The 54,701-nt window shown below is 59.8% G+C and carries 62 protein-coding genes and 2 tRNA genes (1 of these 64 running past the window's edge); 31 read left to right on the plus strand and 33 right to left on the minus strand.

Annotated elements, in window-relative coordinates:
* Window positions 1-762: 762 nt before the first annotated feature.
* On the plus strand, window positions 763-2,700 hold the full coding sequence (locus IFT59_RS18505; protein ID WP_192087772.1) for a M23 family metallopeptidase: 1,938 nt from the start codon (window positions 763-765) through the stop codon (window positions 2,698-2,700).
* Window positions 2,701-2,768: 68 nt separating this feature from the next.
* Here the strand turns inward: IFT59_RS18505 and clpB are convergent, their stop codons facing one another.
* The 7 genes from clpB to IFT59_RS18540 all read right to left on the minus strand — a co-directional run bounded on the left by clpB (window position 2,769) and on the right by IFT59_RS18540 (window position 14,050).
* The gene (gene clpB / locus IFT59_RS18510) at window positions 2,769-5,369 is read right to left on the minus strand and encodes an ATP-dependent chaperone ClpB (RefSeq protein WP_192087773.1); all 2,601 of its coding nucleotides are present in this window, start codon (window positions 5,367-5,369) and stop codon (window positions 2,769-2,771) included.
* A gap of 522 nt (window positions 5,370-5,891) precedes the next feature.
* Window positions 5,892-6,899 carry a DUF4167 domain-containing protein gene (locus IFT59_RS18515; RefSeq protein ID WP_192087774.1) on the minus strand — a complete coding sequence of 336 codons (1,008 nt, stop codon included), beginning with the start codon at window positions 6,897-6,899 and terminating at the stop codon, window positions 5,892-5,894.
* 314 nt (window positions 6,900-7,213) lie between these two features.
* Complete coding sequence (prmC, locus tag IFT59_RS18520) at window positions 7,214-8,128, minus strand: peptide chain release factor N(5)-glutamine methyltransferase (RefSeq protein WP_192087775.1); 915 nt, start codon at window positions 8,126-8,128, stop codon at window positions 7,214-7,216.
* Window positions 8,125-9,207, minus strand: coding sequence for a peptide chain release factor 1 (gene prfA / locus IFT59_RS18525; protein ID WP_062454274.1), 1,083 nt, complete (start codon window positions 9,205-9,207; stop codon window positions 8,125-8,127). The genes prmC and prfA overlap by 4 nt, the downstream gene beginning before the upstream one ends.
* 32 nt (window positions 9,208-9,239) lie before the next feature.
* Window positions 9,240-11,507: a phosphoenolpyruvate--protein phosphotransferase gene (gene ptsP, locus IFT59_RS18530; RefSeq protein ID WP_192088076.1), complete on the minus strand. Its 2,268-nt coding sequence runs from the start codon at window positions 11,505-11,507 to the stop codon at window positions 9,240-9,242.
* Window positions 11,508-11,588: 81 nt separating this feature from the next.
* Entirely contained in the window at window positions 11,589-12,863 is a 1,275-nt protein-coding gene (locus tag IFT59_RS18535; protein ID WP_062454275.1) for an aspartate kinase, read from the minus strand.
* Between the two features lie 293 nt (window positions 12,864-13,156).
* Complete coding sequence (locus IFT59_RS18540) at window positions 13,157-14,050, minus strand: SH3 domain-containing protein (RefSeq protein WP_092664587.1); 894 nt, start codon at window positions 14,048-14,050, stop codon at window positions 13,157-13,159.
* A gap of 291 nt (window positions 14,051-14,341) precedes the next feature.
* Here IFT59_RS18540 and ubiG point away from each other — a divergent pair, with 291 nt between their 5' ends.
* Entirely contained in the window at window positions 14,342-15,088 is a 747-nt protein-coding gene (gene ubiG / locus IFT59_RS18545; RefSeq protein WP_192087776.1) for a bifunctional 2-polyprenyl-6-hydroxyphenol methylase/3-demethylubiquinol 3-O-methyltransferase UbiG, read from the plus strand.
* A 3-nt stretch (window positions 15,089-15,091) separates the two neighbouring features.
* Here the strand turns inward: ubiG and IFT59_RS18550 are convergent, their stop codons facing one another.
* The 6 genes from IFT59_RS18550 to IFT59_RS18575 all read right to left on the minus strand — a co-directional run bounded on the left by IFT59_RS18550 (window position 15,092) and on the right by IFT59_RS18575 (window position 18,922).
* A complete protein-coding gene (locus IFT59_RS18550; protein ID WP_192087777.1) occupies window positions 15,092-16,183 on the minus strand; it encodes an acyltransferase family protein in 1,092 nt (363 codons plus the stop codon).
* Window positions 16,184-16,334: 151 nt separating this feature from the next.
* A tRNA-Ala gene (locus IFT59_RS18555) sits at window positions 16,335-16,408 on the minus strand.
* A gap of 143 nt (window positions 16,409-16,551) precedes the next feature.
* Window positions 16,552-16,980, minus strand: coding sequence for a DUF1178 family protein (locus tag IFT59_RS18560; RefSeq protein ID WP_192087778.1), 429 nt, complete (start codon window positions 16,978-16,980; stop codon window positions 16,552-16,554).
* The gene (locus IFT59_RS18565) at window positions 16,977-17,837 is read right to left on the minus strand and encodes a carbon-nitrogen hydrolase family protein (RefSeq protein ID WP_092664580.1); all 861 of its coding nucleotides are present in this window, start codon (window positions 17,835-17,837) and stop codon (window positions 16,977-16,979) included. Before IFT59_RS18565 ends, IFT59_RS18560 begins: the two co-directional genes overlap by 4 nt.
* Before the next feature lie 12 nt (window positions 17,838-17,849).
* Window positions 17,850-18,107: a glutaredoxin 3 gene (gene grxC / locus IFT59_RS18570; protein ID WP_062454280.1), complete on the minus strand. Its 258-nt coding sequence runs from the start codon at window positions 18,105-18,107 to the stop codon at window positions 17,850-17,852.
* Window positions 18,108-18,163: 56 nt separating this feature from the next.
* Entirely contained in the window at window positions 18,164-18,922 is a 759-nt protein-coding gene (locus IFT59_RS18575; protein WP_249407650.1) for a ComF family protein, read from the minus strand.
* 93 nt (window positions 18,923-19,015) lie between these two features.
* Here IFT59_RS18575 and IFT59_RS18580 point away from each other — a divergent pair, with 93 nt between their 5' ends.
* Window positions 19,016-19,894, plus strand: a complete 879-nt coding sequence (locus IFT59_RS18580; RefSeq protein WP_062454282.1) for a methyltransferase domain-containing protein — start codon at window positions 19,016-19,018, stop codon at window positions 19,892-19,894.
* Window positions 19,895-19,920: 26 nt separating this feature from the next.
* Here IFT59_RS18580 and IFT59_RS18585 read toward each other — a convergent pair whose 3' ends face one another.
* The 6 genes from IFT59_RS18585 to IFT59_RS18610 all read right to left on the minus strand — a co-directional run bounded on the left by IFT59_RS18585 (window position 19,921) and on the right by IFT59_RS18610 (window position 23,957).
* Window positions 19,921-20,094 carry a Flp family type IVb pilin gene (locus IFT59_RS18585; RefSeq protein ID WP_062454283.1) on the minus strand — a complete coding sequence of 58 codons (174 nt, stop codon included), beginning with the start codon at window positions 20,092-20,094 and terminating at the stop codon, window positions 19,921-19,923.
* A gap of 61 nt (window positions 20,095-20,155) precedes the next feature.
* Window positions 20,156-20,476 (minus strand): hypothetical protein, encoded by a 321-nt coding sequence (locus tag IFT59_RS18590; protein WP_062454284.1) that lies wholly within the window; start codon window positions 20,474-20,476, stop codon window positions 20,156-20,158.
* Between the two features lie 111 nt (window positions 20,477-20,587).
* The gene (gene mutT, locus IFT59_RS18595; RefSeq protein ID WP_062577544.1) at window positions 20,588-20,992 is read right to left on the minus strand and encodes an 8-oxo-dGTP diphosphatase MutT; all 405 of its coding nucleotides are present in this window, start codon (window positions 20,990-20,992) and stop codon (window positions 20,588-20,590) included.
* A gap of 8 nt (window positions 20,993-21,000) precedes the next feature.
* Entirely contained in the window at window positions 21,001-21,771 is a 771-nt protein-coding gene (locus IFT59_RS18600) for a GNAT family N-acetyltransferase (RefSeq protein ID WP_092664664.1), read from the minus strand.
* Between the two features lie 8 nt (window positions 21,772-21,779).
* The gene (gene argJ / locus IFT59_RS18605; protein ID WP_062577490.1) at window positions 21,780-23,021 is read right to left on the minus strand and encodes a bifunctional glutamate N-acetyltransferase/amino-acid acetyltransferase ArgJ; all 1,242 of its coding nucleotides are present in this window, start codon (window positions 23,019-23,021) and stop codon (window positions 21,780-21,782) included.
* Between the two features lie 57 nt (window positions 23,022-23,078).
* Window positions 23,079-23,957: a peptidylprolyl isomerase gene (locus IFT59_RS18610; RefSeq protein ID WP_192087780.1), complete on the minus strand. Its 879-nt coding sequence runs from the start codon at window positions 23,955-23,957 to the stop codon at window positions 23,079-23,081.
* A gap of 261 nt (window positions 23,958-24,218) precedes the next feature.
* Between IFT59_RS18610 and secA the strand changes: the two genes are divergently transcribed.
* From secA to IFT59_RS18630, 4 genes are all read left to right on the plus strand, one after another.
* Window positions 24,219-26,930, plus strand: coding sequence for a preprotein translocase subunit SecA (secA, locus tag IFT59_RS18615; RefSeq protein WP_192087781.1), 2,712 nt, complete (start codon window positions 24,219-24,221; stop codon window positions 26,928-26,930).
* A 170-nt stretch (window positions 26,931-27,100) separates the two neighbouring features.
* Complete coding sequence (locus tag IFT59_RS18620) at window positions 27,101-28,513, plus strand: lipopolysaccharide biosynthesis protein (protein ID WP_192088077.1); 1,413 nt, start codon at window positions 27,101-27,103, stop codon at window positions 28,511-28,513.
* 53 nt (window positions 28,514-28,566) lie between these two features.
* On the plus strand, window positions 28,567-29,796 hold the full coding sequence (locus IFT59_RS18625; protein ID WP_244631559.1) for a GNAT family N-acetyltransferase: 1,230 nt from the start codon (window positions 28,567-28,569) through the stop codon (window positions 29,794-29,796).
* A gap of 82 nt (window positions 29,797-29,878) precedes the next feature.
* Window positions 29,879-29,963: transfer RNA gene (locus IFT59_RS18630), tRNA-Leu, on the plus strand.
* Between the two features lie 91 nt (window positions 29,964-30,054).
* Here the strand turns inward: IFT59_RS18630 and IFT59_RS18635 are convergent.
* From IFT59_RS18635 to IFT59_RS18690, 13 genes are all read right to left on the minus strand, one after another.
* Window positions 30,055-31,149, minus strand: a complete 1,095-nt coding sequence (locus IFT59_RS18635) for a tyrosine-type recombinase/integrase (protein ID WP_192087782.1) — start codon at window positions 31,147-31,149, stop codon at window positions 30,055-30,057.
* Complete coding sequence (locus IFT59_RS23155) at window positions 31,149-31,397, minus strand: hypothetical protein (RefSeq protein WP_113110265.1); 249 nt, start codon at window positions 31,395-31,397, stop codon at window positions 31,149-31,151. The genes IFT59_RS18635 and IFT59_RS23155 overlap by 1 nt, the downstream gene beginning before the upstream one ends.
* On the minus strand, window positions 31,394-32,530 hold the full coding sequence (locus tag IFT59_RS18640; protein WP_192087783.1) for a hypothetical protein: 1,137 nt from the start codon (window positions 32,528-32,530) through the stop codon (window positions 31,394-31,396). Before IFT59_RS18640 ends, IFT59_RS23155 begins: the two co-directional genes overlap by 4 nt.
* 35 nt (window positions 32,531-32,565) lie before the next feature.
* A complete protein-coding gene (locus IFT59_RS18645; RefSeq protein WP_192087784.1) occupies window positions 32,566-32,859 on the minus strand; it encodes a hypothetical protein in 294 nt (97 codons plus the stop codon).
* Window positions 32,852-33,532 carry a hypothetical protein gene (locus IFT59_RS18650; protein ID WP_192087785.1) on the minus strand — a complete coding sequence of 227 codons (681 nt, stop codon included), beginning with the start codon at window positions 33,530-33,532 and terminating at the stop codon, window positions 32,852-32,854. Before IFT59_RS18650 ends, IFT59_RS18645 begins: the two co-directional genes overlap by 8 nt.
* The gene (locus IFT59_RS18655) at window positions 33,525-33,875 is read right to left on the minus strand and encodes an HNH endonuclease signature motif containing protein (RefSeq protein WP_192087786.1); all 351 of its coding nucleotides are present in this window, start codon (window positions 33,873-33,875) and stop codon (window positions 33,525-33,527) included. Before IFT59_RS18655 ends, IFT59_RS18650 begins: the two co-directional genes overlap by 8 nt.
* The gene (locus tag IFT59_RS18660) at window positions 33,872-34,384 is read right to left on the minus strand and encodes a hypothetical protein (RefSeq protein ID WP_192087787.1); all 513 of its coding nucleotides are present in this window, start codon (window positions 34,382-34,384) and stop codon (window positions 33,872-33,874) included. Before IFT59_RS18660 ends, IFT59_RS18655 begins: the two co-directional genes overlap by 4 nt.
* Window positions 34,384-34,629, minus strand: coding sequence for a hypothetical protein (locus tag IFT59_RS18665; protein WP_249407651.1), 246 nt, complete (start codon window positions 34,627-34,629; stop codon window positions 34,384-34,386). The genes IFT59_RS18660 and IFT59_RS18665 overlap by 1 nt, the downstream gene beginning before the upstream one ends.
* Window positions 34,630-34,631: 2 nt before the next feature.
* Window positions 34,632-34,922, minus strand: a complete 291-nt coding sequence (locus tag IFT59_RS18670) for a hypothetical protein (RefSeq protein ID WP_192087788.1) — start codon at window positions 34,920-34,922, stop codon at window positions 34,632-34,634.
* Window positions 34,919-35,332, minus strand: a complete 414-nt coding sequence (locus IFT59_RS18675; protein ID WP_192087789.1) for a hypothetical protein — start codon at window positions 35,330-35,332, stop codon at window positions 34,919-34,921. Before IFT59_RS18675 ends, IFT59_RS18670 begins: the two co-directional genes overlap by 4 nt.
* 74 nt (window positions 35,333-35,406) lie before the next feature.
* Entirely contained in the window at window positions 35,407-35,643 is a 237-nt protein-coding gene (locus tag IFT59_RS18680; protein WP_192087790.1) for a hypothetical protein, read from the minus strand.
* A 271-nt stretch (window positions 35,644-35,914) separates the two neighbouring features.
* Window positions 35,915-36,133, minus strand: a complete 219-nt coding sequence (locus IFT59_RS18685; protein WP_192087791.1) for a hypothetical protein — start codon at window positions 36,131-36,133, stop codon at window positions 35,915-35,917.
* Between the two features lie 150 nt (window positions 36,134-36,283).
* Entirely contained in the window at window positions 36,284-36,625 is a 342-nt protein-coding gene (locus IFT59_RS18690) for a helix-turn-helix domain-containing protein (RefSeq protein WP_192087792.1), read from the minus strand.
* Window positions 36,626-37,220: 595 nt separating this feature from the next.
* On the opposite strand from IFT59_RS18690, the gene IFT59_RS18695 reads away from it, so the two are divergent.
* The 23 genes from IFT59_RS18695 to IFT59_RS18805 all read left to right on the plus strand — a co-directional run bounded on the left by IFT59_RS18695 (window position 37,221) and on the right by IFT59_RS18805 (window position 51,898).
* A complete protein-coding gene (locus tag IFT59_RS18695) occupies window positions 37,221-37,727 on the plus strand; it encodes a hypothetical protein (RefSeq protein ID WP_062454304.1) in 507 nt (168 codons plus the stop codon).
* A gap of 4 nt (window positions 37,728-37,731) precedes the next feature.
* Complete coding sequence (locus tag IFT59_RS18700) at window positions 37,732-38,061, plus strand: hypothetical protein (protein ID WP_192087793.1); 330 nt, start codon at window positions 37,732-37,734, stop codon at window positions 38,059-38,061.
* On the plus strand, window positions 38,058-38,276 hold the full coding sequence (locus IFT59_RS18705; RefSeq protein ID WP_192087794.1) for a hypothetical protein: 219 nt from the start codon (window positions 38,058-38,060) through the stop codon (window positions 38,274-38,276). The genes IFT59_RS18700 and IFT59_RS18705 overlap by 4 nt, the downstream gene beginning before the upstream one ends.
* Window positions 38,273-39,727: a hypothetical protein gene (locus IFT59_RS18710; RefSeq protein WP_192087795.1), complete on the plus strand. Its 1,455-nt coding sequence runs from the start codon at window positions 38,273-38,275 to the stop codon at window positions 39,725-39,727. The genes IFT59_RS18705 and IFT59_RS18710 overlap by 4 nt, the downstream gene beginning before the upstream one ends.
* On the plus strand, window positions 39,724-40,041 hold the full coding sequence (locus tag IFT59_RS18715) for a hypothetical protein (protein ID WP_192087796.1): 318 nt from the start codon (window positions 39,724-39,726) through the stop codon (window positions 40,039-40,041). Before IFT59_RS18710 ends, IFT59_RS18715 begins: the two co-directional genes overlap by 4 nt.
* On the plus strand, window positions 40,038-40,322 hold the full coding sequence (locus tag IFT59_RS18720; RefSeq protein WP_192087797.1) for a hypothetical protein: 285 nt from the start codon (window positions 40,038-40,040) through the stop codon (window positions 40,320-40,322). The genes IFT59_RS18715 and IFT59_RS18720 overlap by 4 nt, the downstream gene beginning before the upstream one ends.
* Window positions 40,319-40,606 (plus strand): hypothetical protein, encoded by a 288-nt coding sequence (locus IFT59_RS18725; protein WP_192087798.1) that lies wholly within the window; start codon window positions 40,319-40,321, stop codon window positions 40,604-40,606. Before IFT59_RS18720 ends, IFT59_RS18725 begins: the two co-directional genes overlap by 4 nt.
* On the plus strand, window positions 40,603-41,763 hold the full coding sequence (locus tag IFT59_RS18730; RefSeq protein WP_192087799.1) for a helix-turn-helix domain-containing protein: 1,161 nt from the start codon (window positions 40,603-40,605) through the stop codon (window positions 41,761-41,763). The genes IFT59_RS18725 and IFT59_RS18730 overlap by 4 nt, the downstream gene beginning before the upstream one ends.
* Complete coding sequence (nusG, locus tag IFT59_RS18735; RefSeq protein WP_192087800.1) at window positions 41,747-42,421, plus strand: transcription termination/antitermination protein NusG; 675 nt, start codon at window positions 41,747-41,749, stop codon at window positions 42,419-42,421. The genes IFT59_RS18730 and nusG overlap by 17 nt, the downstream gene beginning before the upstream one ends.
* Before the next feature lie 257 nt (window positions 42,422-42,678).
* On the plus strand, window positions 42,679-43,008 hold the full coding sequence (locus IFT59_RS18740) for an HNH endonuclease (protein ID WP_249407652.1): 330 nt from the start codon (window positions 42,679-42,681) through the stop codon (window positions 43,006-43,008).
* Window positions 43,009-43,042: 34 nt separating this feature from the next.
* The gene (locus IFT59_RS18745) at window positions 43,043-43,189 is read left to right on the plus strand and encodes a hypothetical protein (RefSeq protein WP_162759436.1); all 147 of its coding nucleotides are present in this window, start codon (window positions 43,043-43,045) and stop codon (window positions 43,187-43,189) included.
* A 91-nt stretch (window positions 43,190-43,280) separates the two neighbouring features.
* The gene (locus IFT59_RS18750) at window positions 43,281-43,775 is read left to right on the plus strand and encodes an AraC family transcriptional regulator (protein WP_192087802.1); all 495 of its coding nucleotides are present in this window, start codon (window positions 43,281-43,283) and stop codon (window positions 43,773-43,775) included.
* Complete coding sequence (locus IFT59_RS18755; protein WP_192087803.1) at window positions 43,775-45,478, plus strand: terminase large subunit; 1,704 nt, start codon at window positions 43,775-43,777, stop codon at window positions 45,476-45,478. Before IFT59_RS18750 ends, IFT59_RS18755 begins: the two co-directional genes overlap by 1 nt.
* A 4-nt stretch (window positions 45,479-45,482) precedes the next feature.
* Window positions 45,483-46,760, plus strand: coding sequence for a phage portal protein (locus IFT59_RS18760; protein ID WP_192087804.1), 1,278 nt, complete (start codon window positions 45,483-45,485; stop codon window positions 46,758-46,760).
* Window positions 46,744-47,610, plus strand: a complete 867-nt coding sequence (locus IFT59_RS18765) for a head maturation protease, ClpP-related (RefSeq protein ID WP_192087805.1) — start codon at window positions 46,744-46,746, stop codon at window positions 47,608-47,610. The genes IFT59_RS18760 and IFT59_RS18765 overlap by 17 nt, the downstream gene beginning before the upstream one ends.
* 9 nt (window positions 47,611-47,619) lie before the next feature.
* Window positions 47,620-48,867 carry a phage major capsid protein gene (locus tag IFT59_RS18770; protein ID WP_192087806.1) on the plus strand — a complete coding sequence of 416 codons (1,248 nt, stop codon included), beginning with the start codon at window positions 47,620-47,622 and terminating at the stop codon, window positions 48,865-48,867.
* 69 nt (window positions 48,868-48,936) lie between these two features.
* A complete protein-coding gene (locus IFT59_RS18775) occupies window positions 48,937-49,314 on the plus strand; it encodes a hypothetical protein (RefSeq protein ID WP_249407653.1) in 378 nt (125 codons plus the stop codon).
* A 9-nt stretch (window positions 49,315-49,323) separates the two neighbouring features.
* Entirely contained in the window at window positions 49,324-49,620 is a 297-nt protein-coding gene (locus IFT59_RS18780) for a head-tail connector protein (RefSeq protein WP_192087807.1), read from the plus strand.
* 2 nt (window positions 49,621-49,622) lie between these two features.
* Entirely contained in the window at window positions 49,623-49,964 is a 342-nt protein-coding gene (locus tag IFT59_RS18785; protein WP_192087808.1) for a head-tail adaptor protein, read from the plus strand.
* Complete coding sequence (locus IFT59_RS18790; RefSeq protein ID WP_192087809.1) at window positions 49,961-50,371, plus strand: DUF3168 domain-containing protein; 411 nt, start codon at window positions 49,961-49,963, stop codon at window positions 50,369-50,371. Before IFT59_RS18785 ends, IFT59_RS18790 begins: the two co-directional genes overlap by 4 nt.
* 175 nt (window positions 50,372-50,546) lie before the next feature.
* Entirely contained in the window at window positions 50,547-50,816 is a 270-nt protein-coding gene (locus IFT59_RS23380; RefSeq protein WP_342366118.1) for an HK97 gp10 family phage protein, read from the plus strand.
* 264 nt (window positions 50,817-51,080) lie between these two features.
* Window positions 51,081-51,518 carry a phage tail tube protein gene (locus IFT59_RS18800; protein WP_192087810.1) on the plus strand — a complete coding sequence of 146 codons (438 nt, stop codon included), beginning with the start codon at window positions 51,081-51,083 and terminating at the stop codon, window positions 51,516-51,518.
* Window positions 51,518-51,898 (plus strand): gene transfer agent family protein, encoded by a 381-nt coding sequence (locus tag IFT59_RS18805; RefSeq protein WP_192087811.1) that lies wholly within the window; start codon window positions 51,518-51,520, stop codon window positions 51,896-51,898. Before IFT59_RS18800 ends, IFT59_RS18805 begins: the two co-directional genes overlap by 1 nt.
* A 169-nt stretch (window positions 51,899-52,067) precedes the next feature.
* Here IFT59_RS18805 and IFT59_RS18810 read toward each other — a convergent pair whose 3' ends face one another.
* Complete coding sequence (locus tag IFT59_RS18810) at window positions 52,068-52,334, minus strand: hypothetical protein (RefSeq protein ID WP_192087812.1); 267 nt, start codon at window positions 52,332-52,334, stop codon at window positions 52,068-52,070.
* 19 nt (window positions 52,335-52,353) lie between these two features.
* On the opposite strand from IFT59_RS18810, the gene IFT59_RS18815 reads away from it, so the two are divergent.
* Window positions 52,354-54,701 carry the 5' portion of a tape measure protein gene (locus tag IFT59_RS18815; RefSeq protein WP_192087813.1) on the plus strand. Its footprint extends 901 nt past the window's final position, so the window shows 2,348 of its 3,249 coding nt (coding positions 1-2,348); it begins with the start codon at window positions 52,354-52,356; its stop codon lies off the right edge, out of view.

The raw sequence follows: 54,701 nt of genomic DNA on the forward strand, positions 1-54,701 counted from the left end.
ATCAAACTCTCAAGTTGAGAATTCAATCATGACTAATCACTTTATGTTCTGAATTGACGAGAACTCATCCGATCAATTCCCGCATCACTGCGAAAACCAATCTGGTGTTCTCATATCAAAACGTGACCGTCATTTGTCTTCTAACAGGTGAGCCTAAGCCCACCTTGCGAGACCGCCGACCACGTTTCTCTTTCTTCTCATATTCAATTGTCAAAGAACCGACATTCCCACCATAAAGGCTAAAACGTCACAAAACCCAAGAGTCAAACCGTAACCCGGCCCCAATCAGCATCCGCCAATCTTTTAAGGTTTTCACCGAAACGAAGAAGTCCGTCGCTAGCAGCGCCGCCGCCCTCGTTCAGTGAGCGGGTTATAGATCCGAGGCCCGGAACAAGTCAACAGGGGCAGTCGCAAAAACTTCAAGAAAACGGTAAGCTGTTGAGATAGCGCGATAAAATCGGGATCCACCATATCGAGGCCTCGGAACGGGCTATTTGGCGCTACGTTTATTTGTGCAATCGGCCCTGTCTTTGGCCCTGCCTTGAAACCGCCCCGACATCTTCACAATCGCATGGGAATAGCTTTGCATATGAAGAGTGATTTCGCCCCTATAGAGTACGCGCGAAGGCCACGGGCTTCGACCCGCGAGCCAAGTTTGACTCATGTCGCTAGAACGGGCACATGGTTGGCCCAAGGTACTGCAGGCAGCATTCCTTTGCTGTCTATGGAAGAACACGCATCACGGGACTGGCAAAGACTGGCATGATGACGGCCCGCAGCATGATACGCACGCTCGGCAACGAACCGCCGATCCTCGCTGATGGGCGTCGCGCGCCGGATCGGCGCGAAATTTCCATGCGCTGGCTTTCCGGCACCTTTCTGACAGGCATCACATCGTCTCTCCTGATGGGCGTCGCGCTGTTTGCAGCGCTTGACGGGCGCCAGCAGCTTGCCACGCCTGCCGAAGCCTCTGCCGCGGTCCCTTCAGATCATGACGACGACATCACGTCGCGCGGCAAGCGCCTGCTCGGCGGCAATATCGTTGCCATGCCGACCGATCGACGGATCATGGAAGTGTCGACCGTCGTTCACGAGGGCAATAAGGAAGTCGTGCGCCGCCGGCCCTTCGCGCATGTGAAGATGAACCTGGCCGTCAACAACGTCGCGCCGGAAGCCTATCCGAAATTCGATCCGCTCAGCATCTTCTCGTCCAGCGAAGCGCCGCCGCCACCCAACAGCCGCACCGGCGTGATCTACGGATCCAATGTGGAATCCGATGTCAGCCTGCAGACCGTGCCCTTCCCCGTGAAGGGCGGCACTTATGCTTATGCGGCGCCGATGACGCTCGAGGAAGTGGAAGAAAACGTCCGCTCCAACGGATCCGTGCTGACTTCGGGCAATACCCAGCTCTCGGCGCTCTATTATGTCGACCCGCAGCGCTTCTCCTCCGAAGATGAGGATGTCGACCTGACATCGGGTCTGGCTGCCCGCATCGTCGAGCAGAACATGTCTGTCTCGACGCCCGAACCCTTTACCGCACGCAGCCGCGAATATGCAGACGATATCATCCCGGTCCGCCAGCCGACCACGATCGCCCAGGCGATGACCTCCGTCGGCTACCCCGAGACCAAGGCCCGCGAAATTGCCGGCTATCTCAAGTCGCGGATCGGCAGCGAGGATGTGGCCGCCGGCGACGTGATCCGCATCGGCGTGATCCAGGAGGGCCAGATGGTCCTCGTCGTGCGTGCCAGCATCTATCGCCGGGGCAACCACCAGATCACCGTTGCCGCCGACGACAAGGGCCATTTCATCGACGGCAAGGAACCGCAGATGCTGGATGCGGTCGCATCCGCGTTCAGCGAGCAACCGGCCATCGTCGCCGGCCGCGAATTGCCCGATGTCTATGACGGCATCTATCGCGCCGCCCTCTCCTACGGCATGAACAGCGATATGACATCGCTGCTCGTCAAGCTTCTCGCCAGCAATGTCGACCTTCAGGCACAGCTGCGTCCCTCCGACATAATCGAGGCCTTCTTCTCCGTTTCGGACGAAAAGGGTCAGGCCAGCCGGGATTCGGAACTTCTCTATGTAAACGCCAGGTTTGGCGACACGACTACCCGGTTTTACCGGTTCCAGGATCAGGATGACGGTTCGGTCGATTACTTCGATCAGGACGGCCGCAGCGTCCGGCAGTTCCTGTTGCGCAATCCGGTTCCGAACGGACGCTTCACGTCAGGCTTCGGCATGCGTAACCATCCGATCCTCGGCCGGGCCTTGATGCATACCGGCTCCGACTGGGCGGCCCCGCGCGGCACGCCGATCATCGCGACGGGCAACGGCACCGTCGAAAAGGCGGGCTGGGACAGCGGCGGTTACGGCAACCAGACTCTCGTGCGCCATGCCAACGGTTATGTCTCGTCCTACAATCACCAGAGCGCGATCGCCAAGGGCGTTCGCGAAGGCGCCAAGGTAACCCAGGGTCAGGTGATCGGCTATGTCGGCTCGACCGGCCAGTCGACCGGCGCCCATCTGCATTACGAACTCGTGGTCAACGGCACCAAGGTCGATCCGATGAAGGTGCGCCTGCCCGGCGGCAAGTCGCTCGACGGCAAGGCACTGGCGCGGTTCGAGGAAGAACGCACCCGCATTGATGCGCTGCTGAAGAGCACATCGAAGCCGGCCGAAGTCGCCAGCCGCTAATCTTGCCCTCAAACGAAAAAGGCCGCCCCGTTTCCGGTGCGGCCTCATTTTTCGTTCGCGGTTTGCGTTTATGCCGCTTCGCTCATGCTGCCCTTGATACGAAACAGCAGCCGGTCCGAGCCTGATGTCACGTTGATCGTCGATCCGTCCGGGATCTGTCCGGCAAGGATCTGCTCGGCCAAGGGATCCTGCACGAACTTCTGGATCACCCTCTTCAAAGGTCGGGCGCCATAGACAGGGTCGTAACCCTTGTTCGCCAGCCATTCGCGGGCATCGCTGTCCAGTTCCAGTTCGACCTTGCGATCGGCCAGAAGCTTCAGCAGACGCTGCAGCTGGATATCGACGATCGCGCCCATCTCGTTGCGCTTCAGCCTGTGGAACAGGATGATTTCGTCGACGCGGTTGAGGAACTCAGGCCGGAACGAGGCTTTCACCACGCCCATCACCTGCTCGCGCACGCTTTCAGAATCCTCGTCCTCGCGAAGGCCGGTCAGATATTCGGCCCCGAGATTGGATGTCATGATGATCATCGTGTTCTTGAAGTCGACCGTGCGGCCCTGCCCGTCCGTTAGGCGCCCGTCGTCGAGAACCTGCAGGAGAACGTTGAAGACATCGGGATGCGCCTTTTCGATCTCATCGAACAGAACGATCTGGTAGGGCTTGCGCCTGATGGCTTCGGTCAGAGCACCACCTTCGTCATAGCCGACATAGCCGGGAGGCGCGCCGATCAGCCGCGAGACGGAATGCTTCTCCATGTATTCCGACATGTCCAAGCGCACCATCGCGGTTTCGTCGTCGAACATGAAGCGCGCGAGCGACTTGGTGAGCTCGGTCTTGCCGACCCCGGTCGGGCCGAGGAAGATGAACGAGCCGATCGGCCGGTTCGGATCCTGCAGTCCGGCACGCGAACGGCGCACCGCGCGCGACACGGCCTGCACCGCATCGCCCTGGCCGACGACCGATTTCGCCAACTCGTCTTCCATCCGCAGCAGCTTGTCGCGCTCGCCTTCCAGCATCTTGTCGACGGGAATACCGGTCCAGCGCGACACCACATGCGCGATAGCATCCGGATTGACCACTTCCTGCACCATGGCATTGGTGGAACTGTCCTGCGCTTCGGCCTGTGCGAGCTCCTTTTCGAGATCGGGAATGACACCATAGGTCAGCTCGCCGGCACGCTGGTATTCACCCTTGCGCTGGGCAGTGGCCAGCTCGTTGCGTGCTTCGTCGAGCTTGCCCTTGAGATCGGCGGCAAGTCCGAGCTTCTGCTTTTCAGCCTGCCAGCGCGCGGTCAGCGCATCTGCCTGCTCTTCCAGCGACGTCACTTCGGTTTCCAGCCGCACCAGCCGGTCGGCCGAAGCCGTGTCGGTTTCCTTCTTCAGCGCCTCACGCTCGATCTTCAGCTGCATGATGCGGCGATCGAGTTCGTCCAGCTCTTCGGGCTTGGAATCCACCTGCATCCGCAACCGCGATGCGGCTTCGTCCATCAGATCGATCGCCTTGTCCGGCAGGAACCGGTCGGCAATGTAGCGGCTGGACAAGGTCGCAGCAGCAACCAGAGCCGAGTCAGAGATGCGGACCTTGTGGTGCTGCTCGTATTTTTCCTTCAGGCCGCGCAGGATCGAGATCGTATCCTCGACCGACGGTTCCTCCACCATGACCGGCTGGAAACGACGGGCAAGGGCCGGATCCTTTTCCACATGCTTGCGGTATTCGTCGAGCGTGGTCGCGCCGACGCAATGCAGCTCGCCGCGGGCAAGAGCGGGCTTCAACAGATTGGACGCGTCCATAGCGCCATCCGCCTTGCCGGCTCCGACCAGCGTGTGCATCTCGTCGATGAACAGGATGATCTCGCCGTTTTCCGACTGCACTTCGTTCAGCACGCTCTTCAGCCGCTCTTCGAACTCGCCGCGATATTTCGCGCCGGCAATCAGCGCGCCCATGTCGAGCGCCATCAGCTTCTTGTCTTTGAGGCTTTCCGGCACGTCGCCATTGACGATACGCAGCGCCAGACCTTCGGCGATCGCCGTCTTGCCGACGCCGGGTTCGCCGATCAGGACGGGATTGTTCTTGGTGCGACGCGACAGAACCTGGATCGTGCGACGGATTTCGTCGTCACGGCCGATCACCGGATCAAGCCGGCCATCGCGCGCTTCGGTCGTCAGGTCGCGGGCATATTTCTTCAGGGCTTCAAAGCCCTGTTCAGCGGTGGCGCTATCGGCGGTGCGGCCCTTGCGAAGGTCGTTGATGACCTGGTTGAGACCCTGCGCCGTCAGCCCCGCCTTCTTCAGGCTGGCCGATGTCGAGGCGGAGCTTTCGATCAAAAGCGCCAGCAGCAGGCGTTCCACCGTGACAAAGCTGTCGCCAGCCTTCTTGGCGGCTTCTTCCGCGGTCGTAAACACTTTCGCCAGCGGCTGCGAAAGATAGATTTCGCCGTTGCCGCCCGAAACCTTCGGCAGCTTGGAAAGCGCCGCATCATTTGCGATCCGCGCATCCTTGGCGCTGCCGCCTGCGCGCTCGATCAATGCGGACGCCATGCCCTGATCGTCGTCGAGCAGAACCTTGAGCAGGTGCTCCGGCGTGAACTGCTGATTGCCAGCGGAAAGAGCCTGGGTCTGTGCGGACTGCAGGAAGCCCCGCACGCGCTCGGAATATTTTTCGATGTTCATAAGATAAACCTCCTGAATCGCCCTGCCCTCCATGGAGGCACAGACCGATGATTGAGATGGGGTTCCCTTTAGAGGCGAACCCGGCAGGCCAACCGGCCTTGGTGAAGATATGGGAGCGCGATTTTCCGATTTAAAGAACCGGACGAGAGGATTTAGCCGATATCGGCGAAGCGCGGATCAAGGCAGGATCTTGCGATCTCGTCGCGCCGGAAGATGGCCCGACGCCCGGATGTAAAGACTGACACGTGCCGCTGACATTAGCCAGGTCTCGGAGCGCTGCAAGGTGGAAAGCAGACATAAAAGCCTGTCTGTTGCGAGCAGGCGTCGAGTGGTCATTGCGATCACAAGGCGCATCGTCACCTTTTTGCGTTGAAAACGCCAGCCGGGTATACGCATCCGGTCCTAGAAAGGGGCGGAAACGCACCAGCGGTCGCCTTGCGTCCGCGCTACCGGTGCCCCAAAAAGCAAAACTCCGGCCTTTCGACCAGAGTTTTCATATCATTCGTTCTCTAGAAGACCGGCTTATTCGCCAGCTTCTGCCAGTGCCGGCTTGTCGTCACCGTCACCAGCATCTCCGCCGTCTGCCGCATCGGCATCCTTGCGGGTCTGGCGACGTGGGCGGTTGCCTGCCGTGCGGCGACGGCGTGGCGTGGCTTCTGTCTGCGATTCCTCTTCGACCGAAACCTCGACCGGAGTGCCTTCGATATCCGGCTGCGGTCCGGATCCATCGACGACAGGAGCGACGGCTACCGGAGCTTCGGTGACCTGAGGCGCGCGCTGTCTCGTCCTCGCCGGAGCGACAGGCTGTTCGACAGCAGGTGCAACAGGCTGCTCCATCGGCTGCTCGTTGCCCTGTTCAGGTGCGCGTTCGGCACGGTCCTGGCGCTCTGGGCGGTCGGGACGTTCCGGGCGACGCTCGCGGCGCTCGTTCCGGTCACGCCGATTTTCGCGCGGCTGCTGGTCCTGGCCGGACTGGTTGCCCTGGTTCTGACCAGAGTTCTGGCCAGAGTTTTGACCCGAGTTCTGTCCGGAATTCTGGCCTGAGTGCTGTCCAGAGTTCTGGCTGGAATTATGCTCGCGGCGTGGCTGCTCGTCCATCATCGGCTGTGGTGCGTAGCCCATATCGTCGCCGTCACCCTGATCCATATCGTCTTGATCGATCGAGTTGCCGTCGCGGTCCTGGTATTCGCCACGCTCCTGATGCTGGAAACGATCCTGCATCTGCGCCTGCGCTGCAGCAATGATGCGGTAATAGTGTTCCGCATGCTGCAGGTAGTTTTCGGCCATGACACGGTCGCCTGCGCTTTGCGCATCACGAGCAAGCGTCGAGTATTTTTCGGCGATGTGCTGAGCGGTACCGCGAATTTTTACATCCGGGCCGGAGCTGTCATAGGACCGGCTGAGCGGGTTGCCGCCCTTGCGATTGAAATTGTTGTTTCCACCACCGCCGCTGCCGCCGCCGCCATTGCTGCTGCCGCCATTGTTGCTGCCACGCCCCCGACCGCGCTTGTTTTGCTGTCCTGGCCTCATATATCGTTCACCAACTCTCTGTCTTCGCTGATAAAAGGCCACGCGGCCCGCCGGTCATCGCCGGAACAGGACTTCGCGTGCCATGCGCAGGTCGACCAAGGCGGCCTGCCGCTTTCAAAGTCAAATTACCTGATCACGCACTGGATCTGCTCAACCTGCTCGGCCTTCGAAAAGAGCCGGTTCTACGGTTGACCTTTTAGCGAGAACGAATCGTTGTTCACTCCCAGCCGCCCCGATGCGTGATTTACGCTAACTCGCTTCCTGAAGGATTCCAAGCCCTTTCTTTTGCTTTGCAACATCGAAAGCCTGGATAATCAAGGGCCACCTCTCGTAAAGACAAGCACGCGATCGTTGTTACCATAATCACGTCTTGCTTGCGTCAAGATGAAGCCTGCATCCTCAAAGATACGTGTCACCGTGTCTCGCTGATCGAACCCGATCTCGACGCCGATCGACCCTTCGTCCTTGGGAAACGAGCCGTCTTCCTGTGGACCGCGCAGTTCGAGAAAGTGCTCGGCCTGCGATGCGATTGCCCGGTAGGCATCCAGGCCATCGGGTCCGCCGTCCAACGCTGCCGGCGGATCGAAATCGCGAACTTCCGGCTCCAGGTCAGGAATGACATCGCTTCTGATATAGGGCGGGTTTGACACGATTATGTCGAAACGCCCGTCAATTGCGTCAAACCAATGACTTCTGACGCCCTGAAACCGCTCGCCAAGATCAAGACGTTGCGCATTACGCGTCGCCGTCGAAAGCGCATCCTCGGAAATATCGGAGCCGACGCCCGTCGCTTGCGGAACCTCGCTCAACAGCGCCAGAATGATGGCGCCGGTCCCGGTGCCAAGATCGAGCACGCGGGCATGGCCCTTATCCGCAACGATCCGTCTGAGCACGGGCAGCATGCATTCGACCAGGAGTTCGGTATCCGGCCGCGGCTCCAGCGTCTCTTTCGAGAGCAACAGATCCAGCCCGTGAAACGCCCGCATGCCTAGAATACGGTGAACCGGCTCGTGACCCAGGCGCCTGGCCACGGCATCCGCAATCCGGGCCATGTCGAGGGCATCGACCACACGGTCGCCATCAACGAACACCTCGGTCGAGGAAAGTCCCAGCAAGCCGCCGATCAGAAGCCTTGCCTCGATTGCCGCATCGGCGATGCCTGCTGCAGCAAACTGCGCCCTTGCATCCGCCACCACCGTCTTCAGGACAGACGCCGGGTGCTGGCTCATCCGTGCTGCTCGCCAAGCTGCGCCAGCTGTCCCGCCTGATAGTCCGAGATCAGCGCATCGACGACTTCGTCGATCTCGCCGATCATCATCCGGTCGAGCTTGTAGAGCGTCAGGTTGATGCGGTGGTCGGTCACGCGCCCTTGCGGGAAATTGTAGGTGCGGATGCGCTCCGACCGGTCGCCCGAGCCGACCTGGCTCTTGCGGTCCGCAGAGCGTTCGCTGTCGGCTTTCTGCCTTTCCATGTCGTAGAGCCTCGAGCGCAGGACCTGCATCGCTTTCGCGCGGTTCTGATGCTGTGATTTCTCCGAACTGGTGACGACCAGCCCCGTCGGCAGGTGGGTGATGCGAACGGCAGAGTCGGTGGTGTTGACGTGCTGGCCGCCGGCGCCTGATGCCCGCATCGTATCGATGCGGATGTCGTCCGCCTTGATCTCGATATCGATCTCTTCCGCTTCGGGCAAAACTGCGACCGTCGCGGCCGACGTATGGATGCGCCCCTGCGTTTCCGTATCGGGCACGCGCTGCACCCGGTGCACGCCGCTTTCGAATTTCAGCTTGGAAAACACGCCGCGGCCGGTGACGGTGGCGATGACTTCGCGGAAACCGCCCGCTTCGCCGTCGCTGGCGGAGAGCACTTCCACCTTCCAGCCATGGGCGCTGGCATAGCGCTCGTACATACGGAAGAGGTCGCCGGCAAACAGCGCCGCCTCGTTGCCGCCGGTGCCGGCGCGGATTTCCAGGATGGCGCTGCGCTCGTCGGCCGCATCCTTGGGAAGGAGAAGGATCTGCATGTCCTTTTCCAGCTGCTCGATGCGTTCTTCCGCATCCGGCAGCTCCATCTCGGCCAGCTCGCGCATCTCGCGGTCGGTCGCCTTGTCGACAAGCATCGCACGCAGGTCTGCGACTTCAGCCAGCGTCTTTTCGTATTCACGGATCTTGGTGACCACCGGCTGCAGTTCGGAATATTCCGATGCCAGCTTCACATAGACATCGGCAGCCGGACCTTCCGACATGCGCGCCTCGATCTCGCCGAACCGGCGTTCCAGTTCGCGCATCTTTTCGACAGGAAGCTTCGCCACCCAATCACTCCACTCTTGTTCTTTGTGTTTTTCTATACGGGAATGTTGTTGGTTTCCGCAAACCGCAACAGCAAATTGCGGATCGGCTCGTCCGAGCGCACGTCGTCGAGCGCGGCGTTCAGCTCCTCGGCCAACTGCCCTGCATCGAGACCAAGCAGCATCGCCTTGACCGGCCCGATCGAGGTTGCCGCCATCGAGACCGAGCGGAAACCGACGCCGATCAGCGCCATGGCCGAAAGCGGCTTGCCGGCCATCTCGCCGCACAAGGTCACCGGCGTGCGGTTCTTATCCCCTGCCCGCGCGATGTCGCGCAGAATGCGCAGGAACGGCTTGCCGAGAATATCGAACCGGTCGGAGACGCGGGCATTGCCCCGGTCGGCGGCCATGGCGAACTGGAACAGGTCGTTCGAGCCGACAGACACGAAATCCACTTCCGCCATCAGTTCATCCAGCTGCCACATCAGCGACGGCACTTCCAGCATCGCGCCGAACTGCAGCTTGCGCGGCAGGCTGTGGCCGAATTTGGAAAGATGCTGGACTTCCTTCTGGAACAGCTCGCGCACCGCGCGGATTTCTGAAACCTCGGTGATCATCGGCAGCATCATGCGCAGCTCGGCACCCGCCGATGCCCGCAGCAGCGCGCGCATCTGGGTGCGCAGCAGGCCAGGCCGATCGAGAGACAGGCGGATCGCCCGCCATCCCAGCGCCGGGTTTTCCTCTTCCTGGCTGCGCAGGTAGGACACGACCTTGTCGCCACCGATATCGAGCGTGCGGAACGTCACCGGAAGGCCAGCCGCCTGGCGGATCACGGCGCGATAGAACGCCTCCTGTTCCTCAAGCTTCGGCATGGTCGAGGCAATCATGAACTGCAGCTCGGTCCTGAACAGGCCGATACCCTGCGCACCGGATTCGGCAAGCTGCGGCAGATCCACCAAAAGGCCGGCATTCATGTTGAGGCTTATCGCCTTGCCGTCCTTGGTGACGGGTTCGACCGAGCGCAGCGCCTTGAACTGTTCCTGGCGCCGGGCCCGCAGCTTGACCTTTTCCTCATAGGCCTTTTGCAGATCGGCCATCGGGCGCACATGCACCTGGCCGTCGTCGCCGTCGATGATGATCGGATCGCCGTTTTCGGCAAGCGCCACCAGACCCGTCGCCTGGCCGACAACAGGAATGCCCATGGCACGCGCCACGATCACCACATGGCTGGTAACAGCGCCTTCTTCCAGCACCAGGCCGCGCAGGTTCTCGCGCGGGTAATCGAGCAGTTCCGCCGCACCCATGGCACGCGCCAGAATGATCGCATCGATCGGGAAATTTTCGTCGGTCGCCCGGCCGGAATAGCCGGTCAGCTGGCGCAGCAATCGGTTGGCCAGATCGTCGAAATCATGCATCCGCTCGCGCAGATAAGGGTCGGTCAGGCGCATCATCCGCGCCTTGGTGTCGCTCTGCACCTTCTCGACCGCAGCTTCCGCCGTCAGTCCGTTATGGATCGCCTCTTCCATGCGGCGCACCCATCCCTGGTCGTGCGCAAACATGCGGTAGGTCTCGAGTACCTCGCGGTGCTCACCCTCCTGCGCCACGTCGCGGCGCTTTAGCATGTCGTCGATCGAGATCCGCAGCGATCCGAGCGCTTCGGCCAGACGGAGGATTTCCTTGTCCGAATCCTCGTTGAGAAGATTGGTGACGACGATGCGCGGCTCATGCAGCACCACATGGCCAAGCCCGATGCCCTCATTATAGCCGTTGGCCGCGATCGTGACGGCGCGGGTGAGGTCCAGCTCAAGCCCCGGTGCCGTGATCTTTTTCAGGTCGCCGGTCGCGATCATCTCGGCGATCACCATCGCCGTCGTCTCGAGCGCCTCGACTTCGTCTTCGCGGTAGTTGCGGCTGGCCTTGTTCTGCACGACGAGAACGCCGAGCGTGCGGCCGGCGCGCAGGATCGGCACGCCAAGGAAGGAATGGTAGATCTCTTCGCCGGTTTCCGGCAGGTAGCGGAACGCCGGATGCGCTTGCGCATCGGAAAGATTGAGCGGTTGTGCCGAGGCGGCGATCGTGCCGACCAGGCCCTGCCCCATCTTCAGCTGCGATGTGTGGACAGCCTCCTTGTTGAGGCCCTCGGTGGCATAAAGCTCGAGCACACCATCGGAGCGCAACACGTAGACGGAGCAAACCTCCGCCACCATGTTGCTGGCGATCTGGCGCACGATCCGGTCAAGCCGCTCCTGCGGCTCAAGTGGTTCGGCCATCAACTCGCGGAGCCGCTTCAGAAGAACGCGCGGCCCGGCCGACATGTCTCTCATCGGCATCATTGCTCCCGAATGCATCTTTAATCCGGAAGTGGCCGCGCGAGTTTCACACCCACGCGGCGAACCGGTTGACGATCAAGTCTTATCGAGACCGTAGGCGGAATGCAAAGACCGAACTGCAAGTTCCGAGTAGTCGCCGGCGATCAGGATCGAAATCTTGATTTCCGAGGTGGTGATCGCCTTGATGTTGATCGACTTTTCGGCAAGTGCCTTGAAAGCGGTTGCGGCCACGCCAGCATGGCTGCGCATGCCGATGCCGATCACCGACACCTTGGCGAGACCCGATTCGCTCTGCACGACGTCAAAGCCGATCTTCTCTTTGTTGTCTTCGAGAACGCTGATGGCCTTCGCCACGTCCCCGTAAGGCACGGTGAAGGTCATGTCGGTCTTCGATCCGTCCTCGGAAATGTTCTGGACGATCATGTCGACATTGATGTGATTTTCAGCCAGCGGGCCGAAGATGGCGGCAGAAACGCCTGGCCGGTCGGAGAGACGACGCAGGGAGATCTGCGCTTCATCCTTGGCATAGGCGATGCCCGTGACGACTTCCTGTTCCACGATCTCTTCCTCGTCGCAAATCAAAGTACCGGGCGGGTTGATGAGGTCGCCCATGCCCGGTGCATCGGGATCCTCGAAACTGGAGCGCACGAAGGTGCGAACCTTGTGAACCATGGCAAGTTCTACTGAGCGCACCTGCAACACCTTGGCGCCGAGCGATGCCATTTCGAGCATTTCCTCGAACGAAATCTTCTTCAGGCGCCGCGCTTTGGGCACGATGCGCGGGTCCGTCGTATAGACGCCGTCGACATCCGTATAGATGTCACAACGATCGGCCTTGAGAGCGGCAGCAATCGCCACCGCTGAAGTGTCGGAACCGCCGCGACCGAGCGTCGCGATCCGGTTGTCCGGGCCGATGCCCTGGAAGCCGGCAACGACGGCCACCTGGCCCTCGCCCATCCGCTTGATGATGTCGGAACCGTCGATTTCCTGAATGCGTGCGGCGCCATGGGCATTGTCGGTGCGGATCGGCAACTGCCAGCCCTGCCAGGAGCGAGCGTTTATTCCCATCGACTGCAGCGCGATCGCCAGCAGACCTGATGTCACCTGCTCGCCGGATGCAACGACGGCATCGTATTCGCGCGCATCGTAAAAGGGAGAGTCAGCGCCATTGACCTTCGGCGTGTCCTGTACCCAGCCCACCAGCTCGTTGGTCTTGCCCGACATGGCGGAAACAACGACGGCCACTTCATGGCCCGCGTCGACCTCGCGTTTCACATGGCGTGCCACATTGTGGATACGGTCAAGATTGGCGACGGACGTGCCGCCGAACTTCATCACGATGCGAGCCATTCGACAAAAACCACTGTTTCGTCCCGGCACGAACCGCTGGAACGTCTGCTTCCCGTTTCTCTGCTATCCAGGCCTCAAGGCCTGGAGTCACAAAGTTGCGGGGGTCTCATATCGAAAAGGGGCTGGCGGTGCAATGGCCGGAACAGGCCAGAACGGTACGCCCGGCAAAAACCGGAGGCAGTATTTCGCGATTATCCGCGGAAAACCGCCGAACATGAAAAGGGCCGCTTTCGCGGCCCCCGACTATCATCAACTGTAACCGTTCACGGCGGACGGGCTCCGCCGTTGTCGCCTTAGCGATTACGGCAACCCGGGCCGACGCACTGCTCAGTTTCACCCTGCGGGGCGCGACGGTCGTTGTTGCGCTCGGCACGAGGCTCCTGACGACGCTCTTCTCTGCGTTCGTCATTGCGCTCGGCACGCGGCGGCGGGCGGCGATCGTCCCTGCGGTCATCGCCACGATCCATGCGCGGCGGTGGTGGGCGACGGTCGTCGTCGCGATCAATCCGCGGTGGCGGACGGCGGTCATCCCGGTCGCGGTCGATACGCGGTGGTGGAGGGCGACGGTCGTCGTCACGATCGATACGCGGCGGTGGGCGACGATCGTCCCTGTCACGGTCGACGCGTGGCGGGTCGCGGCGGTCGCCGCGATCACGGTCCCAACCGGGACGGTTGTCCCAGCGGTCACGATCGCGGTCGCGGTCCCAACCCGGAGGTGGTGGCGGCGGACGTCTGTCACGATCCCAACGCGGCGGTGGCGGCGGCTGACGATCGGCGCGCCAATTGTAATCGCGCCAGCGATCACGTTCACGATAGAAATTGCGCTCTCTATAATGGCGACCCCAATAGTCGTTGACTTCGAAGGTCACCGTCGGGATGCCGAGACCCTGATAGTAGTCGGGCGCGACATAGACGCGGTTCGAACGGTACGCCGCCTGGACATAGTTTCCCGACACCCAGCCACGACCGCCGTAGAACGAAACGTCGCACCAGTTCACGCTGCTCATGCAGCCGTTGATGGTAACGGTCGCGCTGACCGGGATCACTGTGACCGCCGGATAGGCGGTGCTCGGACCTGACCGCATGTTCACGTTCGCGGTTGCGAATCCCTGCACGGCAGCCGAAGCAATCGACGGCGCCAGCATCAAGGCGCCGAGAGCGGCTACCCGTAAAAGTAACTTTTTCACCAGTTTCCTCCTGGAAAACATAAGCGGTCGGAATTGCTTCCGTTTTGCGCCCCGTAATTTTCAGCCTAAATGCTCGGAACGACCTATTGTTCCAGTTGTCGGCTGAATGGCGAATGAATGATGTATTTGACTGTCATTCACCCTTTTTCTCCTCGCCGTAAGCAACGGTTCATCCCGCCCGCTCACTGGAAAACAATGACTAAGCTGTCGCGCGACCTCCGCGGCGATGTCACCCCTTGACATCAACCCGGGATCGTCCGACTTCAGGCCCTAGTACGAGAGGATGACGATATGACCGAAACCACACGCAGCACAGTCGATAAGGACCAGGTTGAATGGTTCTCGAAAATGGCAGCCGAGTGGTGGAACCCGACAGGGAAGTTTCGGCCTCTCCACAAGTTCAATCCGGTCCGCCTCTCCTATCTTCGCGACCGGATCTGCGAGCATTTCGGCCGTGACCGCAACGGTCACCAGCCGCTTGCCGGTCTTCGCATCCTCGATATCGGATGTGGCGGCGGTCTGTTGTCTGAGCCGATGGCCCGCATGGGTGCGACCGTTGTCGGCGCGGACCCGTCAGAAAAGAACATCGGCATCGCTTCCACCCACGCCGCTGAAACCGGCGTTAGCGTCGATTATCGCGCAGTCACCGCCGAAGACCTGGCCGCATCGGGCGAGCTGTTCGACGTGGTCATGAACATGGAAGTGGTCGAACACGTCGCTGACGTCGATTTTTTCATCACGACCTGCGCGTCGCTGGTGAAGCCAGGCGGCCTGATGTTCGTCGCGACTATCAACCGCACGCTGAAGGCCGGCGCGCTGGCGATCTTTGCTGCGGAAAACATTCTCCGCTGGTTGCCGCGCGGCACCCATCAGTACGACAAGCTTGTGCGCCCGGAAGAGATCGAAAAGCCGCTGTCAAAAAGCGGCATGGAGATCATCCACCGCACCGGCGTGTTCTTCAACCCGCTGAGCGACCGCTGGAACCTGTCGTCCGACATGGACGTCAATTATATGCTGCTGGCGCGACGTCCGGGCTGAGCTTCAATCCTTGACGACAGCCGTGGCGGGTGTGGCAGTAACGGCGTCGACGGAGCCGCCCTTGCGGTGCAAAAGCGAGGCCCAACGGGGCCGCTCGAACAGGAAGTCGCCGATCCCTGTCGCCCTGACAATCGCGTAGAGGATGAGCGAGCTCACGATCGACACGATCATCACCGAAACGCTCAGCAGTCCCGTATCGGTAAACAGTCCGGTCTTGAGCGCTACTGCCCTGAACAGAGACATCGGGATGGTAAAGGCGAGGTAGACAACCAGCGAATGCTTGCCGAGCCAGACCAGCCAGCGCGAGAACGGCAGTTGGACGACGAGGCCGCAAGCGATGCAAAGCGCCAGCGTTCCAGCGACAGCAAGCACGAAATGCATCCCTGGCAACACCGCAGACCCCATCTGCATCCCGACCGGTTGAACCGCATAGCCGGGTGAAAACACGAGCACTCCGTTGACCAGCGCCCAGACGCACAGCGCAGCCCAGGCGCTCGCCGGATAGCGCTGGCAGAGATCGACCAGCTTCAAAATTGCGGGACCCGTCAGGAAGCCGAGATAGAAGAAGACGAAATACGCAGCAAACTGCGTCACCACATAACTCGCCGAATGGGGCGACAGGACCTCGAGGCCGATCGCGACCGGAAGAACCACCCAGGCCGGGACAGACAGCTGGTAGAACAGCTTCGTCACCAGTCCGAAAATTGCGAGCAGATAGACGAACCACAGCACGCCATAGGGCTGAATCATCGCAAAGGCCAGCTCCTTCAGCATTTTGCTGAGATCGAGCTCGTAGACCCCGATCTTGAGGCCAAGCATGATCGTGACCCAGAGCACGTAGAAATAAAGGTAATGGACCACCCGGCGGTCGACGAACTGCAACCACGGGCGGGCGATAACCTGCGACAGGAACAGACCCGAGATCAGGAAGAATTCTGGCATCCGGAATGGCGTGGCGAAACCGATGACATAGTGTAGAAAGCCGACCTGCCCGGTATATTCGCCGGTATTGTAGGCCGAGTACATCATCACAACCAGGATGATCGAGACACCTTTGGCGGCGTCGACCCACGCTAAACGATCAATCTTTTCCATGCTGCAGAGCACTTTCTGTCTGATCAAGGTTACGGGGACGCCCTTGCGATGTGATCGCAACGATCCGGCCTGTTCGGTCTAAATCCAAAGGGTCATGTCGAATGCGATGTTGGTGTCAACGTCTGCCAATTCGTCGCCGGAGTGTGGCCCTTGGAGAACTGGGCAGGATTTGAACCTGCATGTACGGGCTTGCGGGCCCGCTCCATTTCAGTCTGGCACCAGTTCATCACGGACGGCTTTCGGCAGCCCGTCCGCAGAGATAGCGCAGTCAGGTTAGAGTTCGGTAAACCGGCATGGTAAAGATGCATGTCTTGGAAGAAATACTTACAAGATACTTCCGACATCGCTAATGAACTTGAAGACCGGCGTCAGTTGCCTTCTTCCGGGAGCGTCGGCAAGGGGGCGATGTCGATGCCCTCATCAATCAGCTCGCGCACGTCGTCGAAACTTGCCTTGCCGATAATCCCGCGCGCATCGGCCTCGCCGTAATGGATCTTGCGCGCCTCTTCCGGAAATTTCTCGCCGACATCTTCGGAACTGGCGCGGATACCGGCGACGGCTTCCTTGAGCTTCGCCATCACCTCATGGCGCGCCATATTCATCGCCAACTCCTGCTTGGCTTCCTTCTTCCGTGCTGTCGAAACGGAGGGCGCCATCAGGGATTTTGAGATCGCGGTGGAATTGCAGACCGGACAGGTTAAAAAGCCGCTTTCCACCTGGCGGTCGAAATCGGCGCTTTGGGCAAACCAGCCTTCAAACGCATGTCCGTTCTCGCAGCCGAGCGAATATTTAATCACGCCGCCTCTTCCCCGTCACCGCGGTCGGGGACGATCGCCACGGAAAACTCCCGGGCATTCTTGAGGTTGGGGATCTTCTGGCGTGCCGCCCGGACCTGGTCGAGATCGATCTCGGCGATCAGGACCTCTTCGCCGGTGCCGCCAGCCATCGCCAGAACCTTGCCCCAGGGATCGACGATCATCGAATGACCGAAGGTTTCGCGGCCATCTTCGTGGGTGCCGCCCTGTGCCGCAGCAATCAGGAACGTCCCGTTCTCGATGGCGCGGGCCCGAAGCAGGATTTCCCAATGCGCCTCGCCCGTCTGGCGGGTAAAGGCAGCCGGAACCGTGAGAATTTCGGCGCCGGCCAAGGCCTCAGCCCGAAACAGCTGCGGAAACCGCACATCGTAGCAGATCGCAAAACCGAGCCGGCCGAAACCGAGGTCGGCGACCCGCGCTTCGTTGCCGGGTTCATAGGCCGAACTTTCGCGCCAGCTTTCACCGTTGTCGAGATCGACATCGAACATGTGGATCTTGTCGTAGCTGCAGACGGTTGCGCCGTCTGGCGAAAACAGGAAAGCGCGGTTGGCGATCTTCCCGTCGTCGCGGGCAATGGCGGTCGAGCCGATATGCAGGAAGACACCAAGCTCTTTTGCGAGATCGCGCGCCGTCGAGACGATCACGTCGTCCGCCTCGCCCCGGAGCACCTCGCGCGCTGCCTTGCGGTCACGCTGCAGCATGCCGGTCATTTCGGGGGTCTGAATATAGGTCGCGCCATGGGCTGCAGCGTCACGGACAAGACGCGCCATGTCGGCCGCATTCCTGACGGGATCGACGCCCGAACACATCTGGATCGCTGCAACCTTGACCGCGGTCATCGAAAAATCTCCTCAGGCCGCCAGAAGCGGATCGAGCTTGCCGGCACGGTCGAGCGCATGCAGGTCGTCGCAACCGCCGACATGCCGACCATCGATGAAGATCTGCGGGAATGTCGAACCGCCGTTCGACTTCTGCACCATTTCGGCGCGCAGTTCCTTGGAATAGGTCGCGTCATGCTCGGTAAAGGCAACGCCCTTGGATTCGAGCAGCGCCTTGGCGCGGGCGCAGTAACCGCAATATTCGCGGGTGTAAATGATCACATCTGCCATGATTTTCTCCACGTACTGTCAGGACTTTGTGCAGCGCGTCACAATTGCCGTCTCTGTCATATAGGCCCGGCAATGGCCATTGCAAAGGTCAAAACCGTCACCTCGGCAGCCCCTGCCCGCTTCAGCGCCCGGGTTGCGGAAGACACAGTTGCGCCGGTCGTGAACACGTCATCGACAAGAACGATATGCTTGCCGAACACGTCCTGTTCGCGACCCGCGGCCACCTTGAACGCGGCGCGGACGTTCTCCTCGCGGCCCCGCGCCGTCAGCCCCACCTGGCGCTGAGTGCTCTTCGTGCGCAGCAATGTTGCGGCAAGAAAGGGCTTTGCGGATTGAGCGGCGAGATGCCGCCCGAGTTCGGCTGCCTGATTGAACCGACGCCAGAACATGCGCGAGCGATGCAGCGGCACCGGGAGAATAGCGTCGCAATCGGCCACATGGGTCTCGCTCGCGCGCAGCATCCACCCGGCCATCATTGCGGCGAGGTCGGTGCGATCCCTATATTTCAGCGCATGGACGAGCGAGCGTGCCGCACCTTCGTGGATTGCCACAGCCCGCAGGCGGTCGAACACCGGGGGATTGGCGATCGCTTCCGGCGAGATCAGCAATTGCTCATCCAAAGCGGGATCGGAAGGATCATAGGAGAACGGAAGGCCTAGAACCTCGCAGTAGGGACGTTCGATGAAGCGCAGACCGCTCCAGCACTGTGCACAGAAACCGCGATGGCTGCCGGTGATCACGCCGCATCCGGGACAGGCTGGCGGGTAGACGACGTCGCCTATCCGGCGTGTCCAGACGGACGCGGCCGATTCCATGCTCCTCAGCGATCGCAAGGCGGGGGACGAAGACATGCTTGACATTAATCGACGGAGAGCGACTTTGCGACCCGCGGAAATTGAGTGGAAAACATGGACATCATTTTTGACGCCGAACTGGTCGAAGCACGGCGCCGGCGTGCGATTGCCGCTGGCGACCACAACGCGGCGTTTTTGCTGGATATAGCCGGACGCGAACTGGCCGAGCGGCTGTCCGTGGTCGAACGGCAGTTCGAACAGGGTGTCGAGTTGCATGGCGGTACCGGCACTGCAGCCCGCGAAGCGAAAGCAACCGGCAAGATCGACAACATGGTCCGGGTCGAGAGCGATCCTACCTTCGCCGTCTCTGGCGAAGACATCACGGTCGCACCGCTCGACGATGTGCCGCTTGAGCCGGATACGGTCAATCTCATCGTCTCACCGCTCGCCCTTCACTTGATCAACGATCTTCCCGGCACGCTGGTCCGCATCCGCCGGGCGCTGAAACCGGATGGGCTGTTCCTTGCCGCCATTCCCGGATCCGGCACGCTTGCCGAGCTGCGCGATGTACTTCTGTCGGCCGAGGTGGAAATGACCGGGGGCGCTAGCCCGCGTGTCATTCCGTTTGCGGACGTGCGCGACGTCGGCGGGCTACTGCAGCGGACGGGTTTTGCCCTGCCCGTGATCGATGCGGAAACCTATACGGTGCGCTACGACAACCTGTTTGCACTGATGCGGGACTTGCGCGGCATGGGCATGACCAATGCGCTCGCTGGCCGCAGCCGCAAGCCGCTGACGAAGAGCTTTTTCCTGAAAGCCGCCGAGCTTTATGCCGAACGCTACTCGGATCCGGATGGGCGCATCCGGGCCACGTTTTCGATCATCTACGCATCGGGATGGGCGCCGCATGAAAGCCAGCAAAAGCCCCTGAAGCCGGGATCGGCCAAGATGCGGCTGGAAGATGCGCTGCGCGGATCGCAGAACGAAAACTGATAGATCAGGGTAACGATCGGGGAGGGTCAGGTAATCGGCTTGTCGACCTTGCCGCCGAGGAAGCTGAACATATTGCTGAGCGCCGAGGAAAAAGCGCCGAAACCGGCGAGCAAGGCGGCCGATATGATCGCGATGATCAGGCCGTACTCGACAGCCGTCGCCCCACATTCATCGCGCATGAAGGAACGCAGGAGACGCATGACTTGCCCTTTATCCGGTAAACCGCTGATCTGTCGCCCGACTATAGCGACTAATCGTTAATTAGCAGCCATCGTTTGCGCCGTAGCCCTGTACGATGCAGACGGAGCCCGGCGTGTCCTGAAGTACGCTACGGCGGATCGTGTAGGTTTTCGTGCCCTTCTCGACCGGCTTGATCGAGCCGGTGGTGATCATGTCGAAGTCCTGCTTGACCGTTGCCAGCCGCTGCTGGTCATCGTGACCGGCGAGCATCGGCGTCACGATCAGCGCAAGCGCAACCGCAGCGGTGCCAAACAGCAGAGCAATATTGAGGGCGCCGGTCCTACCGGATCTGTGCTTTGCCCGCTGGCGGGCCTGCACAGTTTTCCAGAATTCGTCTTCCATCGCTGAAAAGCCTCGTCAACGCAGTCACTGATCCCCCTGACGATGCCACGATGGGCTGAATTAAAGGTTAACAGGCTCTGAATTCGACTGCGCTAATTCGATTGATCTCGATCAGACAAGATCCTGAATGATCGGGATCAGAGGCTCGTCGGCGGGCGGCATCGGATAGTCCCGAAGCGCGTTCGGCTTGACCCACTTGATCGCCTGCCCCTCGCGCCCGTGCGGAATGCCCTCGAAACGGCGACAGACATAGAGCGGCATCAACAGATGGAAGGTTTCATAAGTGTGGCTCGCAAATGTCAGCGGCGCGAGGCAGGCTTCCTTCGTCTGGATCCCGAGCTCCTCGTCGAGTTCACGGATCAACGTCTCCTCGGGCGTTTCGCCAGGCTCCACCTTACCCCCCGGAAACTCCCAGAGCCCGGCCAGCGACTTGCCCTCAGGGCGCTGCGCAAGCAGGATGCGGCCATCGGCATCGATCAGCGCGCAGGCTGCAACGAGAAGAATTTTCCTCGACATGAGATCGGTCACCCTTTGCGCCAGTAGCGGTATTCATAGACCTTGCGAAAGCCGAACTGGCGATAGAGGGCAATCGCCGGTTCGTTGTCTGCCTCCACCTGCAGCCATGCCGAACGGGCGCCGCTGACGCGGGCCCAGCGCAGTGCCGAGGCAAGTATTTCCGAGCCGATGCCCTGCCGCCGAACCGTTTGCGACACGGCAAACGACATGACGCCCGCAAGATCGTTGTCCTGCACGCAAAGCGCCACGGCGACGGCGCCGTGACGTGGGCTTTCCTTGATGAAAAAGCCCGATTGCGGCTTGATGGAACTGAGGATCTCCGCCAGTGCCGGCTTCAGCGCTGCGTCGTCCTGCCCCACTGCAATGCAGGCATCGACGAAACGGCCTATATCGTGGCTGGGAAGATGACCAAGCGTCGGCGGCAGCGGAAGGTGGGCGAGATCGCCGATCATCACATCTGCGGTCTCGAACATCTGCCAGCCATCATCCTCCAGATGACGGATCAGGTGGGGCGGTGCGAGCGGCGTTTCGCGCACCACCAGCGATCGTCCGTAATCGGCAAAACGCTTGCGGGCCTTCGACAACCGCAGGTCCATGTCCCGGTAATCCGACGGATCGAGCGGCACGATGCAGTTGAGACGCTTCGACGGATGGCTACCCGTCAACCGAACCTGCCAGCTGCCGTCATAGACCACGGAAGCCGCGGGCCAGGCCCGGAAGCCGACCGCTTCCAGTCTCCGAACCAGCGGCAGGTCGCCTTGCGCGAGAGATGCGGTCATATCCGTCATCAGCTCCGGTAATCGCCGTTGATGGCAACATATTCCTTGGTGAGGTCGCAGGTCCAGACGGTGGCCGTGCCGGAGCCGAGGCCGAGTTCGACCTTGACCGGAATGTCCTGCCCCTTCATCACGTTGGACGCGGCCTCTTCCGAATAGGAAGGATCGCGTTCGCCATTGACGGCAACGCGGACATCGCCGAACCAGATCGCCAGCTTGTCGCGGTCCGCCGCTTCGCCGGCCTTGCCGACGGCCATGACGATACGGCCCCAGTTGGCGTCTTCGCCGGCGGCGGCGGTCTTGACCAGCGGCGAATTGGCGATCGACAGCGCGATCGTCTTGGCGCTAGCATCGCTTTCAGCGCCCGTGACCGTGATCTCGAGCATCTTGGTGGCGCCTTCGCCATCGCGCGCAACCTGGATCGCCAGGTCCTTCAGAAGCGCGTTCAACGCATCCCGGAAAGACGACAGCGCCGGATCGGCGGGATCGGTGATCTGCGCCTGGCCGTCTGCAGCAGCAGCCCCCGTTGCAAACAGCATCAGCGTATCGGACGTGGACGTATCGCTATCGACCGTCATGGAATTGAAGCTTGGCTCGACGCCTGCAGAGAGAAGCGACTGCAGCACCGAAGACGAGATATCGGCGTCGGTGACGACGAAAGACAGCATCGTCGCCATGTCAGGCGCGATCATGCCAGCACCCTTGGCAATGCCGTTGATCGTAACCGCGACGCCGCCGATCTCCGCCATGCGGGTCGCGACCTTCGGATAGGTATCCGTGGTCATGATCGCCTTGGCAGCCTCCTGCCAGAAATCGCCCGTGGCCGACCCGTGCATATCGCCAAGCACGCCTGCAAATTTCGTGGCATCGAGCGGTTCGCCGATGACGCCTGTCGATGCGAGGTAAATTTCATTCTCGCTGCATCCGACAGCAGCCGCTGCCGATTGTGCGGTAAGTTCCGTTGCCTGGCGGCCCTTGGCGCCGGTAAACGCGTTGGCATTGCCGGAATTGACCACCACGGCCCGCGCGGTGCCATGGGCTAAGTTCGCGCGGCAGAAATCCACCGGTGCCGACGGGCATTTCGACTTGGTGAACACGCCGGCCACCGCTGCCGGTGCGTCGAACACCATCAACAGCACGTCGGTACGGTTCTTGTATTTGATGCCGGCGGCAGCTGTCGCCATGCGGACGCCGCGCAGGGCCGGCATTTCGGGATAGGACTTCGGGGCGAGCGGCGAGACGGAAGAGGACATCTGAACAACCTGGCTGAATAGGAAAGGGCCCGGATATACCGGGCCCAGATGCGAATTTTACTGCTGTGCCGGTGCCGGCGCTTCTGCACCGTCCTGCATCTTGCTCACGTCCTCGTAGCCCTTCTTCAGGCCCTCATCCATGATCTCGATCTTCTGGTCGGCCTTCGCCTTTTCGATAATGGCGACATACTTGTCGCGCATCACGAGCTGCTTGACCTGGTCTTCGACCTGGTCGAGTGCCGGCGGAGCGGCTTCCCGCTTGTCGATCAGCTTGATGACGTGAAAACCGAACTGGGTCTTGACCGGGGTCTTGGTGTAGGCGCCCTTTTCGAGAGCGAACGCGGCCTGCTCGAATTCAGGCACCATGCGGCCCTGGGCAAACCAGCCAAGATCGCCACCTTCGTCCTTGTTCGAATCCTGCGACTTTTCCTTGGCAATGGCTGCGAAATCGCCACCCTTGTCGAGATCAGCAATCACGGCCTTTGCTTCATCCTCGGTCTTTACCAGGATATGGGCGGCATTGACCTCTTCCTGCTTCGGGATCGACGCGATTTCCTTGTCGTAGCGTGCCTTTACTTCTTCGGGCGTCGTGGCATCGACCACGTGCTTGCGGAAGTAGGCGTTGTGCAGTTCGCGATCGCCGATATAGGCCATGCGCTTCTTGTAGTCCTCGGTGTTACCAAGGCCTTCGGCGGCAGCACCGCTTGCCAGAAGCTTCACGTCGATTGCGCCGGAAAGGGCAGCAACCTTCTTCTGTTCTTCGGGAAGCTGGGCCAGCTGCGGGTCGAGGTTCTGGACCGCGACGTCGAGTTCGGCCTGAGTGATGTTCAGGCTGCCCACCTTGGCGACGACCGTATCGTCAGCGGCGAAAGCCGGGGCCTGGACGAAGATCGCAGCGGCAAGAGCAGCCGATACGAGAAGTTTGTGGCGCAGCATCGAGTTACCTTTCGATTGGTGAACCGGATCCAGAACGTCTGGCACCGGCCGGAAAACCTTCACAAACACCGGATTGTGGCCATTCTGTATCGGCCGTCACCGTTGACATAATTCGGACCCCCTCTTATCTGTCACGCAACTTCGCGTCCAGAAGCTTTGCGGGCGCCACGGGTCGAATTGTCAGAGGCGCCGCCGGCCGACAAGCTCAATCGTGGTCTCGACGAGTGACATCAGGGACTGACATCAGAAAGGGCCATTCGTATGGTCAGCTTTGGCGGCATTGCCCGCAAACTGTTCGGATCTGCAAACGAGCGCCGCGTGCGGGGCTACAAGCCGATGCTCGAGAAGATCAATGCAATCGAGGAAGCCACCAAGGCGCTCACCGATGAGCAGCTCGCCAACAAGACGGCGGAGTTCCGCCAGATGCTGGCAGACGGCAAGACGCTGGAGGATATCCAGATCCCTGCCTTTGCGGTGCTTCGCGAAGCGGCCCTTCGCGTACTCGGCATGCGACCCTTCGACGTCCAGCTGACCGGCGGCATGATCCTTCACGACGGCGCAATCGCCGAAATGAAGACCGGCGAAGGCAAGACGCTGGTGGGAACCCTGCCCGTCTACCTCAATGCACTGTCGGGCAAGGGCGTGCATGTGGTGACCGTCAACGATTATCTCGCACAGCGCGACGCCAGCATCATGAGCCGCCTCTACGGGTTCCTTGGCCTGTCGACCGGTGTCATCGTCCACGGCCTGTCGGACGACGAACGCCGCGAGGCCTATGGCTGCGACATCACCTACGCGACGAACAACGAGCTCGGCTTCGATTATCTTCGCGATAACATGAAATACGAGCGCGGCCAGATGGTGCAGCGCGGCCACAACTTCGCGATCGTCGACGAAGTCGATTCGATCCTGGTCGACGAAGCCCGCACCCCGCTGATCATCTCAGGCCCGCTGGACGACCGTTCCGATCTCTATAACACGATCGACGCCTACATTCCGTTGCTGTCTCCGGAAGATTACGAAATCGACGAAAAGCAGCGCTCGGCCAACTTTTCCGAAGAGGGAACCGAAAAGCTCGAAGGCCTGCTGCGTCAGGCCGGCCTGCTGAAGGGCGAATCGCTCTACGATGTCGAGAACGTGGCGATCGTGCACCACATCAACAACGCGCTGAAGGCCCACAAGCTCTTCACCCGCGACAAGGACTATATCGTCCGCAACGACGAGATCGTCATCATCGACGAGTTTACCGGCCGCATGATGCCGGGCCGCCGCTATTCCGAAGGTCAGCATCAGGCGCTGGAAGCCAAGGAAAAGGTGCAGATCCAGCCGGAGAACCAGACGCTCTCCTCGATTACCTTCCAGAATTACTTCCGCATGTACGACAAGCTTGCCGGCATGACCGGTACGGCGCAGACGGAAGCGGAAGAATTCGGCAACATCTACAAGCTGGAAGTGGTGGAGGTTCCGACCAACCTGCCGATCCAGCGTATCGACGAAGATGACGAAGTCTACCGGACGTTTGAGGAAAAGTTCAAGGCGATCATCGTCGAGATCAAGGCGGCCAGCGAACGCAACCAGCCGGTTCTGGTCGGTACGACCTCGATCGAAAAGTCCGAACTTCTGGCAACCATGCTGCGCGAGTCCGGTTTTGAGAAATTCCACGTTCTGAACGCCCGCTACCACGAGCAGGAAGCCTATATCGTGTCGCAGGCCGGCGTGCCCGGTGCCGTCACGATCGCCACCAACATGGCCGGTCGCGGTACCGACATTCAGCTCGGCGGCAATATCGACATGCGCCTTGAGCGCGAGCTCGAAGGCATCGAGGACGAGGGCGAACGCGCTGCCAAGGAGGCTGCCGTCCGTGCCGAGGTGAAGGTCCTGAAGGGCAAGGCTCTGGAAGCCGGTGGCCTTTACGTCATCGCCACGGAACGTCACGAAAGCCGCCGCATCGACAACCAGCTGCGTGGCCGCTCCGGCCGCCAGGGTGACCCGGGCCGCTCTAAATTCTACCTGTCGCTCCAGGACGATCTGATGCGCATCTTCGGTTCCGACCGGATGGATTCGATGCTGCAAAAGCTTGGTCTCAAGGAAGGCGAAGCGATCGTCCACCCCTGGATCAACAAGGCGCTCGAGCGGGCCCAGAAAAAGGTCGAGGCGCGTAACTTCGACATCCGCAAGAACCTTCTGAAATACGACGACGTCACCAACGACCAGCGCAAGGTGATCTTCGAACAGCGTATCGAAATGATGGATTCGGAAGACGTGTCCGAGACCATCGAGGACATGCGCAACGAAGTGATCGAGGTTCTCGTTGCCAAGCACATCCCTGAGCGGGCCTATGCCGAACAGTGGAGCGTCAAGGAACTGCGCGAAGACGTTGATCGCCTGCTGAACCTTGATCTTCCGATCGAGGACTGGGCGACCGAAGAGGGTATCGGCGAAACCGATATCCGCGAGCGGATCACTGCAGCCGCTGAAGCTTCCGTCAAGGATCGCCGAGAGCGGTTTGGTGCCGACGTGATGAACTACGTCGAACGCTCCGTGGTGTTGCAGACGCTGGACGCCCTGTGGCGCGAGCATATCGTCAATCTCGACCACCTGCGCTCCGTCATCGGGTTCCGCGGCTATGCGCAGCGCGATCCGTTGCAGGAATACAAGGCGGAAGCCTTCGAGCTGTTCCAGGCGCTGCTTGCGAACCTGCGCGAAGCCGTGACCGCCCAGATGATGCGCGTCGAGCTTGTGCAGAACCCCGAGCCGCCGGTACCGCCATCGGTGTTCGAGGAGCATCATTTCGACCCGACGACCGGCGAAGACCAGGTGTCGGGCGCAGACGGCAGCGACTTCATCGCAGCGCCTGCCGATCGTCATCCCGAAGACCAGTCTACCTGGGGGCGCGTCGGCCGCAACGAGCCTTGCCCCTGTGGTTCGGGCAAGAAATACAAGCACTGCCACGGCGCCTTCGAACAGGCCTGATCGGGCAACACCAGTGTTATCGATAGAACGCCGCCTTCGGGCGGCGTTTTTCGTTTGCGGGATCGTCGCCGTCTTAACGTTCGGGTCGGCTGAGCCAACCGTTTCTTAACCCTGCTGTGGCAGATTTGCGAGCATGGCTCCTGTAGCGTAACGAGTATTGCGTGCCCATCATGGCGGTGATCGAAACAGCGGAAAGACTGCTTCCGGCCGGTTTGCGTGCCAGAGTCGCACCGCTGACGGGCAGGATCAGAGCCACTGTGACCGAAAACAGCGATACGGCGCGGGCGCAACGCCAGGCCATGACCGCGTTTGCGATCCGCATTTTCAGCGCCGCTATCGCCTTCCTGTCCCAGATCGTCATGGCCAGGCTGATGGGCGAGTTCGAATACGGGTTGTTCGCCTTCGTCTGGGTGATTGTCATCCTCGTCGGCAATCTCTCCTGCCTCGGCTTTCACACCTCGATCATCCGCTTCATCCACCAGCATTCAGCAGAGGGTGAAAACGGCGAGATCCGCGGCTTGAGCCTTGCCGCCTGCCTTGTCGCGCTCGTCACCTCGACCGTGATCGGCGGCCTCGGCTTTGCCTTTCTCTGGGCGTTCGGCAGCAGCATCGAGCCCTACTACATCGTGCCGGTTTCGATCGCTCTTTTCATCATTCCGATGATCGGCATCGGCGACATCCTCGACGGGATTGCCCGTACCCATGGCTGGACGATATCGGCGCTGGCGCCAACCTACATCCTCAGGCCCATCCTGATCCTCACTTTCATGACGGCAGCCGTCCTGTCCGATGCGCCGCGCGATGCGCAGACCGCCATGCTGGCGGCGCTTGCCGCCACATACGCCACAACGTTTGCGCATCTGACGCAGCTCATACTTCGGCTGAAAGGCAGCTACGGCAATGCATCGCGGCGCTACCGGCTTGGCTCCTGGATCCGATACTCGATCCCGCTATTTGTAGTCGACGGCATCGGCTTCCTGCTGACCAATGCGGACGTGGTCGTGGTCGGCATCTTTCTGCCGCCGGACGATGTCGGGATCTATTTTGCGGCGTCGAAAACGATCGTCCTTGTGCAGTTCGTCTACTTCTCCATCAAGGCGGCCGCCGCTCCCCGTTTCGCCGCCATCATGGCGGAAGGCGACATGACGGCGTTGGCCACATTCGCGGGCCAGACCGTCCGCTGGACCTTCTGGCCGTCGCTCGTCGTCGGGTTGACGACGCTTGCTGCGGGTGAACTGCTTCTGTCGCTGTTCGGCGACGCTTTCACTTCAGGCTATATCCTGATGGTGATCCTGTTTGCTGGCATTCTGTCCAAGTCGCTCGTCGGTCCCGGAGAAGTGCTGCTCAGCATGGCGGGCAGGCAAAAGCTCTGCGTTGCAGTCTATACGGCAACGCTTGCCGGCAGCATCGTCCTCAATGTCGTGCTGATACCACATTATGGGCTGGTCGGTGCGGCGATTGCGACCGCCGGCGCCATGATGATCGAGGCGACGTTGCTGCACATAGCAGTACGCCGCACGCTCGGAATTGTGCTATTCGCTTTTTCCGATCCACTGCCCAGACCCTCGTTCAAGGTTCAATAGACACAATGGCTCTTCCCCCGAACAGGAGCGAGAAGGAATACGATGACGTCACAATGCCGAACGTCGCGTCGCGTCTTCGCGCAGACCGGCCGGATGCCGATACACGGGTAGAAATCGGCCGGCCCGGCCGCGAATTTTGCCTCTATCCGGCAGGTCTCGGTTACGATCTGCAGGAAGAACTCGAATTTTTGTCTCACCGCGCGATGGAGCCCAACATCTTCTTCTCGGCGCGGCTTCTTGCCCCAGCCATGCCGCGAATCGATGACCGTCAGGTGCGACTGGCGCTCATCCGCGACGAAGGCGAAAGCCATAGCCGCCTTCGCCTTTTGATGCCGTTTACCGTGGAGAAACCAGGCTTTGCCATGGGTGCCCCGATCATCCGCGTCTGGTCCAATCCGTTCGGCCCGCTCGGTACGCCACTGGTGGATGCCGAAGATGCGGCCGAAACCATCGACAACCTCCTGGAGGCCCTGACTGCCCGGGAAGCAAAACTTCCCTCCGTTCTCGTTCTGCCGGATGTGCGCTTAGGCGGCCGCTTTGCCCAGCTTGCGCGCGCCGTTGCCATCGGCCGCGACCTGCCCGTTGCCGTCACCGACAGCTTTCGCCGGCCGATGCTGGAAAGCCTTCAGGACGGCGAAACCTATATGAAGGCCTCCGTCTCGCCGCACCACTACCGCGAGATGCAGCGCCAGTGGCGAAAGCTCGGACAGCTGGGAAGGCTTGAATACGCCGTCGCCCGTCAGCCGGAAGAGGTGCGCCAGCGGATGGAGGAATTCCTGGCGCTTGAATCGACAGGCTGGAAAGGCCGCAAGCGTTCGGCCCTGATCAACGACCGTTACCGCGCAGCCTTTGCTCGCGAAGCGATCACCAATCTTGCCGAAGTGGACGCCGTGCGCATCCACACGATCAATCTCGACGGCCGCGCGATCGCCTCGATCGTGATCTTCTTGATGGCCGGCGAGGCCTATACCTGGAAGACCGCCTATGACGAGAGCCTCAGCCGCTATTCGCCCGGCAAGCTGTTGGTCATGAAGCTGACCGACTGGCACCTTGATGATGCCAACATCCTGCGCACCGACAGCTGCGCCGTGCCCGACCATCCGATCATGAGCAGGCTATGGGAAGAGCGCGAGGAAATGGGAACGCTGGTGATCGGCCTTGCCCGCAACAGCGACCGCGACGTGAGACAGGTGGCGACACAGCTTCACCTCTACCGCAACACCCGCAACATGGCGCGTCTGCTGCGCGAAAAGATCCTGGCGATTGCCGGACGCAATGCCTGACATCGCGGTTTGCAGCGATCCGAATAGTTCTTCTTGCATCCGCCGCCGAGGCCATGTTAGAGGCCTTCACCATACCCTCCGTGCCCCATTGGCGGAACTGGTAGACGCGCTCGACTCAAAATCGAGTTCCGAAAGGAGTGCTGGTTCGATTCCGGCATGGGGCACCACGCACTTTTTTGACCATTGTTTTTACAGTGAAATTTGGCCCTAAACGTCCAGAAAACTTAAACTACCTGAAAAAGCTGGACACTTTTGTTCTTATTTTCCCCCCTCGCTCCTTTCATCGATGTCGTCGAACAGGCTGATCGCGCTCTCCGCCAGTAGCCTCTGATTTGCCGCCTTCGTGTATCGAGAGACCTCTTTCGAGGTCGTATGACCGGTCACCGACATGATCTGTTTTTCGGTGGCGCCTCTCTCAGCTAGCCTCGCCGATGCAGATTTTCTCAGTCCGTGCGCGCTGCAATGTGGAAGGCCCGCATCATTGCACTGCTTGCGAAACCAATTGCCGAACCCTGCGGCGGTGAAGCCCTTGTTGAATTCAGTCACGAGGAACGTGAGATCGCCGACCGGCGATGCATCAATGATCTTCTGCAGCTTCGGATGTACCGGGATCTCCAACGTGATCGGCTTCTTGTTCCGGCCTTTGAACTGCGTGAATTTGAGACTGCCGCTGCTGACATGCTGTCGCCCAAACAGGATGATGTCGCTACGGCGCTGGCCGGTGTAAAGCATCAGCGCCAATGCGAGCCGAGGCTTCGTCCCGATCTTGTGCTTCTCCTCAAACTTCGCAATCTCGTCTTCGGTCCAGGAATGATAACCGTCGCCCTGTTGAGCGAAGAAGGACACGTCCCGGGCAGGGTTCGTCAGCATCAGTTCGACGTCGCTTTTGCACGCCCATGCGAATATCGCACGCAGCGCCTTAATCCGACTGTTCGCCGCCTGAGGTTTCTCCGCCTTGCGGTCCCTTAGAACGCGGACAGCTTTCGCCGTGATGGCAGCGATCGGCATGTCTTCGAATAGCCGGCTGCTGTCCTTCTTCAGTGGTTCGGCCCATATGTGCTCGATGATCAGTTTGCGGACGTGGCGGGTTCTCTGTTCCAAGCGCCTGTATTCGGCCGACTGGAAGTATTGCTCGCAGAGCCAACGAAGAGAGTTCTTCGTGGATAGTTTTGGCCCCCTCGCCTCTTCGGCGATAGTGCCGTTCATAGCGGTATAGTAAGCCTCGTTGAACTCGTCGCTGCCCGGTACGCCTGGTAGCCGGATCTTCTTCTGGCCGCGCTTTCGGAAATAGAAGCGCAGCACGCCATCCGTGCGATCCTCAATCACATACTTCTTTGCGAACTTCTTCGGCATCACACTTCCACTGACCAGTCGTCGGCGTCGTCAGGATCTCCACCGGGCAGACGCGTAAACGCCCGGTCAAGCGCCACGCGGTCCCATATCGTACGGGCGTTCGCTCTCTTTGGCTTAGGCATTCTGCCATCACCAACCATTTCATCAAATAGGCTGGAAGAAACCCCAATGTACGCGGCTGCCTGCTCACGTGCCAAACCGCGAGGAGGCAGTGAGATTGGCAGAACCTCTACGCGCTGCGCTCTCATCTTTCCTCACCTTCATCATCTCGGGCGAGCGTCGTTGACGGCTCGCCCGAAGCAGTCCATGAGGTACGTGCTTCAAGTTGTGAGAGACGAGAAGTGGTCGGCAGGCTTGCTTCCTTCAATAGTAGTGAGCCTGCCTCCTTCGCCTGGGGTGCTGGTGGCAGACCGAAGACCTGTTCATAGTGCTGTCGGTATGTGATCGGGTAGGTTCCCGGGATCTTCTGGTCAATTATGCCCCGCTCAATGGCGAGCTTGCAGTTCAGATAGGTGGCCTCTCGCATGGCCTGATCGTAGGTATCGAAAGCGCCGTCTGCTTGCCGCAGCGAAGAGGCGACAAACCATTCTGCACCTTTCACGACAGCGTGTTTTCCCACCGTCACATGATCCTGCGGTGCTAGGGCCGCGTTATGGGCGAAGCTCTCCAAGAGAGCCCGCAAAGCGGAGCGCGTCGAGGTTTTCTTGTCTTCGTCCGCTTTCGGCCAATTGAAGTAGAATGCCTCGCATGCAGCATCCACAGCATCGTCGGTCACGTGCAAATTCGGCAGGGCGGCAGGGTTTATGTCGGCTTTTGAGGAGTTCAACTTGACGTTGGCATTAGCGATAGATGAAAGTAATCGGACACAGCAGTCAGGAGATATCCTTTGGCCAAGATTACATTCACAGACTCCAGTATCAGCGATAACGGTATCGGTCTTGTCATAAATGGAGATTACGAAGTCGAAATGGTTCGGAGTAAGGTGGATAGAAATGGCGTCGCCGTGCTTGCCAATAGTGGGATAATAATTCCCGTAGAGCTTCTGGCCGTCATCAGAGATGCCATCAACGAAACAAAGGCTGATAATGGCACTCAAGGAGACGCTGTCGAGAAGGTTTCGAGGATCGAGGCGCTCAGGTCGTTCCTTTTGACGAACGGTATACCTCTGGCTGATCTTTCCGTCGCTATCGCAGGCCTGGTCCATCAACTCCAATAATGAAGTCGTTTGGGGCGGTGCCTCGCCCTTCCTGCGTCGGACCATAGCGATGACCTCGTCGAGATCGTCATCGGTCAGGCAGAAATCGGCATTCGGCTTGCCTGGCGCTCGGACTAGAACAGTGATCTTAGAACCACTTTTGAAGTTGGTGAGGATCTTATCCATGCAGTCCGCTACCCGCTGAGTGGCTTCGTGAATGCTCACTGCTGTGTCCTCCGCTCTTTCGGGAAAATCTTGTCCATTGCCTTCCGCACGTGATGAGCGATGCGCTCGTGATCTCTCATCTGGACAGCCGTGAGGAGGTCGGCGCCGCCGATCTCCATGAGGGCGTTCTCTCGACCATTATGGAACTCGTCAGTGCGGATCTCTTCCTGCGTGTTCAGCTCCGACAGGAGCAACTGGATGTCCTTCACGTCATCTTCGGTAAGAACGCGTCCGGCCGAAAATTCATACACCCTGAAGAATGGCCAGCTTTCGAGATCGTCGTCAGCCATTGTCCGAGCCCTCCGTGGTGGCGAGGGCAGCGCGGCGCTGAAGCTCGGCGGCAATCTTCGCCTCCGCAGCTTCTCGTGTCGGCTCGTCAGCCTCAAACTCGTCGTCGCTGTCTGCGTCTTCTGCCGGATCGAGAAATCCGTAGTACCGAGTTTCAACGATGCCGCCGCGCGAATAACCAAAGACGTCGCCGGGTTTTACGTCGCAGTTCTCGGCGATCTGCCACGGGCCATCAGCGCAGGCTTCGGATGACGTATCGTCCTCCGGCCAGTACCAGTCGCAGCCTGCGAGCATCTTCCGCAGCCGATCGTTCTCGGCCATCAAGCCGTCGATGACGTTGTTCTGTGCTGCCAAGAGGCCTTGTGCGTGCGGGTCAAGCAGCGCCACATGCGTCTGGGGTGGTGGGATTGTCAGGGCAGCGACAAGCGCTTCATGCGTAAGCTCGAAGCCGGCACCCTTTCCGCTCTCGTCGAAGATCCGCGGCTCCATGACCTCGCGGTAGAGGTACGTGCTGATCTTGCCGTCCGGTATCTCGTCGCCGGTTTCGAGATCGACGACCGGCGAACCTTCGAGGCATTCCGCATGGCATGTGCCTTCGGTGATGTCGTCAGCGCAGACGTCTTCGAGCTTGAACGGCACGGAGCAAAGTGGGCAGCGATGGATGTCGTCAGTCATGGTTCTGAACCTCTTGGCAGACGAGAGCAGCCCTGCGCGCTTCCCATTGGCGCAGGACGTTTCGTTTGCGGGTGACGAGTTGAAGGTGCTCCTGCTCGGGCCGCACGCAGAGACGGTTTCGGCAGTAGTGGTCGATCTCTTTCTTGCCGGGAATGTAGCCGTGCTCATTGGTCCACATGACCAAGTGCACTGCGACCGTCTGCCCGCCTAGAGACATGCGAGGATATCCGGCGCCTCGACCTTCCCTGCCTGATGTCGGGCCAGTCCAAGTCCAGCAGCCGGTGCGATCGTCGATCTGGACACGGGCCATAACCTTCTCGCGGATCTGATCTCTTCTGCTCATGCTAATTCCTTCCATTCGCGGAAGCGTCCGAGTAAGACGTCCCAGCGCTTGGCGGCGGCAGGGTGCGTATTGAGTTCCGAGCGGGATTCGATTGCCAAGACCTTGCGGACACCGGTAGCGAAGCGCTCGCGGTCGTCGGACGGGATGCCGTGCTTTTGCAGCATGAATTGCTTAAACTGCGTGTCCTCGCAGATCCTGCCGCATTCCTTGGCCAAGTCCGGTCGCGGCTGCTCCTGAAGCTTCTGCAGCTCGCGGATCTTCCTGAACGCCTCCGCCAGCATGCGGAGCAGGAACAGAATGTCGGCGTGCGCGTGCAGGAGAAAGTTGCGGTCCTGATAACCGCACTCTGCCGTCAGCGTCACAAGGGCGATCGACGGCTGAGTAGGTAGCAAGCGAGCCGTCAGCTGCTCGCCATGACGGGTGCTGTCAATCGCTCTCCAGTCCGTGCTCGCCTCGCCGTGGCGCGCGCGGATGGTGTCCAGCCGCTCTTTGTCCTGAGCGCGCCCCATCAATCCAAACTCCGGCAGGATGCGAAGTCAAAGCCGGCAAGATCATTGACGGCCGATACGACGAGCGCAGCGATCATCAAAACTTTGGCGTTGTCGCGCATGCCGTTGCTGTCGACCGTCAGCACGTCGGCGCCGTCATCGTCGAGGATCACGCCGACGTCCTCTTCGGACAGACGCAAGGGTAGTTTGACGTCCTGGTCGGCGAAGGCTGCTCGAACTGCATTGGCCGCTGGAAGGTCCTTCACGTTCAGGCCCCCCGCTGCGCCAGGCGCGATAGAAGAAGGTCGCGCAGCGGGCGGTCTGCCTGGAGGCATCCGCTAAGGGTCAGCGCATGAAAAAGCGCGGCCTCAAGCGAACGCGTGCCTTCGACGATGGACGCCTCGTCGCTCGCGCGGTCGGACAGCATTCCAAACCTGCCTGCGGCATCGTTCAGATTGACTGCGACTGCGCCAAGCTCGCGCTGGAAGAAGGATGACGGACGGATCTCAACGGCACGCGGTGCGGGGCGGACTGGCAGGCGTAGGATGGTCGCGCTCATACCGCCTCCCACGCATAGCGTGTTTCAAACTCTACGACGCGCTGGCCGGCTAGTGCAGCAGCGGCGCACATGCCGATGATCGAGATCACGACGGCGAAAGCGATGGTGAAACGCGTTGGAAGATATTCGAGGCGGGCGCGTCCCGATCCCGTGATAGCGATCGTTGAAGGACGAACACCCAGATCATCGACGATGAAGGTCGCGTTACGCCGTTCGGCAGCGTGGCGGCGGACGATCTCCGCTTCCACTTCCAGCCGCATCTCAATCGCGATTTCAGCCGATATGCCCCAACGTTCATCGCTGGCGATTTCAGCTGTCCAGAATGCAAGTTCTCCGTCCAGCTGCACTATCGTCATCTGTGACAATGGCAGTGTTGTGGGCATTTGCTGAGGGTTTTTGACGGCTGACATTGTGGCCTCCGATCCGTTTCGGATGCCGTCTGCGCGGCTCACGCCGGGGGTACGCAGACGGGCACCGAAGCGGATCAGGCGGCGCGCTGGGCCGGAACAGAAACGCGCCGCTGATAGGTGCTGGCGGCGACAGCGTAAGCGCGAGCATCGTCAGCAACGTCGTTCAGCTGGCTGGCAGTGATGCCGAGACTGTTCTTGAGATCGCTCTCGGTGCAGCCTTCGCCAAGGCGGCGCATAGCCTCGCCGACGCAGGCGATCTGCTCTTCGCGGTTGCGGCAAAGCGGATAAGCGTTGTGGTTTTCAAAGCGCATGTTGTTCTCCATCCAGATGACGCGCGGTTAACCGCCGATGGAGAACAGGGTTGCATAACTTGCAACTTATGTAAAGCTAGCACGTTGCAAGTTGTGCAACTTTTCTATTGGCTGCTTGCAACTCTACGCTCGCAGTCCTTAGGTATTGCGCTGACCCTGAAGAGAGTTGCTGGATGATCCGGAGCTTGTTTAATGCCAATCCAGCTGATAGCCCCGCGCTGGCTGCGAAGATACAATAGCCATGCGCCTGGAAAGTTTTGTGCAGGTGACTTCAGCGCGCGCACTTGCGAAGCAGGTAGAGGGTGTCCTCGGATTGATCTGCGTAGGCTTTCATTAAAGGCAGCATCTTCTGCCTGAGGTCTTCCATTTTCAGGAATGCCTCACGCTCTTGCCCGGTGAACATTTCCGCAGCCTTCGATGTATCGGCTTCAGCCATGCTGTTGTAGAAACTACGCATTCCAGAACCGACCGCTTCCATCGGCTTTGCCATAGTCTGACAATTCTCGCGGCTTGTTGCCTCTGCACTAGTTGCCACTCCAACTAGTCCAAGTATCATAGCTAACCTGGCGACATTCATCTTGCTCTCCCACGCACCATTAATTCGATTGCGGCTAAGCCGTTGTAGAACGGCATCCGCGTATCATCCCTCAGTTCCTGTTCGGCCCTGATCAAACATTAGCTTCAACACGTTGATGGCCTTCTCTTTTTGTTCCTCAGTCTTGTCTTGAAAGAACTGAGTAAGCCAATCGTCCTCTGGACTACGAAAAAGGCCATGCACATCGGTTTGAAATAAGGCTGCGAGCCGATCAAGATAATCAGCCTTCGGCAAAGTTCCATCGAACCACCGAGATACAAGGCCTTTATCTACGCCAAGCTCCCGGACGATGTCCGCTTGCTTCATCTGACGCTTCTCTGCCCACTCCGGGATAAAGTGAATCCGGTGCGGCGTTTTTTGTGAATGGATTGTGGGCACGTTGCTCATGTTGCAACTTTAATCAAAACCCGGAAAATCTGCGTTAGCCTCGTATGCAACAGTGGCTCTTGTAAATAGTTGCAACTTATGCAACTCATGCTGTTATGGAAACGAAATCTCCAATCACATCCTTCCGCGAGGTCCACGGCTTTATGTCGCTGGAGGCCTTCGGCGCGCTTTTTGTTCCGCCCGTAAACAAATCGACCGTGCTGCGTTGGGAAAAAAATGGTGTTTCTGCAGAACGGGCAGCTGAGTTGGAGCGAGTCACAGGAATTCCTCGGTCTGATCTTCGCCCTGATCTCTTTCTGCCTTTCTCGGAGGCAGCCGAATGATGCACCTCCTCCACTTCCCTCCCGGTGGCGGTTTCTCCTCCCGTCCCGCCACCAAACACCGCGCGGCGCAGGTATCGCGTTCACGCCGCGCGGCACCTCGGCCGGAGCAGACCCTGTCTGGCGGACCGTTCCGGCCGATTTCTTTTCTTGAGCTTCGTGCATGCGGTCCCCCGTGATCTGATGCGCTGAACATCTCACTTTCGAATGCTTCCCACGATGGGAAACGCGCGGGACTTTTCCCGGCGCGGGAAAACTGTGTCTGGAGAAACCCCATGCAGGATACTTTGACGAACGCCTGGTTCCATCAGCTGAAAGCCGCCAATCGTCTGTTGATTAAAAAGAACGGCGGCATCGAAGCTGCGGCGGAAACCTGCTCACTTTCGAAAAGCCAGGTCGGCCGCTGCAATGCAGATTCCGACACTGAGCTGCTGCCGATCCCGGCCGTGTTGCGGCTTGAAGCCGAATGCGGCGACCCCTGCGTCACACGGGTTATGGCCGGTCTGCACGGCTGCAAGCTCACAGACCCGGAAGAGAAGAACCGCGACGGCACGTGTCTGGTGCGCGGCTCCCTCGCGATCGGCGCTGCGGCGAACGAGTATCAGCGCAACGCTTCCATCGCCTATTCCGACCTTCAGGTGAGCGCAGCGGAAGCGCGGCAGGGCATGCGCGATCTCGAGAAGGTTGTCGAGGAAGCGACCGAACAGATGCGGCGGTATGCCGGGATTGTCGCCAAGGGCGGAGATGCTTCTCCGGCTCTGAAGATCGTCGGCGGGGAATGATTCCATGGCCCGCACCGCGTTCAAGCTTGTCGGCGTGATGATCAACGTGCCTGAAAAGGCGAAGACGACGCTCGATCGGCAGGCGGCGGAACGGGGTGTTGCCTCGTCGATCTGGGCTGGACAGGTATTTGACCTCGGCTTTGCTGCGGTCTGCGCGCGCGAGAAGGGTATGCCGGTCACTGACGCGGATCTCGACGCGATCGTCGGCGCCACGCTGCTGCTCTGGGAGCGCGGCGAATGGGATAGTGCATCGATAGCCAAGGGGCTTGGTGTCTCGGAGGCGACTGTCTCGCGCGTTCTCGACGGCTGGCGCAGCTATCGGAGGGCGTCATGACCGTAGCCCCGATGTCGCAACGCTTCGACGACCAGCTGCAAAGATCGCAGCTCCGGAACTTCCGTGCGTTCGCGAAGTATCACGACGGCCTCAATGCAGGTGACTTCTCTGACGGCGTGCAGCAACGCGACGAGGCTGCGTATGAGCGCTATGTGCGCGCCTTCATTGAAGGTGGCATCTGCTGGCGCGATCCGAACGCGAGGCGACCATCATGACTGAGCTTGCGATCCGTGACAGCTCGGAACTGGTTGCCCGCATAGAGACGGCGCGCGCGCTGCTGGATGCCGGCGATGTCGAGCGCGCTCTCAAACTCTCCTCGGTGGCCTATGATCAGGCCAAGGCTGTTGCCGGTTCTGCGGAACGTGTGAAGACCTCGCGCGACCTGGTCGACAAGGCGCGGCGCATGCAGGCGGAAGCGCTGAAGATCGAAAGCCTCTGCTATGTCGCGATGGCTGACGCCGTCGACGATGCGCAGGCGAAGGGCGAGCTTTCGCGCGGCGGGCGTCCGAAAACCGTTTCCAGCGAAAACAGTTTTACACTTGACGAAATTGGTGTCGATCGCCAGCAGCTGCACGCAGCTCGCAGCCTGCGCAGTGCCATCGAAGCGGAACCGGGGTTCGTCGATCGCGTCGTCGAGGTTCGTCTTTTGGAAGGACTGGAGCCAAGCCGCGCGGCGCTGAAGAATGCCGCTCGGCATGCGATCGGCACTAAAACGGCCACGAAAGAAGATCGCGGTGACGATCTATATGAGACGCCAATCGAAGCAATGCGCACATTGCTGGCGTTGGAAAGTTTTGGTCTTAATGTGCTTGAGCCCAGCGTAGGACGTGGCGCCATCTCGAGACCGCTGGAAGACGCAGGCTATGAGGTCACGATATCTGATCTTGTCGATCGCGGAATTACGACCCGACATGGCGAGTGCCAAGGTGTTGGGGATTTCCTGACATCGATCGCTGTCGACGGCGGCTGGGATATCGTCACAAACCCTCCATACGGCGTGGCGAACGCTTACGCTGCGCATGCGCTACGCGAGCATCGTCCTCGCAAGATGGCGCTTTTGCTGAACCTGAATTTCCAGTGCGGCTACGAAGACGCAGATCGTCGCTTCGTGATGGATGAGAACCCGCCAAGCCGGATCTATGCCTTCGCGCATCGTTTGCCGATGATGCACAGGGACGGCTGGGAGGGAAATAAAGCGTCCAGCCAGATGAATACCGGTTGGTTCGTGTGGGAGCGAAACGAAGACGGGACATATGGCGACGGCCATCCGCGTCTAATCCGCGTTGTCTATGACAATTTTGAGCATTCAGAACCTCTGACTCCTGGAGCAGGCGGGAATGTTTCGCCGCTGCGCTTCGATGCGCCGGATGAAGAGTTTGCTCGCACGACGCCTCGCAAGACGCTGGAAGAGCGCTGCGACGAAGAGACGGCGCGCGCGCTGGTGTGGATGGCAGAGAGCCCGGGCTTTGACGCGGGACAGCTGCGGCGCGGCATTGGTGTTCGGCCGTCGGTTGCCGATGCGCTGATCGCTGACCTCGCAACCAAAGGGCTGATCTGGGCCGGCAACGATGATGACGGGTGGCGGATCTCTACGGCTGGAATGACTGCACTCAACGCCACGGCTGCGGTGCTACTCGGCGCGACACTCGACGAGGTGGCGGCATGAACCCTGACTTTTCCCCGGCCATGCTGCGCGGCTTCGTCAATGCGCGGATCCAGATGGCCGGCTTTCGCGCGGCATTTCCAAACGAACGCAAGAGCGCCCGCCGCAAGGCACTGAGCTTCGACGAGGCCTGCGCCGCTGAGCGCGCTCAACTCATTCGCCGTGCGGACATCACACCGGAGCAGCTGGAGCTGGTCCTGTCCGGTCGCTGCATTTCGCCGGCGCCGCGCGAGCGGCTGTGGAAAGCGCTGGACGCGGACCCCGGCCGGTTCGGCATCCGCCTCGTCGGCATGACAGAACAGGAGATTGTTCGATGATCCCCGAAATCGATCGCGACCGTTTGGCAATGGACACACGCGACTGGCTGAGGTCGACAGGCCTTTCGACGCGCAACGCCTCATCTGCGCATGACGGACTGAACCCGGCGATGATCTCACGCGCGTGCAGCTGTCAGGTTTTGTCGGCAGCAAGCCACCTCGCGCTGTGCACGGCGATGGGTGTCGATCCTTCCGACTATCTCGTCTTCCATGATCGAGGCCAGCGAAATCAGGCTGTTACAGCATCTGCGCAACGTGAAACACCGAGGGCGGTCCCGTGAACCCAATCCTCGATATTCTTGCGGAAATGCAAAACGACCGGGCTCGGGCTGCGTGGCTTTCGACCATTCCGCTCGGCGTCATCCAGCGCGACCACGCCGACATTGCGGCTGTCCTCGGAGCTGCCGGTTTCTCCGGCGGGTTGGCCTATCTCGCGGCACTCGTCGCTCACGTCAATTCGGTGCGGCTGGAGGACGGGTCGATCCCGTTCGAGACGCGCCAGATCACGGACTATTCCCGCAAGCTGATGTGGGGCGCCGTGAAGCAGGGGGAAATGGTGGAATGAGCATCATGATCATGAGCCGCTTGTTTCGCATGGAGCTTGGCGGCTGCAACAGGAAGCTCCTGGCGGTGCGGCTGGCGGATTTTGCAGACGACGAAGGTCGTGGCATCTATCCAGGCGTACCGAGGCTTGCGAGAGAGACGGAGCTTTCAGAGCGCACCATTCAGCGCATTCTTTCGGAGTTCGTGTCCGAAGGTATTCTCGTGATCGTCCAAGAAGCGACAGGCCGGCGCGGACAGGCAACGCGCTACGACTTCGATCTTCCACGGCTTTTCGCCTTCAAGCCTAAAGCAACGGGTGACAGCGTGTCACCCGTTGCAACTGACGTCACGGGTGACACTGCTGCAGCCAGGGGTGACACCGGCGACGCTGACGGGTGTCACGGTGTCACCCTAACCGTAATAGAACCATTACCTAACCCTAAGACAGGTGCGCGGGACCGCGCCCCGGCAGAGGGAGGAATTGCAAGATCTGATCGAAAAAGGATAGAGCGCGAATTCGTGCTGTGGTTCGCTATCTGGAAGAAGGGCGATGTCGGGTTCGCTCGCAACAGCTGGTTTGCGCTTTCCGACGATGAACGGGCGGAATGCACCGATAGGACACCGGCCTATCTCCGCTGGGCAAAGCCATCCGACATCATGGCCGGTGCGGTTTACTTGAAGAACCGTCATTGGCGGGATGCGCCTGCCGAAGCGTTGGCGCCGATGCAGCACAACCCGTTCAGTCGGGCATGGATGGCCTTTCGGCTTGCCGAGCTACTGAAACCGATGGCGACGGCGTGGCCCGCGCTGACAAAGTTCCAGCGCATGGAGGCTTCCAAGAGCGCCAACGACGCCAAGGCCGTCGAGATGGAACGACGGCAGAAATACGGGTGGCCGCGCGTCACCGCACTCCACGATATGAGAGCGGCAATCGTCCCACATGGCTTGGTCGCCGTCTCCGAAGGCTTCGAAAAGGTGCATTGCGACAGCGGCCTGGCCAAGCGCTGGCAGGCGCTGCATGAGCGACAGGGATGGCCATGGGTTCCCCAGACCGGACACGAGTGGCTGTACTTCCCGCCATTACCGGAAGGCATCGCAGATCATGATGAGGCGGTGGCTGCTGCCCTTCGGGAGTTCCAGAAAAAGCTGATCGAGAGGCGGGATGATGATGCAGCATAAGAAAGACGACTTCGCTTTCCGCATTCCGGTTGCTCATTACGACAAGCTGGAGCGCGCTGCTCAAGACACCAAGATCCGGATTGATCGCCTGTCGATGGCTTCACGATCGACAACAGAACGAATCGCATCCGATTATCCGAACCTAAAGGCGGCTTGGTATTGCTTGCGAGTGGATGCCAACTGCGAGTTTGCTGTGGAAAAGCGACTGACAGATAGCGATGTCGCGACGCTGGTGGTCAAGTCCAGTCCATCGAAGATCGTGAGGCGTGGACGGGTTCGGATGGTACCGGCAAGGCCCGTCATTGTCGGATACGTGCTTGTGCATTGCCTCCCGATACCTTCCGCAATCATGGGGTTGCTGGGAGTAAAAGGGGTCAACGGTGTCGTTGGAGGAGCTGTTTCACCATGGAGGGCAGATGCTGAGTCAATCAATCGATTCAGAGCGATGGCTGATGCTGGCAAGTATGATCACCGTGTCCCGGCCAAGTACGACTTTCTGGTTGATGAAGAGGTGCGAGTAAGCGACGGGCCGTTCGCCTCCTTCCCTGGAACGGTCAGGGCGATCGACTTCGAAAAGTTCAGGGTGAAGGTCGATGTGATGATATTCGGTCGTTTGACGCCCGTAGATTTGGATATTGCGCAGATCGAGAAAGTATGAGAGTCATTTCCCCATTGGACGATCCTGGATCCCTTGTGTGGGCTTTTGAGTTGGTGGCTTGATCACCAGCAAACAGGTTGAGAAACCTGGAGCTGCTTACCGGCAGGACCCTTTCCTGAAGCGCCTCATGTTCGAGGCACCGATTCAGGACAAGTGCTACAGCTATGAAATGATGAATGATGAGGCGGCCAGCAGGTCGCCTTTTGTCGTCTTAGAGTATGCCTCGTCTCAAGTCCCTGCCACCTCGACTGACATCGATGCCACCTCGTCTTGGCCGTGCTGTCGGTGATGAGAAGGCCAGACTGAGAGAGCGCGAGATCAACACGCCGAACCGCAGCTGGTATCACAGCGCACGGTGGAAGAAGCTGCGGCTCAAGGTTTTCGAACGTGACAGCTACACCTGCAAGCAAACCTCAGCGATCTGTGTCGGCACACATCCCGCTCCTAACAGTCCAGTGTGCGACCACATCAAGCCGCATCACTGGGACGAGCAGTTGTTCTGGGACATCGACAACCTGCAGACCGTGACCAAAGCCTACCACGACAGCGAGAAGCAGAAGCAGGAGCGGGCACAGCCCGGTTGGTGAGATGGCAACAGCGAATGTCGATGCTGGTGAGGTCATGAGCAGCTTGACCCTGACGTTCACACTGACGCGCACCTATCGTGCTCGCATGTGGATCGGCACCCGTCTGATCCTTCTCGCAGGCTTGATCCTTGGTACATCGATGGTGATCGTCGAGGCGGACGATGACCAGGCCGAGGCCTGACCTCACCCCATCGACCGGGAGGGGGGGTCGAAAGTCTGCAGCCCCTCTGCCTCCTGCACCCGCGTCCCCCTCACGTAGAGATTTTTTTCGGATGAGCGAGATATTTGACCTCTTCGGCCACCCCATTCCGGACTGGAAGGGGAAGCGAGGTCGCCCGCCTTATGAGGCGACCGAGAAAGATCGCAACAAGATCAAGCTGTTGCTGGCGCTCGGTTGGTCCATCGATCGAATGGCAAACGGGATTGGCATCTCTCCGGCCACGCTGAAGAGGTATTTTAGAGCCGAGCTGAAGCAGCGTGATGCCATGCGTGACAGACTGGACGCGCGACGTTTCGAGATTGCGATGGAGCAGTCGAACGCCGGCAACGTCACTGCACTGAAGGAACTCGGCAAGATGCTGGACAGCAACGATCGCATGGGCCTGGACAGCCGGTTGCGTGATGCGCAGCAGAAGCGAGCAGTGGTGAAGGATGACGCTGCGCCGCAGGGCAAAAAGGAAGTCGCGAAAGCGGCTGCGAAGACGGCCGGTGAGGACAGCCACTGGGGCAATGACCTTCTACCAGGTATGGCAGGGAAACCGAACTGATGGATACGGCATGGATGCCGGCCACCGCCTGGTCGACCGCCGTCCCGGACTGGAAAGAACGCATCCGGCTACAGCATTCGCTGATCCCGGATCTTCCGCTCTTCGACGAGGTCGCCGAGAAGGCGCTCCGGATCTTCAAGCGCCTGCGCGTTCCTGATGTAATTGGCAATCCGACTTACGGCGAAGCCTGCGACGAGTGGGTGTTTGATATCGTCCGGGTCATCTTCGGATGCTACGACCCGGAACTGAAGCGGCGCATGCTGCGCGAGTTCTTCCTCCTGGTGCCGAAGAAGAACGGCAAGTCGTCCATCGCCGCTGCCATCATGGTGACGGCCGCAATCCTTAACGAACGGCCTGAAGCCGAGCTGTTGCTGATCGCTCCAACCAAGACGATTGCCGGGATCTCGTTTAAACAGGCTGCCGGGATTGTTCGCCTGGATGCAGAGCTTTCCAAGCTCTTCCACATCCAAGACCACCTGAAGATGATTACCCACCTCAACACGCTTGCGGTGATCATCGTCAAAGCTGCAGCAGCGGACGTCATCACCGGGTCCAAAGCAACCTACATCCTGATCGACGAGACGCATGTTTTTGCCACCATGGCGAAAGCGGCGGACATCTTTGTCGAAATACGGGGTTCTCTTGCAGCGCGTCCGGACGGGTTCCTGGCGCAGATCACAACACAGTCGAAAACGCCGCCTACCGGCGTCTTCAAGGCTGAGCTGAAAAAAGCTCGCGACGTTCGGGACGGCCTTTTCGCATTCCCGATGTTGGCTGTTCTCTACGAGCTGCCGCCGGAGGACGCCGTCGATGGCGGATGGATGCGCCGCGAGCGGTGGGGCTTGGTCAATCCAAACCTCAATCGCTCTGTCGACGAAGATTACCTTGCTGGCGAGATCGCGACGGCTATGCGCGAGGGGCCGGAGAAGCTGGCGCTGATCGCGTCGCAGCACTTCAACGTCGAGATCGGTCTCGGGCTGCACGCTGATCGATGGGCCGGCGCGGATTATTGGCTCGCTGCAGCTGTTCCAGGCATGACGCTGGATCGGCTGCTTGCCGACTGCGACGTCGCCGTCGTCGGCGTGGACGGTGGCGGTCTCGATGACTTGATGGCGATCGCTGTCATCGGCCGGCACAAAGAGAGCCGCAACTGGCTGCACTGGGGTCGGGCGTGGGCGCATGAAGACGTGTTCCAGCGCCGTCAGGAAATCGCCCCGCGCCTTCGCCAGTTCGAAAAAGAAGGCGACCTCGTCGTCTGCAAGGAAGTCGACGACGATGTGAAAGAGATCGCAGACATCTGCGAACGCATTCACGCTTCGGGGCTGCTGCCAGAGCGTGCCGGGATCGGTCTCGACTCCTACGGGATTGCAACCCTGCTCGATGTCCTGGCGGAACGTGGGCTCGAAGGCGATCTTACTCTTGCTGTTGGTCAGGGCTGGAAGCTGCAGTCCGCGATCACGACACTGCCGCGCAAGCTTAAAGACCGGACGATGGTCCATTGCGGTCAGCCACTTATGGCTTGGGCTGCTGGTAACGCGAAGACCGAGCTTCGCGGCTCCAACTATCTGGTCACGAAGCAGGCCGCAGGCTCTTCGAAAATTGACCCGCTCATGGCGCTCTTCAATGCCGCCATGCTGATGTTTCTCAACCCGGAAGCCTCCGGCCGCTCTGTCTATGAGACGCGCGGAATAAGGATGATCTGAGCCGATGGGCATCTTGGATTTGTTTCGCGGTAAGGCCGCGGCAGTGACAGCGTCTCAGCCGCGCGCAGAGGCGAGCGGCGGGGCTGGTTTCGTCTCGCTGGACGATCCATTGGTGGTCGAGTACCTGCGCACCGGCATGATGACGGCGAGCGGCTTTACAGTGAACCCGGAAACAGCTCTGCGAAACCCGTCAATGTTTCGTGCCGTCAGTCTCATCTCAAACTCGATCGGGATGCTGCCGCTCCATTTGATCGAACAGAAAACGAAGGAAAAAGCCAAGGCCCATCCCCTCTACCGGATCTTGCACCGCAAGCCGAACGGGTATCAGAGCGCTTTCGATTTCCGGGCGTCGATGCAGATGAGAGCTTTGGTTCATCGGAACAGTTACGCGCGCATCCTGCGCTCGACTGACCTGCGGACCGGTAAGCCAACGATCATCGGCTTGATCCCGCTTGAGTCGAAGCGAATGACCGTCACGCTGAGCCCCAGCTGGCGCATGGACTATGTGTACCAGCCGGTATCTGGACCTCGGGTGCGCTATCAGGCGGAGGAGATATTCCACCTTCGGGGCGCATCGCTAGATGGCCTCAACGGCTTCTCGCTCGTCGAACAGGCAAGGGAGGCCATCGGGCTTGCGCTTAGCGCTGAATTAGCCGCTGGCCGCATGTTCAAGCACGGCACTTTGGTTGGCGGAGCACTTTCGCACAAAGGGACACTGTCCGATCCCGCCTTCGAACGCCTCAAGGCAAGCCTTGCGGAGAAGGAAGGGGCTGACAACGCTGGTAAGAACCTGATCCTCGAAGAGGGGATGGAGTGGAAGGCGTACGGATCGAACGCAAAAGACTCGCAGATGACGGAACTGCGCAAGCTCCAGGTCGAAGAGATCGCCCGCATATCAGGCGTGCCTCGACCCCTGCTGATGGTGGACGAAACGAGTTGGGGCTCCGGTATCGAGGCGCTGGGGCAGTTCTTCGTCGCTTATGCGCTCAATCCTTGGTTCGAAGCCTGGCAGCAGGCGATCGAGCGTTGCCTCCTCGATGAAGACGAAGCCGAGATCTACGAGGCGAAGTTCAATCCAGGTGCCCTTCTCAGAGGATCACTTAAAGAGCAGGGCGAGTATCTCTCCAAAGCCCTCGGCGCCGGTGGCCATCAGCCCTGGATCCACTACGACGAGGCTCGCGACACCATGGATCTTCCTGCGCGCGAGAAGCCTATCAATCCCATGATGAACCACAACGGCGGGCCACCGCTTGAGGGAGAAGGTAATGAGAACGCAGCGTAGTCGCTTCTTTGCCAAGATGCCGGCCATAGAAGAGAAGTTCTCTCGGCCGCAGGGTTTCAAGTACGAACCGGATCAGCCCCTAGCCGCTGCCTTTCGGGCGCGCTCCGGGGTTGAGAGCGGCGACCGGCCAACGATCAGCATGTTCGATTTCATCGGCGACGAAGGATTCTCCGACGCGCGGATGGCTGCGGCGCTGCGGACCGTCGGCGCAGATACCGATGTCACGGTCGAAATCAACTCGCCAGGTGGCGACTATTTTCAGGGTGTCGCGATCTTCAACATGCTGGCTAGGCATCGCGGCAAGGTGACCGTCCATATCATGGGCATCGCGGCCTCCGCAGCGTCACTGGTTGCCATGGCTGCTGACCGCGTCCTGATCCCGTCTAACGGCGAGATCATGATCCACAAGGCTTGGGGCATCACGGTAGGCAATTCCGACGATCATTCGTCGACGATCGAAACGCTGAAGCACCTCGATCAGGCTATGGCTGAGACCTATGCAAAGCGTGCCGGTCGTGAACCGGCTGAGATGCTGCGCATGATGGCAAAGAACTCTGGCGACGGAACCTACCTCCGCGGCCAGGCCGCCGTTGATATGGGTTTGGCCGACGCACTTCTCGATATTCACGCTCAGGCGCCGGTCTACGCCGAAACGGCTGGTGATCTCCCGGAATCCCTCCGGGGCTGGGATAAGAAATTGGCTGAGGGCGGGAAACTAACCAAAGCCGAGCGCAGATCTCTGTTCAACGACATTCGCGGCACGCAGGACGCTGTCGCACCCGCCATGCAGGACGCTGGCGTTCTCGCGAGCCTTCAAGCTCTCGCATCCACCATTTCAATCAACGATTAGGAGACAGCAATGTCGATCATTCATCGCCCGCGTGCTCGCGGGCTTGTTGTTGTGCGTGCTGAAGCACCCGGCGACCTCAAAGCTGCAATCGAAGCGGTCAACCGTGGCTTCGAGACGTTCAAGGCTGAACACACGAAGCAGCTTGACGACCTGAAGAAGGGTAAGGCTGATGTCGTGCTCGACGAGAAGGTCGAGCGCATCAATGCCGATATCGGCACAATGCAGGCCAACATGCAGAAGGCTGTCGACGAACTGAATCTGAAGGTTGCGGCAGCCAGCGGCGGCGTGATCGGTGATATTCCGGGCGATCCCGAATACACCAACGCTTTCAAGGCGCACATGCGCAAGGGCGATATCTCCGCTGCCATGCAGAAGGGCACGGCGGAGGATGGCGGCTATCTCGCTCCAGTCGAATGGGATCGAACGATCACAGGCAAGCTGAAGCAGGTATCGCCGATCCGCGCGAACGCTCGTGTGATCACCATTACCGCCGCTGGCTTCAAAAAGAACTTCACCGACCGCGCAGTGGGTTCGGGTTGGGTGGGTGAAACGGCGTCTCGCCCTGCCACGTCGACGCCGCAGATCGGCCAGTTGGATTTCCCGCTGGGTGAGATCTACGCAAATCCCGGCATCTCTCAGCAGCTGCTCGACGACGCGGCGATCGACCTGGAAGCGTGGCTTGGTGACGAAGTCGACACTGAGTTCTCGCGTCAGGAAGGCATCGCGTTCCTGTCCGGCAATGGCGTGAACAAGCCCCACGGGGTCCTGACCTACGTCGAGGGTGCCGCGAACGCTGCGCGTCACCCGTGGGGAGCAATTGAGGTCGTCAAGTCCGGGGACGCTACGAAGCTGACGCCAGACGGCTTCCTGGATCTCTTTTACTCGATCCCGTCAGAGTTCCGCGCCGGTGCCAAGCTGTTCACGAACCGTCAGTCACAGGGCGCGATGCGCAAGCTGAAGGACGGTCAGGGAAACTATCTGTGGCAGCCGTCTTACGCGGTCGGCCAGCCGGCAACGCTGGCTGGTGAGTCGATCGTCGAAATCCCGGATATGCCTGCTGTCGCCGCTGACGCCATCGCAGCGCTCTACGGCAACATGGAAGCGACCTATCTCGTCGTAGACCGGGTCGGCATTCGCGTTCTGCGCGATCCCTTCACCAACAAGCCGTTCGTCCACTTCTACACGACGAAGCGGGTTGGCGGCGGCGTCTACAATCCCGAGCCGATGCGCGCTCTCAAAATCGGCGCCAATACCTAACGAACGCAATAGGCGGCTCTGCCGCCCATTGATGTCCACCGTTATGCCCAAAACTCTAAGGAGGTCATCATGGCCACGAAAAAGGAAGCCGCAACGTCTACGCCTACTGGCAAAGCCGCTGTGGCAAACCACGAGACTGAAACCGTTTCGGTCACCAATAGCGGAGACCTGCCGGCCGTAGCCGACACGACGTCAGCAGTCGATGACGTAAACCGACCTGCAGACATCGCACCCGCAACGGATGTCGACCCGTCTGGCGCACCACTGCAGATCGTCCCGGACGTCGATCTTTCGCATCCCGCCGTGGACGCCAATCCGCGTGCGGGCACGACCGTCGCGCAGAACCAGATCGACTTCAACGATCCGACGATGACGGGTTCTCAGGCGGTAGCGAAGGCTTTGCGTGAGCAGGGCGTCGAAATCGTCGAAGACCCCTCCAAGAAGTAGGTCGCACAAATGGCAAACGTCGTCGTCCTGACTACCGGCCCGCTCTACACTCTGGACGAGGTGAAGGCGCATCTTCGCGTCGATGGCAGCGACGACGACGTTACCATTGAAGCATACATGGACGCCGCTCAGGAATCCGTGCTGCAGTACTGCAACCTGGCTCTCGTTCCCGCTGGTAAGGAAAACACGTTCAAGGTCGCAGCGCTGATGTACGTCGCGGCCATGTATGAGAACCGAGCGGGTCTCGATGGGCTTCCAAAGTCGGCGCAGTTGCTCGTGAACCCTTACCGTTGGCTTCGGGTGTAGCGATGGAAGCTGGCAAGCTGGACCGGCGTGTTGCATTCGATGCGCCTAAGAAGATCAAAGACGGTCATGGCGGCATCAAAAACGGCTTTGCCGACGATGCCGACGCGACAAAGGTCTGGGCGAATTTCCGTTACCTTCGTGGCGGTGAAACTGTCCAGGCTGCCCGTCTCGCCGGTCGTCAACCTATCGTGGTGACGGTGCGCAGCAGCTCTCAGAGCAAGGCTGTCGATACCAGCTGGCGCATGCGCGATAGCGATGGTGAGATCTACAACATCCGCTCCGGTCCGGTTCCCTCGGATGACCGGCTTTATCTTGAATTCACAGTCGAAGGCGGCGTGGCATGAGTGTTTCTGTCGCCTTTCAGGACCTGGTACTTTCCCTGTTGTCAAACGACAGCGCAGTGTCTGCGATCGTCGGCGACCGGATCATTGACGGGCCGGATGCCGACACGGCTTTCCCTTACGTGAGCTTTGGGGCAACAGACACGGACCGCCTTGATGCTGAATGCATCCCTGGTCGCGACGAGACGATGCAAATCGACTGTTGGTCACGCGACGACGGACGGCTGAACCCTTGCAAGGCACTCGTCAACGCGGTCGAGGCTGCGCTTCACGAGAAAGACGGAACTTTCAGCGTCGGCGCTCTGCTCTCGCTGAACGTCGTTTTGTCGCGGTGCTTCATCGATCCTGATGGCATCACGGCTCATGGGGTCGTGCAGGTCACGGCTGAAATTGAAGATCCTCGCAACTAGGGAATGGCAATGGCTCGGGTTCGTTTTCTTAAAGACTTTGACTATCGACCGACTGGCAACAGTCTCACCGCCTACCTCGCGGGCATGGAAGAAACCGTAAAGCGGGAGTGTGCCGATCAGGCTATCGCTGAAGGCAAGGCGGTCGAGCTGCCTCCCGCAACAAGGAGCAAGCCAAATGGCGAAAATCCTGAACCTGGCTCGACTGGACAGGAAGCTTAAGCGGCTCCCTACTGTAGCGCGGGAGCGTATCAGGCTTGGCATGGAAGAGGCGGCTGACGACATCGTCGCCATGATGAAAAGCCTCGTTCCAAAAGACAGCGGAACGCTGCGCGACAGCATCGGCTGGACGTGGGGAAAGGCGCCCAAAGGCTCTATGGTCATGGCTACCGCCAAGGGATCATTGGGTGCCGATCTGACGCTGACAATCTACGCCGGCAACAGCTAAGCCTACTACGCCCGGTGGGTAGAGTTCGGCACGGCCAAACACACCAATGCGGGCAAGTTCGCCGGTTCGGACAACCCTGGCACAGCCGCCCGCCCATTCTTCTATGTGAGCTGGCGGGCAAATAAACGAAGCGCAAAGCGCATCGTTAGGAAAGCCAGCCGAGACGCAGCCAAAAAAGTGGCTGCCGGCTGATAACCACGTTTCTCAGATCTTATCGCCTGCCGTTCGGTGGGTTCATTGGCATGCCATCAAAGGAGATCCACAATGGCAGAAGCAACGGGTATTAAGGGCGGACGCATCAAGATCATGCTCGGCAACTCTGCCGTTCCAATTGTCTACGGCGTTCCATGCGGACTGACGCAGCGTTCGCTCACCTTCAACAAAGGTCTGGAAGAGTTTCAGCTTCCGGACTGTGACGACCCCGATCAGGTTTCCTGGATGGGCCGTGATGCGATCTCGATCTCGATGTCGATCGGCGGCGAAACCGTTATCGCCGAAGAGAGTGTCGAGACCTGGCTTGATGCGGTCGAAGATGAGGACAGCACGCCGATCAAGGTCATTGCCGAATTTCCGGCGAAGACCATCACCTGGACGGGCAAGGCGCACGTCGAAACCTTCGAAATCACGGGCATCAACAACCGCCGTGCAACTGGCACCGTCTCCCTTCAGAGCGACGGCAAGATGACGCGCGTGGTCGCGTAATGCGGGACGCGCAGATAACACTGCCGTGGGCGGATGGTGATTACACCTTCCGCCTCGGCTGGGGCGAGTTGGAGTTGCTGCAGGAAGCATGCGGCGCTGGCCCTTACGTGGTCCTGAACCGATTGATCGCCGACGAATGGATGATGGGCGACGTTCTCCATACCATCCGCCTCGGTCTGATCGGTGGCGGTATGGCGCCAACGGACGCACTCAAAAAGGTCCGCGACTATGTCGAAAAGCGGCCGCCGGTGGAAAACGTCCTCTACGCTCAGGGCATCTTGTCGGCAGGCCTGACCGGAGCACCGGAGGAAGGCGCACTGGGGGAGGACGTGGCCGGAAATCAGGACAGCAGCTCGACGACCTGCCAAACGGAAAGCTGAGATTTGCGGCCATCTACGGCAATGGCGCCGTGATGGGTTTTAGCCCGCAGCAAGTGCGGGCTATGAGCATGTGGCAGTATTTCGCTGCGCTGGACGGCTATCAAAAAGCGAACGGCGCCGAAGACGCCATGACCAAGGCCGAAGAAGACGACCTATGGGACTGGATTAATCAGTAAGGGATTGGTTCTTCGTAGAACTGATCGGGGATCGTCCCATCTTGAACCCACTTGATGCATTGCTGCGATAGCTCATTGAGCTTTTGAAGCGTCGCCGGATCGACATTATTCAGCTTCGCATCACCTGCCACCTCAGACATTCGGTAACACTGACTTTTGAAAATCGTCGCATGGGCTTCGCCTGTCCTAGCGTCGCTCTCACTATTCAAAACTGTCGTAGCAATGCAGGCGACTACCAGCGCCAGTATTATCCGTTTCATCAGTTCCTCACGAGATCTTATGGCCACTGATATCGAAAAGCTCGTCGTCCAGCTCTCCGCGGACCTTAAGGGCTACCAGCGCGAAATGCAAAAGGCCGGAGGTGTGTCTAATCGGCAGATGAAGGCTATCGAAACGCGCGCAAGCCAGCTCGATAAACGTCTTGGTGTAATCGGAAAAAACGCTGCTTCTGGACTGATCGCCCCTCTCGCGGGAGTTGCCGCTGCGCTTTCCATTCGTGAGGTCGCACGATATGCCGATGCATGGACTTCAGCAAAAAATAGCTTGGCTGTTGCGGGCGTTACAGGGCAGCGACAGACCCAAATCCTCGATCAGCTTTACCAGTCCGCGCAGGCAAATGCTGCACCGGTCACTGCGCTCGCTGACCTTTACGGCAAGGCCGCGCAAGCCTCGGACAACCTGGGTGCGTCTCAAGACGATCTGATTAAGTTCTCAGATGGTGTCGCGACAGCCCTTCGCGTCGCTGGTACGAGCGCACCTGCTGCGTCTGGAGCTTTGCAGCAGCTTGGCCAGCTTCTCGGTTCTGCACGCGTGCAGGCGGAAGAGTTCAATTCCGTCAATGACGGTGCGCGTCCCATCCTCATTGCTGTCGCAAACGGTCTTGATGCGGCTGGGGGATCTGTCAGCAGGCTGAAGGAGCTTGTCAATGACGGTGCAGTTTCTGGACGGCAATTCTTCGAAGCGTTCATCAAAGGTTTGCCAACCATCCAAGGCATGGCTGCGAATGCAACGCAGACGATTGAGCAAGGTTTTACCAAGGTCGACAACGCTTTTACCCGCTATATCGGTTCGACCGATGCGAGCCTCGGCGCAACCCAGCGTCTGGCGGAAGGGCTCAATCTTCTTGCCGCCAACTTCGATACTGTTGCTGATACCACTGTCACTGTAGCAAGCGTTATTGCTGGCGTTCTTGTCGGTCGTTCGCTCGTGAAAATGATCAGCGGGCTCAAGGATGGGGTGACGGCTGCTCGCGCTCTGGCGGGCGCGTTGTCCGTGCTGTCGTATGTCCGGAATGTACGTGATTTGGGCGCTGCTTTTTCTCTGCTTGGTGTGGCTGCTGGACCTATTGGGGCTTTGGTAGGCGTCGCTGCTGTTGGTGCCGTAACTTATTTTGGTAGCAAGGCTGTAGATACCGCAGCTAGGACGTTACGCCTCAAAGAAGAAATGCAGGCGCTTGGGCTCAACGCTGACAAGTTGGGATCTTCAGTTGAAGGGGCTTCGAAAGCTCTCGACAAACTCGCTCCTGACCAATTGCGGCAGAGGCTCGCTGACATCAATGCCGAGCTTGATCGTATGAACGACAGAAGCTGGGGAAGCTTCCTGCTCGGCCTCGATCCTGAAACTCTTGCTGACGTGAATTCATCTTTGCAGAAATACACTGCAGCTCGCTCGTCGGCTTCAGGCGTTGACCGTGAAGCGGCAAAGCAGTTGAAAGTTTTGATCAGCCAGGCCGAGGCGGGAGAATTGAGCCTTGAGCAAGTCCAAGCTCGGCTCGCCGAAATTGGCAAAGTCGATGTTAGCGAGGGGATGGGTAAGCTCATCGATAAACTTCGTGAAGTGTTTCCGCTAATGCGGGCACTACGCGAATATCAGGCGAAAACCCTCTCTCAGCTTGACGGCAGCATATCTAACAGAACGATAACCCCCGCTGCTGATTATCAGGACCGCTTGGCACAAGCTGAGACCACGCGCAGAGAAGGCGTTGGCAAGACGCTGCTCGACGAGGAAAAGCGCCGCGCCGCGCTGACAGATAGCCAGCGTGACCTTGAAGATGAGATGAAGCGCCTACGTGAGGCGATCGAGAAACAGGGCGGTATCGCAACGGATGCAGCCGTTCGCGCGCAGGCAGAGGCGAACCTTGCGTCGAAGGCCGCTTCATCGGGCGGCGGTAGCCTCGACTTGCATCGCTTCCTCGCCGGCGGCAAAGACGCCTCCCACATTAGCGGCCTGTCGTCGACGTTCGAAGGCAAGCTCGAAAGCCTTTTCGCGGCCCTTCCGAAAGAGCTGGCTGGACAGTTGAAGATCAATTCCGGCTATCGGTCGGTTGAGCGACAGCAGCAGCTGTGGCAGGACGCGCTGAAGAAATACGGGTCGGTGGCAGAAGCTCGCCGCTGGGTGGCACCTCCTGGCAACAGCCAGCACAACAAGGGCAATGCCGCGGATCTCGGGTATAGTTCCGACGCGGCTCGCCAGTGGGCGCACTCCAATGCCAGTAGGTTCGGTTTGTCATTCCCGCTGTCGAATGAGAACTGGCATATCGAAGACGCCGATGCTCGCGCTGGTGTGGTAGCCGATAAGACCAAGCAGCTCGAAGAACAGGGGCAGGCGTATGACGACGTCATCGCGCG

This window comes from Rhizobium sp. CFBP 8752 (assembly GCF_014842035.1).
GTDB classification, from domain to species: Bacteria; Pseudomonadota; Alphaproteobacteria; order Rhizobiales; family Rhizobiaceae; genus Neorhizobium; species Neorhizobium soli.

Excerpts from the sequence above, each read along its gene's own strand:
- IFT59_RS18505 (WP_192087772.1), top strand. The coding sequence starts at position 763 with ATGATGACGGCCCGCAGCATGATACGCACGCTCGGCAACGAACCGCCG.
- clpB (WP_192087773.1), bottom strand. The coding sequence starts at position 5,369 with ATGAACATCGAAAAATATTCCGAGCGCGTGCGGGGCTTCCTGCAGTCC.
- IFT59_RS18515 (WP_192087774.1), bottom strand. The coding sequence starts at position 6,899 with ATGAGGCCAGGACAGCAAAACAAGCGCGGTCGGGGGCGTGGCAGCAAC.
- prmC (WP_192087775.1), bottom strand. The coding sequence starts at position 8,128 with ATGAGCCAGCACCCGGCGTCTGTCCTGAAGACGGTGGTGGCGGATGCA.
- ptsP (WP_192088076.1), bottom strand. The coding sequence starts at position 11,507 with ATGAGAGACATGTCGGCCGGGCCGCGCGTTCTTCTGAAGCGGCTCCGC.
- IFT59_RS18535 (WP_062454275.1), bottom strand. The coding sequence starts at position 12,863 with ATGGCTCGCATCGTGATGAAGTTCGGCGGCACGTCCGTCGCCAATCTT.
- ubiG (WP_192087776.1), top strand. The coding sequence starts at position 14,342 with ATGACCGAAACCACACGCAGCACAGTCGATAAGGACCAGGTTGAATGG.
- IFT59_RS18550 (WP_192087777.1), bottom strand. The coding sequence starts at position 16,183 with ATGGAAAAGATTGATCGTTTAGCGTGGGTCGACGCCGCCAAAGGTGTC.
- IFT59_RS18565 (WP_092664580.1), bottom strand. The coding sequence starts at position 17,837 with ATGACCGCGGTCAAGGTTGCAGCGATCCAGATGTGTTCGGGCGTCGAT.
- grxC (WP_062454280.1), bottom strand. The coding sequence starts at position 18,107 with ATGGCAGATGTGATCATTTACACCCGCGAATATTGCGGTTACTGCGCC.
- IFT59_RS18575 (WP_249407650.1), bottom strand. The coding sequence starts at position 18,922 with ATGGAATCGGCCGCGTCCGTCTGGACACGCCGGATAGGCGACGTCGTC.
- IFT59_RS18580 (WP_062454282.1), top strand. The coding sequence starts at position 19,016 with ATGGACATCATTTTTGACGCCGAACTGGTCGAAGCACGGCGCCGGCGT.
- IFT59_RS18585 (WP_062454283.1), bottom strand. The coding sequence starts at position 20,094 with ATGCGTCTCCTGCGTTCCTTCATGCGCGATGAATGTGGGGCGACGGCT.
- IFT59_RS18590 (WP_062454284.1), bottom strand. The coding sequence starts at position 20,476 with ATGGAAGACGAATTCTGGAAAACTGTGCAGGCCCGCCAGCGGGCAAAG.
- mutT (WP_062577544.1), bottom strand. The coding sequence starts at position 20,992 with ATGTCGAGGAAAATTCTTCTCGTTGCAGCCTGCGCGCTGATCGATGCC.
- IFT59_RS18600 (WP_092664664.1), bottom strand. The coding sequence starts at position 21,771 with ATGACCGCATCTCTCGCGCAAGGCGACCTGCCGCTGGTTCGGAGACTG.
- argJ (WP_062577490.1), bottom strand. The coding sequence starts at position 23,021 with ATGTCCTCTTCCGTCTCGCCGCTCGCCCCGAAGTCCTATCCCGAAATG.
- IFT59_RS18610 (WP_192087780.1), bottom strand. The coding sequence starts at position 23,957 with ATGCTGCGCCACAAACTTCTCGTATCGGCTGCTCTTGCCGCTGCGATC.
- secA (WP_192087781.1), top strand. The coding sequence starts at position 24,219 with ATGGTCAGCTTTGGCGGCATTGCCCGCAAACTGTTCGGATCTGCAAAC.
- IFT59_RS18620 (WP_192088077.1), top strand. The coding sequence starts at position 27,101 with ATGGCGGTGATCGAAACAGCGGAAAGACTGCTTCCGGCCGGTTTGCGT.
- IFT59_RS18625 (WP_244631559.1), top strand. The coding sequence starts at position 28,567 with ATGCCGAACGTCGCGTCGCGTCTTCGCGCAGACCGGCCGGATGCCGAT.
- IFT59_RS18635 (WP_192087782.1), bottom strand. The coding sequence starts at position 31,149 with ATGCCGAAGAAGTTCGCAAAGAAGTATGTGATTGAGGATCGCACGGAT.
- IFT59_RS23155 (WP_113110265.1), bottom strand. The coding sequence starts at position 31,397 with ATGAGAGCGCAGCGCGTAGAGGTTCTGCCAATCTCACTGCCTCCTCGC.
- IFT59_RS18640 (WP_192087783.1), bottom strand. The coding sequence starts at position 32,530 with ATGGATAAGATCCTCACCAACTTCAAAAGTGGTTCTAAGATCACTGTT.
- IFT59_RS18645 (WP_192087784.1), bottom strand. The coding sequence starts at position 32,859 with ATGGCTGACGACGATCTCGAAAGCTGGCCATTCTTCAGGGTGTATGAA.
- IFT59_RS18650 (WP_192087785.1), bottom strand. The coding sequence starts at position 33,532 with ATGACTGACGACATCCATCGCTGCCCACTTTGCTCCGTGCCGTTCAAG.
- IFT59_RS18655 (WP_192087786.1), bottom strand. The coding sequence starts at position 33,875 with ATGAGCAGAAGAGATCAGATCCGCGAGAAGGTTATGGCCCGTGTCCAG.
- IFT59_RS18660 (WP_192087787.1), bottom strand. The coding sequence starts at position 34,384 with ATGGGGCGCGCTCAGGACAAAGAGCGGCTGGACACCATCCGCGCGCGC.
- IFT59_RS18670 (WP_192087788.1), bottom strand. The coding sequence starts at position 34,922 with ATGAGCGCGACCATCCTACGCCTGCCAGTCCGCCCCGCACCGCGTGCC.
- IFT59_RS18675 (WP_192087789.1), bottom strand. The coding sequence starts at position 35,332 with ATGTCAGCCGTCAAAAACCCTCAGCAAATGCCCACAACACTGCCATTG.
- IFT59_RS18680 (WP_192087790.1), bottom strand. The coding sequence starts at position 35,643 with ATGCGCTTTGAAAACCACAACGCTTATCCGCTTTGCCGCAACCGCGAA.
- IFT59_RS18685 (WP_192087791.1), bottom strand. The coding sequence starts at position 36,133 with ATGGCAAAGCCGATGGAAGCGGTCGGTTCTGGAATGCGTAGTTTCTAC.
- IFT59_RS18690 (WP_192087792.1), bottom strand. The coding sequence starts at position 36,625 with ATGAGCAACGTGCCCACAATCCATTCACAAAAAACGCCGCACCGGATT.
- IFT59_RS18695 (WP_062454304.1), top strand. The coding sequence starts at position 37,221 with ATGCAGGATACTTTGACGAACGCCTGGTTCCATCAGCTGAAAGCCGCC.
- IFT59_RS18700 (WP_192087793.1), top strand. The coding sequence starts at position 37,732 with ATGGCCCGCACCGCGTTCAAGCTTGTCGGCGTGATGATCAACGTGCCT.
- IFT59_RS18705 (WP_192087794.1), top strand. The coding sequence starts at position 38,058 with ATGACCGTAGCCCCGATGTCGCAACGCTTCGACGACCAGCTGCAAAGA.
- IFT59_RS18710 (WP_192087795.1), top strand. The coding sequence starts at position 38,273 with ATGACTGAGCTTGCGATCCGTGACAGCTCGGAACTGGTTGCCCGCATA.
- IFT59_RS18715 (WP_192087796.1), top strand. The coding sequence starts at position 39,724 with ATGAACCCTGACTTTTCCCCGGCCATGCTGCGCGGCTTCGTCAATGCG.
- IFT59_RS18720 (WP_192087797.1), top strand. The coding sequence starts at position 40,038 with ATGATCCCCGAAATCGATCGCGACCGTTTGGCAATGGACACACGCGAC.
- IFT59_RS18730 (WP_192087799.1), top strand. The coding sequence starts at position 40,603 with ATGAGCATCATGATCATGAGCCGCTTGTTTCGCATGGAGCTTGGCGGC.
- nusG (WP_192087800.1), top strand. The coding sequence starts at position 41,747 with ATGATGATGCAGCATAAGAAAGACGACTTCGCTTTCCGCATTCCGGTT.
- IFT59_RS18740 (WP_249407652.1), top strand. The coding sequence starts at position 42,679 with ATGCCACCTCGTCTTGGCCGTGCTGTCGGTGATGAGAAGGCCAGACTG.
- IFT59_RS18745 (WP_162759436.1), top strand. The coding sequence starts at position 43,043 with ATGAGCAGCTTGACCCTGACGTTCACACTGACGCGCACCTATCGTGCT.
- IFT59_RS18750 (WP_192087802.1), top strand. The coding sequence starts at position 43,281 with ATGAGCGAGATATTTGACCTCTTCGGCCACCCCATTCCGGACTGGAAG.
- IFT59_RS18755 (WP_192087803.1), top strand. The coding sequence starts at position 43,775 with ATGGATACGGCATGGATGCCGGCCACCGCCTGGTCGACCGCCGTCCCG.
- IFT59_RS18760 (WP_192087804.1), top strand. The coding sequence starts at position 45,483 with ATGGGCATCTTGGATTTGTTTCGCGGTAAGGCCGCGGCAGTGACAGCG.
- IFT59_RS18765 (WP_192087805.1), top strand. The coding sequence starts at position 46,744 with ATGAGAACGCAGCGTAGTCGCTTCTTTGCCAAGATGCCGGCCATAGAA.
- IFT59_RS18770 (WP_192087806.1), top strand. The coding sequence starts at position 47,620 with ATGTCGATCATTCATCGCCCGCGTGCTCGCGGGCTTGTTGTTGTGCGT.
- IFT59_RS18775 (WP_249407653.1), top strand. The coding sequence starts at position 48,937 with ATGGCCACGAAAAAGGAAGCCGCAACGTCTACGCCTACTGGCAAAGCC.
- IFT59_RS18780 (WP_192087807.1), top strand. The coding sequence starts at position 49,324 with ATGGCAAACGTCGTCGTCCTGACTACCGGCCCGCTCTACACTCTGGAC.
- IFT59_RS18785 (WP_192087808.1), top strand. The coding sequence starts at position 49,623 with ATGGAAGCTGGCAAGCTGGACCGGCGTGTTGCATTCGATGCGCCTAAG.
- IFT59_RS18790 (WP_192087809.1), top strand. The coding sequence starts at position 49,961 with ATGAGTGTTTCTGTCGCCTTTCAGGACCTGGTACTTTCCCTGTTGTCA.
- IFT59_RS23380 (WP_342366118.1), top strand. The coding sequence starts at position 50,547 with ATGGCGAAAATCCTGAACCTGGCTCGACTGGACAGGAAGCTTAAGCGG.
- IFT59_RS18800 (WP_192087810.1), top strand. The coding sequence starts at position 51,081 with ATGGCAGAAGCAACGGGTATTAAGGGCGGACGCATCAAGATCATGCTC.
- IFT59_RS18805 (WP_192087811.1), top strand. The coding sequence starts at position 51,518 with ATGCGGGACGCGCAGATAACACTGCCGTGGGCGGATGGTGATTACACC.
- IFT59_RS18810 (WP_192087812.1), bottom strand. The coding sequence starts at position 52,334 with ATGAAACGGATAATACTGGCGCTGGTAGTCGCCTGCATTGCTACGACA.